This window comes from Mesorhizobium sp. P2_C4 (genome assembly GCF_056404575.1).
In genome coordinates, this window is sequence record NZ_JBFUDT010000010.1 from 109877 (window position 1) to 164824 (window position 54948).

At 60.4% G+C, this 54948-nt stretch carries 58 protein-coding genes and 1 pseudogene (2 of these 59 only partly in view); 19 read left to right on the forward strand and 40 right to left on the reverse strand.

The features are described 5' to 3' along the window. Positions 1–171 carry the 3' portion of a DUF982 domain-containing protein gene (locus AC1DX6_RS27915; protein ID WP_477319348.1) on the forward strand. Its footprint begins 132 nt before the window's first position, so only the last 171 of its 303 coding nucleotides appear in the window; the start codon falls outside the window, past its left edge; the stop codon is at positions 169–171. Between the two features lie 103 nt (positions 172–274). Here the strand turns inward: AC1DX6_RS27915 and AC1DX6_RS27920 are convergent, their stop codons facing one another. After that, the gene (locus tag AC1DX6_RS27920) at positions 275–538 is read right to left on the reverse strand and encodes a DUF982 domain-containing protein (RefSeq protein ID WP_477319350.1); all 264 of its coding nucleotides are present in this window, start codon (positions 536–538) and stop codon (positions 275–277) included. Between the two features lie 129 nt (positions 539–667). On the opposite strand from AC1DX6_RS27920, the gene AC1DX6_RS27925 reads away from it, so the two are divergent. Together AC1DX6_RS27925 and AC1DX6_RS27930 are read left to right on the forward strand one after the other, a co-directional pair. After that, the gene (locus AC1DX6_RS27925; RefSeq protein ID WP_477319351.1) at positions 668–919 is read left to right on the forward strand and encodes a hypothetical protein; all 252 of its coding nucleotides are present in this window, start codon (positions 668–670) and stop codon (positions 917–919) included. Between the two features lie 608 nt (positions 920–1527). Beyond that, entirely contained in the window at positions 1528–4575 is a 3048-nt protein-coding gene (locus tag AC1DX6_RS27930) for a rhamnosyltransferase WsaF family glycosyltransferase (protein WP_477319353.1), read from the forward strand. On the opposite strand, the gene AC1DX6_RS27935 is transcribed toward AC1DX6_RS27930, so the two are convergent. The 7 genes from AC1DX6_RS27935 to AC1DX6_RS27965 all read right to left on the reverse strand — a co-directional run bounded on the left by AC1DX6_RS27935 (position 4572) and on the right by AC1DX6_RS27965 (position 13228). Next, positions 4572–5459, reverse strand: a complete 888-nt coding sequence (locus AC1DX6_RS27935) for a class I SAM-dependent methyltransferase (RefSeq protein ID WP_477319355.1) — start codon at positions 5457–5459, stop codon at positions 4572–4574. The genes AC1DX6_RS27930 and AC1DX6_RS27935 overlap by 4 nt on opposite strands. After that, complete coding sequence (locus AC1DX6_RS27940; RefSeq protein ID WP_477319357.1) at positions 5440–7344, reverse strand: class I SAM-dependent methyltransferase; 1905 nt, start codon at positions 7342–7344, stop codon at positions 5440–5442. Before AC1DX6_RS27940 ends, AC1DX6_RS27935 begins: the two co-directional genes overlap by 20 nt. Before the next feature lie 158 nt (positions 7345–7502). After that, the gene (locus tag AC1DX6_RS27945; protein ID WP_477319359.1) at positions 7503–8183 is read right to left on the reverse strand and encodes a methyltransferase domain-containing protein; all 681 of its coding nucleotides are present in this window, start codon (positions 8181–8183) and stop codon (positions 7503–7505) included. 103 nt (positions 8184–8286) lie between these two features. Continuing rightward, entirely contained in the window at positions 8287–9798 is a 1512-nt protein-coding gene (locus AC1DX6_RS27950; RefSeq protein WP_477319361.1) for an alginate O-acetyltransferase AlgX-related protein, read from the reverse strand. Next, the gene (locus tag AC1DX6_RS27955; RefSeq protein WP_477319363.1) at positions 9798–11219 is read right to left on the reverse strand and encodes an MBOAT family O-acyltransferase; all 1422 of its coding nucleotides are present in this window, start codon (positions 11217–11219) and stop codon (positions 9798–9800) included. The genes AC1DX6_RS27950 and AC1DX6_RS27955 overlap by 1 nt, the downstream gene beginning before the upstream one ends. A gap of 344 nt (positions 11220–11563) precedes the next feature. Then, positions 11564–12352, reverse strand: a complete 789-nt coding sequence (locus AC1DX6_RS27960; RefSeq protein WP_477319365.1) for a GGDEF domain-containing protein — start codon at positions 12350–12352, stop codon at positions 11564–11566. A gap of 294 nt (positions 12353–12646) precedes the next feature. Beyond that, a complete protein-coding gene (locus AC1DX6_RS27965; protein ID WP_477319367.1) occupies positions 12647–13228 on the reverse strand; it encodes a hypothetical protein in 582 nt (193 codons plus the stop codon). 302 nt (positions 13229–13530) lie between these two features. Between AC1DX6_RS27965 and AC1DX6_RS27970 the strand changes: the two genes are divergently transcribed. Beyond that, positions 13531–13707 carry a hypothetical protein gene (locus AC1DX6_RS27970; RefSeq protein ID WP_477319368.1) on the forward strand — a complete coding sequence of 59 codons (177 nt, stop codon included), beginning with the start codon at positions 13531–13533 and terminating at the stop codon, positions 13705–13707. 31 nt (positions 13708–13738) lie between these two features. Here AC1DX6_RS27970 and AC1DX6_RS27975 read toward each other — a convergent pair whose 3' ends face one another. Further along, complete coding sequence (locus AC1DX6_RS27975; RefSeq protein ID WP_477319370.1) at positions 13739–14251, reverse strand: DinB family protein; 513 nt, start codon at positions 14249–14251, stop codon at positions 13739–13741. Between the two features lie 62 nt (positions 14252–14313). Between AC1DX6_RS27975 and AC1DX6_RS27980 the strand changes: the two genes are divergently transcribed. Together AC1DX6_RS27980 and bluB are read left to right on the forward strand one after the other, a co-directional pair. After that, on the forward strand, positions 14314–15006 hold the full coding sequence (locus tag AC1DX6_RS27980; protein WP_477319372.1) for a glutathione S-transferase family protein: 693 nt from the start codon (positions 14314–14316) through the stop codon (positions 15004–15006). Between the two features lie 177 nt (positions 15007–15183). After that, positions 15184–15819, forward strand: coding sequence for a 5,6-dimethylbenzimidazole synthase (bluB, locus tag AC1DX6_RS27985; protein ID WP_477319374.1), 636 nt, complete (start codon positions 15184–15186; stop codon positions 15817–15819). Positions 15820–15859: 40 nt separating this feature from the next. Here the strand turns inward: bluB and AC1DX6_RS27990 are convergent, their stop codons facing one another. Further along, on the reverse strand, positions 15860–16294 hold the full coding sequence (locus AC1DX6_RS27990) for a hypothetical protein (RefSeq protein ID WP_477319376.1): 435 nt from the start codon (positions 16292–16294) through the stop codon (positions 15860–15862). On the opposite strand from AC1DX6_RS27990, the gene ndk reads away from it, so the two are divergent. After that, a complete protein-coding gene (gene ndk, locus AC1DX6_RS27995) occupies positions 16269–16691 on the forward strand; it encodes a nucleoside-diphosphate kinase (RefSeq protein ID WP_477319378.1) in 423 nt (140 codons plus the stop codon). The genes AC1DX6_RS27990 and ndk overlap by 26 nt on opposite strands. A 142-nt stretch (positions 16692–16833) precedes the next feature. Next, positions 16834–17442, forward strand: coding sequence for a class I SAM-dependent methyltransferase (locus AC1DX6_RS28000; protein ID WP_477319380.1), 609 nt, complete (start codon positions 16834–16836; stop codon positions 17440–17442). A gap of 49 nt (positions 17443–17491) precedes the next feature. Here AC1DX6_RS28000 and AC1DX6_RS28005 read toward each other — a convergent pair whose 3' ends face one another. The 6 genes from AC1DX6_RS28005 to AC1DX6_RS28030 form a co-directional block, all read right to left on the reverse strand. Next, entirely contained in the window at positions 17492–18259 is a 768-nt protein-coding gene (locus AC1DX6_RS28005; protein WP_477319382.1) for a YbaY family lipoprotein, read from the reverse strand. Between the two features lie 69 nt (positions 18260–18328). Then, entirely contained in the window at positions 18329–18811 is a 483-nt protein-coding gene (locus tag AC1DX6_RS28010; protein WP_477319384.1) for a molybdenum cofactor biosynthesis protein MoaE, read from the reverse strand. A 1-nt stretch (position 18812) separates the two neighbouring features. Further along, entirely contained in the window at positions 18813–19067 is a 255-nt protein-coding gene (moaD, locus tag AC1DX6_RS28015) for a molybdopterin converting factor subunit 1 (protein WP_477264540.1), read from the reverse strand. A gap of 1 nt (position 19068) precedes the next feature. Further along, complete coding sequence (gene pgsA, locus AC1DX6_RS28020) at positions 19069–19665, reverse strand: CDP-diacylglycerol--glycerol-3-phosphate 3-phosphatidyltransferase (RefSeq protein WP_091577231.1); 597 nt, start codon at positions 19663–19665, stop codon at positions 19069–19071. Positions 19666–19782: 117 nt separating this feature from the next. Further along, on the reverse strand, positions 19783–21849 hold the full coding sequence (uvrC, locus tag AC1DX6_RS28025) for an excinuclease ABC subunit UvrC (protein WP_477319386.1): 2067 nt from the start codon (positions 21847–21849) through the stop codon (positions 19783–19785). Further along, a complete protein-coding gene (locus tag AC1DX6_RS28030) occupies positions 21846–22610 on the reverse strand; it encodes an SDR family oxidoreductase (protein WP_477319388.1) in 765 nt (254 codons plus the stop codon). The genes uvrC and AC1DX6_RS28030 overlap by 4 nt, the downstream gene beginning before the upstream one ends. Before the next feature lie 412 nt (positions 22611–23022). Between AC1DX6_RS28030 and AC1DX6_RS28035 the strand changes: the two genes are divergently transcribed. Further along, the gene (locus AC1DX6_RS28035) at positions 23023–23682 is read left to right on the forward strand and encodes an outer membrane protein (RefSeq protein WP_477319390.1); all 660 of its coding nucleotides are present in this window, start codon (positions 23023–23025) and stop codon (positions 23680–23682) included. Between the two features lie 94 nt (positions 23683–23776). Here AC1DX6_RS28035 and AC1DX6_RS28040 read toward each other — a convergent pair whose 3' ends face one another. The 5 genes from AC1DX6_RS28040 to AC1DX6_RS28060 all read right to left on the reverse strand — a co-directional run bounded on the left by AC1DX6_RS28040 (position 23777) and on the right by AC1DX6_RS28060 (position 26344). Beyond that, complete coding sequence (locus tag AC1DX6_RS28040; protein ID WP_477319392.1) at positions 23777–24199, reverse strand: GFA family protein; 423 nt, start codon at positions 24197–24199, stop codon at positions 23777–23779. 76 nt (positions 24200–24275) lie between these two features. Beyond that, the gene (locus AC1DX6_RS28045) at positions 24276–24647 is read right to left on the reverse strand and encodes a TfoX/Sxy family protein (RefSeq protein WP_477319393.1); all 372 of its coding nucleotides are present in this window, start codon (positions 24645–24647) and stop codon (positions 24276–24278) included. Between the two features lie 120 nt (positions 24648–24767). Continuing rightward, positions 24768–25364, reverse strand: coding sequence for a glutathione S-transferase family protein (locus AC1DX6_RS28050; protein WP_477319395.1), 597 nt, complete (start codon positions 25362–25364; stop codon positions 24768–24770). Positions 25365–25679: 315 nt separating this feature from the next. After that, the gene (locus tag AC1DX6_RS28055; RefSeq protein ID WP_477319397.1) at positions 25680–26102 is read right to left on the reverse strand and encodes a hypothetical protein; all 423 of its coding nucleotides are present in this window, start codon (positions 26100–26102) and stop codon (positions 25680–25682) included. Positions 26103–26206: 104 nt separating this feature from the next. Beyond that, positions 26207–26344 (reverse strand): hypothetical protein, encoded by a 138-nt coding sequence (locus tag AC1DX6_RS28060; protein WP_477319398.1) that lies wholly within the window; start codon positions 26342–26344, stop codon positions 26207–26209. Positions 26345–26622: 278 nt separating this feature from the next. On the opposite strand from AC1DX6_RS28060, the gene AC1DX6_RS28065 reads away from it, so the two are divergent. Further along, on the forward strand, positions 26623–26934 hold the full coding sequence (locus AC1DX6_RS28065; protein WP_477319399.1) for a transcriptional regulator: 312 nt from the start codon (positions 26623–26625) through the stop codon (positions 26932–26934). 32 nt (positions 26935–26966) lie between these two features. On the opposite strand, the gene AC1DX6_RS28070 is transcribed toward AC1DX6_RS28065, so the two are convergent. The 5 genes from AC1DX6_RS28070 to AC1DX6_RS28090 all read right to left on the reverse strand — a co-directional run bounded on the left by AC1DX6_RS28070 (position 26967) and on the right by AC1DX6_RS28090 (position 30117). Next, positions 26967–27419, reverse strand: coding sequence for a hypothetical protein (locus AC1DX6_RS28070; protein ID WP_477319400.1), 453 nt, complete (start codon positions 27417–27419; stop codon positions 26967–26969). A gap of 233 nt (positions 27420–27652) precedes the next feature. Then, positions 27653–28126: a MarR family transcriptional regulator gene (locus AC1DX6_RS28075; protein ID WP_477319402.1), complete on the reverse strand. Its 474-nt coding sequence runs from the start codon at positions 28124–28126 to the stop codon at positions 27653–27655. A 29-nt stretch (positions 28127–28155) separates the two neighbouring features. Beyond that, complete coding sequence (locus AC1DX6_RS28080) at positions 28156–28413, reverse strand: DUF1127 domain-containing protein (RefSeq protein ID WP_477319404.1); 258 nt, start codon at positions 28411–28413, stop codon at positions 28156–28158. 238 nt (positions 28414–28651) lie between these two features. After that, a complete protein-coding gene (locus tag AC1DX6_RS28085) occupies positions 28652–29500 on the reverse strand; it encodes a 23S rRNA (adenine(2030)-N(6))-methyltransferase RlmJ (protein WP_477319406.1) in 849 nt (282 codons plus the stop codon). Then, complete coding sequence (locus AC1DX6_RS28090; protein ID WP_477319408.1) at positions 29497–30117, reverse strand: hypothetical protein; 621 nt, start codon at positions 30115–30117, stop codon at positions 29497–29499. The genes AC1DX6_RS28085 and AC1DX6_RS28090 overlap by 4 nt, the downstream gene beginning before the upstream one ends. Before the next feature lie 1228 nt (positions 30118–31345). Here AC1DX6_RS28090 and AC1DX6_RS28095 point away from each other — a divergent pair. After that, positions 31346–32383, forward strand: a complete 1038-nt coding sequence (locus AC1DX6_RS28095; protein WP_477319410.1) for a UDP-glucuronic acid decarboxylase family protein — start codon at positions 31346–31348, stop codon at positions 32381–32383. After that, a complete protein-coding gene (gene galE / locus AC1DX6_RS28100) occupies positions 32384–33463 on the forward strand; it encodes a UDP-glucose 4-epimerase GalE (RefSeq protein WP_477319412.1) in 1080 nt (359 codons plus the stop codon). It begins immediately after the preceding gene. Positions 33464–33535: 72 nt separating this feature from the next. Here galE and AC1DX6_RS28105 read toward each other — a convergent pair whose 3' ends face one another. From AC1DX6_RS28105 to AC1DX6_RS28115, 3 genes are all read right to left on the reverse strand, one after another. Next, positions 33536–34111, reverse strand: coding sequence for a DUF995 domain-containing protein (locus AC1DX6_RS28105; protein ID WP_477319414.1), 576 nt, complete (start codon positions 34109–34111; stop codon positions 33536–33538). A gap of 319 nt (positions 34112–34430) precedes the next feature. Then, positions 34431–36920 (reverse strand): sulfatase-like hydrolase/transferase, encoded by a 2490-nt coding sequence (locus AC1DX6_RS28110; RefSeq protein ID WP_477319416.1) that lies wholly within the window; start codon positions 36918–36920, stop codon positions 34431–34433. A gap of 272 nt (positions 36921–37192) precedes the next feature. Then, positions 37193–37711 (reverse strand): hypothetical protein, encoded by a 519-nt coding sequence (locus tag AC1DX6_RS28115; protein WP_477319418.1) that lies wholly within the window; start codon positions 37709–37711, stop codon positions 37193–37195. Positions 37712–37944: 233 nt separating this feature from the next. Here AC1DX6_RS28115 and AC1DX6_RS28120 point away from each other — a divergent pair. From AC1DX6_RS28120 to AC1DX6_RS28130, 3 genes and pseudogenes are all read left to right on the forward strand, one after another. After that, positions 37945–38553, forward strand: a pseudogene (locus tag AC1DX6_RS28120) (glycosyltransferase); the annotation flags it as partial. A 12-nt stretch (positions 38554–38565) separates the two neighbouring features. Next, positions 38566–40638, forward strand: a complete 2073-nt coding sequence (locus AC1DX6_RS28125) for a glycosyltransferase family 2 protein (protein ID WP_477319540.1) — start codon at positions 38566–38568, stop codon at positions 40636–40638. A gap of 143 nt (positions 40639–40781) precedes the next feature. Then, entirely contained in the window at positions 40782–41069 is a 288-nt protein-coding gene (locus tag AC1DX6_RS28130) for a hypothetical protein (protein WP_477319420.1), read from the forward strand. A 39-nt stretch (positions 41070–41108) separates the two neighbouring features. On the opposite strand, the gene AC1DX6_RS28135 is transcribed toward AC1DX6_RS28130, so the two are convergent. After that, a complete protein-coding gene (locus AC1DX6_RS28135; protein ID WP_477319422.1) occupies positions 41109–42116 on the reverse strand; it encodes a glycosyltransferase family 2 protein in 1008 nt (335 codons plus the stop codon). A 235-nt stretch (positions 42117–42351) separates the two neighbouring features. Between AC1DX6_RS28135 and AC1DX6_RS28140 the strand changes: the two genes are divergently transcribed. After that, entirely contained in the window at positions 42352–45549 is a 3198-nt protein-coding gene (locus AC1DX6_RS28140) for a DUF6212 domain-containing protein (protein ID WP_477319424.1), read from the forward strand. 84 nt (positions 45550–45633) lie between these two features. Beyond that, complete coding sequence (locus AC1DX6_RS28145) at positions 45634–46410, forward strand: OmpA family protein (protein ID WP_477319426.1); 777 nt, start codon at positions 45634–45636, stop codon at positions 46408–46410. A gap of 52 nt (positions 46411–46462) precedes the next feature. Here AC1DX6_RS28145 and AC1DX6_RS28150 read toward each other — a convergent pair whose 3' ends face one another. Next, complete coding sequence (locus tag AC1DX6_RS28150) at positions 46463–47071, reverse strand: TetR/AcrR family transcriptional regulator (RefSeq protein ID WP_477319428.1); 609 nt, start codon at positions 47069–47071, stop codon at positions 46463–46465. A 136-nt stretch (positions 47072–47207) separates the two neighbouring features. Here AC1DX6_RS28150 and AC1DX6_RS28155 point away from each other — a divergent pair, with 136 nt between their 5' ends. Further along, positions 47208–47675 carry a carboxymuconolactone decarboxylase family protein gene (locus tag AC1DX6_RS28155; RefSeq protein ID WP_477319430.1) on the forward strand — a complete coding sequence of 156 codons (468 nt, stop codon included), beginning with the start codon at positions 47208–47210 and terminating at the stop codon, positions 47673–47675. Between the two features lie 68 nt (positions 47676–47743). Here the strand turns inward: AC1DX6_RS28155 and arsK are convergent, their stop codons facing one another. From arsK to AC1DX6_RS28190, 7 genes are all read right to left on the reverse strand, one after another. After that, on the reverse strand, positions 47744–48988 hold the full coding sequence (gene arsK / locus AC1DX6_RS28160; protein ID WP_477319432.1) for an arsenite efflux MFS transporter ArsK: 1245 nt from the start codon (positions 48986–48988) through the stop codon (positions 47744–47746). Further along, on the reverse strand, positions 48985–50397 hold the full coding sequence (locus AC1DX6_RS28165) for an NAD(P)-binding protein (RefSeq protein WP_477319434.1): 1413 nt from the start codon (positions 50395–50397) through the stop codon (positions 48985–48987). The genes arsK and AC1DX6_RS28165 overlap by 4 nt, the downstream gene beginning before the upstream one ends. A gap of 51 nt (positions 50398–50448) precedes the next feature. Continuing rightward, on the reverse strand, positions 50449–50769 hold the full coding sequence (locus AC1DX6_RS28170) for an ArsR/SmtB family transcription factor (RefSeq protein ID WP_477319436.1): 321 nt from the start codon (positions 50767–50769) through the stop codon (positions 50449–50451). Between the two features lie 64 nt (positions 50770–50833). Next, positions 50834–51256, reverse strand: a complete 423-nt coding sequence (gene arsC / locus AC1DX6_RS28175) for an arsenate reductase (glutaredoxin) (RefSeq protein WP_477319438.1) — start codon at positions 51254–51256, stop codon at positions 50834–50836. Next, positions 51253–51942, reverse strand: a complete 690-nt coding sequence (locus AC1DX6_RS28180) for an aquaporin (RefSeq protein ID WP_477319440.1) — start codon at positions 51940–51942, stop codon at positions 51253–51255. Before AC1DX6_RS28180 ends, arsC begins: the two co-directional genes overlap by 4 nt. Continuing rightward, the gene (locus AC1DX6_RS28185; protein WP_477319442.1) at positions 51932–52456 is read right to left on the reverse strand and encodes an arsenate reductase ArsC; all 525 of its coding nucleotides are present in this window, start codon (positions 52454–52456) and stop codon (positions 51932–51934) included. The genes AC1DX6_RS28180 and AC1DX6_RS28185 overlap by 11 nt, the downstream gene beginning before the upstream one ends. A gap of 43 nt (positions 52457–52499) precedes the next feature. Then, positions 52500–52832 carry an ArsR/SmtB family transcription factor gene (locus AC1DX6_RS28190; RefSeq protein ID WP_477319444.1) on the reverse strand — a complete coding sequence of 111 codons (333 nt, stop codon included), beginning with the start codon at positions 52830–52832 and terminating at the stop codon, positions 52500–52502. A 131-nt stretch (positions 52833–52963) separates the two neighbouring features. Here AC1DX6_RS28190 and AC1DX6_RS28195 point away from each other — a divergent pair, with 131 nt between their 5' ends. Beyond that, a complete protein-coding gene (locus tag AC1DX6_RS28195) occupies positions 52964–53581 on the forward strand; it encodes a cation efflux transmembrane domain-containing protein (protein ID WP_477319446.1) in 618 nt (205 codons plus the stop codon). Between the two features lie 112 nt (positions 53582–53693). Here AC1DX6_RS28195 and AC1DX6_RS28200 read toward each other — a convergent pair whose 3' ends face one another. Next, positions 53694–54143, reverse strand: a complete 450-nt coding sequence (locus AC1DX6_RS28200; protein WP_477319448.1) for a DNA polymerase III subunit chi — start codon at positions 54141–54143, stop codon at positions 53694–53696. A 17-nt stretch (positions 54144–54160) separates the two neighbouring features. Next, positions 54161–54948, reverse strand: partial view of a leucyl aminopeptidase gene (locus AC1DX6_RS28205; protein WP_477319450.1) — the 3' portion only. 709 nt of this gene lie beyond the right edge of the window; 788 of the gene's 1497 nt are visible here — the last part of the coding sequence; its start codon lies off the right edge, out of view; the stop codon is at positions 54161–54163.

Genomic DNA, 54948 nt, shown 5'->3' on the forward strand with positions numbered 1-54948 from the left:
GGCGCGGCCGTAAAGGCCTGCGAGGCGGCAAGTGCCGGCGAGATCTCGACCGAAGCCGCGCGGGATGCCCTGATCACCTTTGCCGTCACGGCGGGTGTGCTGTGGCCTGCCGCCGCGCCGATCGTCTCGGTCAAGCCGGTCGCTCGGGGCCATGGTGGCTACGCCGCCTGACATCAGGACGCAAACCACTGAGCCATTTTGAACGGCCCGCGTTGGTGCGGGCCGTTTTTCAACAACCGGAGGAACAGCGAGCCAGGCCAATCTCGCTACAGCGCTAGACGACCCTGTCGCGCTCGACCAGGATGTCGGCCTCGATTGCCGCATTGATGAATGCCGCGCGGGCGTAGCGCGCCTCCTTCAACCCTTCCAGCGTGGCGAGGCAGGCCTTTCGGGCGGCAATGTGAAAGCGGCCTGTCTTGGCCGGCCAGCGATTGAGCAGGATGTCGGCCGCCTGGGCGACGCGCTCGACGGTAAAGATGATGTTCCCCGATCGGCCGAGCGCGACGCGAACCGGCTCGTCGAAATGTTGATCCCGCATGGCGCCATCTCACCAGAAGCTGAAGCCGAACGCGACTCAATTCGCGATACTATGATAGGGATCTGTTGACATCGTCACACCGTGCCGCAGCCTCGTGCGTCGGCACTCAACAGACCCTGGGTTCCCAACATGTCTGATGGCCAAAAGAACCCGAAGCTGATCGTCGTCGTCGCCTTTGACCGCGGCGAGGACGGCGAGCTGTTCGCGGCCTTCGGGCCGGTCGACCAGCAGAGCGAGGACCGCGCCGTCCGAACGGCCAAGGGGCTCGCCGCAAAGCATGTCGGTGTGATTGCCTGGAGCCGCGATGCCGACCCGGCGCTTGGTGACTACGGACCACCGACCGTGCTTTTCGCCAGCGGCGACGTACCCGACATGGAATAGACTTGGAGCGACGGGTTTTCCGGGAGACCGCAGACTTTCCAAAATCGAGTTAGCGAGACAGATCGCTCCGACTGGCGGGCTGGTGCAAGCGAGACCTCGCCGCCGCGCCGGTGACTGCTCCTCGTCCAGAGGCAAAAGCCGCTCCAGCGGAATGAGCGCGACAATCAGTATCGCCTTGAGGACGATAAAATCGGACACCGTGGTCTCGCTGTCTGGCCGACGAATGGCTCGTGGCCGATTAACGGCGAAGGGATGAGCGGATTGTTGATGGCGGAGAGAGATGCGTCCGGAAAACGATATTTACGGCATATCATTTGTAATTTCGTACAAATGCCAAAATTACTCATAGAGACGACAGTCGTCATAGAAATCATAAAACCCGATTTTTTTGCAATTACGATGCGAAACCCGTCATACTTTCCGATTGAGCAACATAAGTCATATATTCTACCAGAAGTAGAATATACTAGTTGTAGATAATCGAAGAAAGCATATTGCGATATGAATCTTTGGGGGGTAACCTTCCCCCATAAGCATGGATGATGACGAAGGATTCTGTATAGCCTTCACGCCCTAAACGTGACATGAAAACGAATAATGAAATATAGATGGGTGGAGCCTTGGTAAATACACGAGGTATACTGACCGCTCGAACAGATCATCCGTCGAATAAAGCCAATCTTGGCTCTCTGCTCACGACAGCTGGACGTCTCGGTATTCAGCAGTTTTTTGATTTTTTTGCTTTTCGAAAAGTGCCCGTCATCGACCAGGCCAATTCACCGCCTCCCAAAGCACTGCCTTCCGGAACACGCTCCCCTGCAGATCCAACAGAACCCAGGCTTCTGTGCGGAATTGACGTTCCTTCCGGTCGTTCGATTCACGTCGGCAAGGGGCTCGCGCTGTACCTGCAGGGCTGGGCTTTTTGTCCCGGCAATCCGATCAGACGACTCTACGTCCTGGACGGAACCAGGCAGCATGAAATCCGAAACCATTCCTGGGCCCGACCGGACGTTTTGCAATATTTCTATCCAGCGCAGGACCCGAGTGGCGGTAGCCTGTTTTCCGAGTTCATCACGATATTGCCGATCGATGAGATTACAGCGCCGGAGACCCGCGAATTGCGACTTCGTGCCGAGCTGAAATCGGGAAAGATCATCGAGCAAGCTCTTGGCGTCTTCGAGTTCCAGCCGGAGAGCAACCGACGCCCGCTGGCGGTAGAATGGCCGGCGAACGGTCCCAAGGTTGCCATCTGCATGGCAGCGTACAATCCGCCTTTGCAACTTCTGAAGCAGCAGATCGGATCGATACGCGCGCAGGATCATGAGAACTGGATCTGCATTATTACAGATGATAGTTCTATAGCCGCCTGTCGCGACGATATTCTTGATATGATCGAAAACGACAGCCGGTTTATCTATGTGCGGAACAAGGCACGCAAGGGCTTCTACAGTAACTTCGAAGAATGCCTTTCTCTAGTACCCGCCGATGCGGAGTTCGTTGCGCTGGCGGATCAGGATGATCATTGGCACCCCGACAAACTCACGAAGCTCCTTCAAACTTTGCCGGCGAATAAGAAACTCGTGTTTAGCGACTGCCGCATCGTTACAGACAATGTGGTTGTCTCCGAAACATATTGGAACCACCGCAAAAATGAATACGCGGATTTCCTCTCGCTGTTCCTGGCCAATTCTGTGACCGGTGCCGCGAGCCTGTTTCGCAGCGACATTCTCGACCGGATCCTGCCGTTTCCGCAACGGCTGATGGATGCCTACCATGATCAATGGATTGCACTTACGGCCGAGGCTGCGGGCGGAATTTCCTATGTCGACGAACCTTTGTACGACTATCATCAGCATGGAGCGAACGTTGTGGGGCAAGTGGTCAAACGCTACCCCGGCGTTTCCCATTCAATAGGGGCCATCCTCAAAGGCGCAGGAAACAAGCACGCCTTGCTTGATGCCGGTCGCACCTTGCTGCAGCAAGCACGCGTGGACTTCTCGGGGGCGCTGGAAAAGGCCGTATTCGCAGAGACACTTCGGCTGCGAAATCCTGGAATGCCGGGAAGCCTGAAGAAGACGACCAACCAAATCCTACGTCTGACGACCAGTGTGATCGAACCGATTCGCCTGAAATTTTCGGGCATGTTGCGGCGGCATTCGACATTGAACGTCGAGGGACTGTTGATGAATGCCGCCTTCGGCGCCAGAGCAAGGAATCTCGCCTATCGATTGAAGAAAGCCCGATACCTGCAGCATGCCCGCAGGGTCGCTACAGGATCTGCAACCGCGCCGAATGTCGCGATCCCCGGCGGAATACCGCGCGTTGAGGATATGGAGGCAAACTGGATTTTTCACAACATCCAGCCGCTGACGCTGCGGGTGTCGAGCCGCGAGCCAAAGCGCGTCAACATCCTCCTGGCCACGATAGATTTCAAATACATCTTCGGCGGTTATATCGGCATGTTCAGTCTGGCGCTTCGGCTCCGTCGGGAAGGTTTTCTCGTCCGGATCGTGACGCTGGAATATACGGAACTGGACCTGGCGCTCGCTCGCGAGCGCATCAAAGGCTACCCTTGCATCGAGCACTTGTTTGACGAGATTGAAATCGAGCATCGGCACGACCGCAAGGAGGAATTGTCCGTCAATCCCGACGATCGCTTCATCGCTACCAATGGCTGGGGCGCGCATATCGCGCACCATGCCAGCCGCCAATTGGGACAGGACCGTTTCATGTTCATGGTCCAGGAATACGAACCCTATTTCCTGCCCATGAACACGATCGCCGCGCTGTTCCGGCAGTCCTACGGCTTCCCGCAGTTCCAGCTTTTCTCGACGCCCTTGCTGCGCGACTTTTTCAAGCTGAACAAGATCGGCATATTCTCGCAGCCTGACGCGGAAAAACACCATGCTGTGTTCCGCAACGCGATCCAGAAATTCACGCCCTCGCTGAACGACATGCGCCATCACGAGCGGCGCATTCTTTTCTATGCTCGTCCGGAAGCGCATGCATCGCGCAACCTGTTCGAACTCGGCTTGAAAGCGCTCGCAGAACTGGCCACTTCCCCGGATTTCGACGCCAGCAAGTGGAAATTCTACGGCATGGGCTCGATCGGCGGCGCCAGCAAGATCAGGCTGGCTCGCGATGTGGTCATGGAGATGATGCCCAAGACCGATCTGCAAACCTATACCGAACGGTTGCCGCACCATGATGTCGGCCTCTCGCTCATGATGACGCCGCATCCCAGTCTGGTGCCGCTTGAAATGGCGTCGGCGGGAATGTGGACCGTGACCAACACGTTCGAGAACAAGACGGCGAAGAGCCTGCGGAATATATCGACCAACCTCATCGCCGTGGAGCCGACGCTGGAAGGCGTGATCGCCGGGCTCAAGGACGCCATCTCGCGTGTCGATCAATACGACCGGCGACTGCAAGGCTCGCACCTCGATTGGCCGACCAACTGGGACGACGCTTTCTCCGGGGCAACCATGAAGAAGATCGTCGACTTCCTGTCCGATCGGCCAGCCCTTTCGGTTGCTGCCCACTCGCCGCGGAACAAGGTGCATACGCCCCGGAACCGGGCGCATGGCGCTCAGGCTGCCGGCAGGCCTGTCTCAGCCAGCCGCCAAAGCCTTACGCCAAAGGGACAAACAAGTTAGGGAACCCGGATGATCCATTCATCCTGCAAGCCCCACCATCCGGCCGGCTTGAACGAAACGACGCGCGCCTTCGTGGCGTTGTAGATCGCCTTGAGCACATAGGGCGGTAACACGATGGTGGAGCCGTAGATCGACGAATCGAGATCCTTCTGATCCGATCCATCCAGATAGCCGTATTGCTGACCATCCTTGATGACTTCGGCAAGCTGGGGAACGACGGTTGCTGCATGCGCCCCGTGCGTGGAGAACATCAGATAGCCGCCCGGTTTGAGCGCGTCGCATACTGAGGACAACCAGCGCTGGAACAAGCCATCCGGCAGATGGGACCACAGCGAAATCGCGAAGATGAAATCGTACTTTTCGCCTGGCTGCCAATTTTCGGGGATACTGGCGGAGGGAATCGCCGGGACCCCCAACACATCCGCACAGAAAGACACCGCTTCGGGGTGGATGTCGCATGCGACGAAATTCAAGTCCTTCAAATGGCGCGTCACGCGTCCATAGCCGCTTGCGAACTCCAGCACCCTCGCGTCCTTGGCCAAGCCCAGTGATGCCATGAGTTCGCGCACCTGTTGCGCGTTGGCAGCTCCGTTCTCGAAATAGTGCTTCAGCGCCTCGAATATCTTCATCTCCTCGCCCGCCGACAACCGGGCGACCAGATGGCCGAAAATGTGGTCATACTCATGAAGTTCGGGACTAACCGAATATCTGTCTGCCCATACTTTGGCGAGGGCCCGCAGGAAATCGCTCGTTTCAAACGCCTGTGACGACCGGACCGGCTCGCTGTTGCGGCTCGGTTCATTCACTGGCTCCATCGTTGAGTCCTCCCCCTTGCCTTTGAACCACCGCGATGCGGCGAAAGCGTCAAGCAGGTTTTTGTACAACGTACTGGTCCTGATACTTCCACCACACGCCGGCCTTGTAGGATATCAGCCGTGCTCCCGGAAGCCTGCCGACCTGAACGCCGACATAGTGCGGATGAACCGTCGCATTGCCGTAGTCCTGCGTGTCCAGGTCTTTCTGTTCCGACATGGGGTCGAAGGCCATGCCATCGGGCCCTGGCGTTGGTATTTTTGGGTTGATGGCACGAGCGGATTCGCCGATCGTCGTAAAGATCAGATAACCGCCTGGCGCCACGAGCGCATAGAGTGCCGACAGCCATCTGCCAAAAGTGCGATCCGGCAGATGGGAAAAAAGCGATATGACGGCGACGACATTGAATTGACCCGGAATCTTAAGCTGGTCGGGGTCTTTTGACGACACATAGGTCGGGCATCCGCAATGTTTACTCACGAACTCCACCGCTTCTGGGTGGATATCGCTTACCGTCAGGTCGCATAATTTCTGCAGGTGACGGGTGAGCCGCCCATAGCCGGCGGCAAATTCGAGAACCCTCAGATTGTCCATGTCGACGCCGAGGCCTTCGATCGTCGTCATCAATTGTTCCGCGTCGGCCAGCCCACCCTTGAAATAGAATTTCAAACCGCCCTCGGCGTTCATCTTCAGGAAGTGCGCCAACATATGATCTTCGGAGTGAAGCGCCGGACTTACCCGATAGATCGCGGCATATCGTTTTGCCGCAGCCTCCATCTCCTCAACGGCAACGGTTCCCACGGCGCTCTCCCTTGTATTCTCTTTGACCGGGGCTTGTTGGACTTGCGCCTGGTTGTTTTGTGCCGCGGCTCTCGGCAGGCGACCCTCACGCCGCCCAGAACGCAGATAGTGCAGGAGCGGATTCACACCTGCGCTCGCAACATCGGGGTTGTTTCTGAGGTAATATTCTGAATCGAAAAACGGCATGGTACCGTGCTCCTCCCTATCGCCATGGGCAAAATGTTCGACAGCAAATGTCAGAGCTTCATCCAACGACAAGTTTTCAGTTGCGACCCTGTCTCGCTGCTGGCTCAGATGTTCGGTCCTCGCCACGAGCTCGACCCTTTCGCCTCTCAAGGCTTGAACTTCCTTTGCGAACTGGTCGTTCTCCGCTCCGGTCGCTGCTATCTGGTCGAAGATTTTCCAGTAGACATCATAGCTTGCGCTGACCAGAAATGAGGCCTCCAGCGCTGGCAGGCTGGCCTCGTTCGCGGCGGCAACACCGATGTAGTACATGGTATCAGGGATTTCGCCTGCGGTCCTCTCAACACTGCTTCCGTCGCGAAAAACGCTGGCTATCCCGCCCGCGTCACCCTGACAGGACAGGATCGACGATGCCACGGTCAACCGCTGACCAAACAGCCGAAGTGCAGGAAATTGCTCTCTCAACAAATTCTCGAACTGCTGGCCGGTCAGTTCGCTGATATGAAATTCGTTAACGTGACCCTGTCGGTGTGAATAGACCTCAGTGTTGGGCGAGGATATGATAAGAAACCCGGCAGGTCTGAGAACGCGACGAATTTCGGCCATCATGCCGGCTTGATTGGCCAGATGCTCAATGGTCTCAAAGGAAACGACCACATCAGCGCAGTGATCGGCCAATGGCAGGTTGACTGCGTCGGCACATAGGAAAGAAAGGTTCTGAACCTGATATCGTGACTCGGCATGCCTGACAGCGCTGTCTGAAATGTCGATGCCAATCACCCGTCGGGCAGCCGCAGCGAGCATGGCCGAACCAAAGCCCTCCCCGCAAGCAAGGTCGATTACATCAAGTCCGTCAACCAGGCCACGCGCCCACGCATAGCGATGCATATGCTCCTGGCGAATTTCGTCCAGCAGCTCCGGATGATAACGCTCGCCGGTGTAGTTCAGCGCAGATTTCCTGGTATTCTTCATGGTCCTCACCAAACGCCACCGATGAATTGCGCCAGCAGAAGCGTCTCGTCAGATTGCGCCACCTTCGCATCATATCGCTCTGAAACCGGAGCACCAGTTGTGTGTGCATGCTCGAGATAGTCCTCCGGCCATACGCCTCGACGAACCACATGCCTGAGCTATCTGCGCGCCACCATTGCGAGTGCTGCGGGATAATCCACCGGAAAAATTGTCAACTCGGAATAACCTGCCTCCATGAGGAAGCACCAAGCATCGGCACCGAATTCCGTATGGACCACATAGTCATCGCCGCTCTCTTGCGGGCTGCCGTGATGACTTTTCGGAAGGCCCGTTCGCCCCCTGCTCATTCGCCCGACGATGATCGGGACGGTCAAGCAGAGCGCACCCCGCGGCTTGAGAACTCGGCGGCACTCTGCCAGCGCGTGGACGGGATTGGCGACATGCTCCAGTGTATCGGAATGGACAACTATGTCGAAAGTATCATTGGGCCAGGGCAAGGCGTGCAAATCGACCTGCGGATAGGCACCGAAAACATGCTTCGGCATTTTGGACAGAACTGGATTGAGCGTGCCGGCGTCGTTCAATTCCAGAATGCGAACATGCGCAGCATCGGCAGAGACGACAAAATCCCGTAGCATATGCGTCGTTCCGCAAACGGCGCGCAGCGCATTGGCAAGTGCTATCGATCTCAGATTTGCACCGCAGCTTGCGCAAATTTCGCCTTGCTGACGGTCGACATAGCTTACTTCAGCGGGCGAGAGTTGCCATTGATCGATCAGTTGTGGCCACAGGACTGTGTGTGCCGTGAACTCGGTTCCGCCGCATACCGTGCACAACATTCAACAATGATCCCTTTGTTTGCTTTGCAGCTGTTCGCGCTCATCGCACCGGTGACGCCTGCAGCAGTGCGCGCGACGGAGCGGCTCTGACACCGAAACAGGATCATCGGATTGCTTCGCCAGCGGAGGAACGCCAGCCAAACTCTACATCCCTCATGGTCGTCTGCTGCCCGGAATCGCCTGGATCGATACGAATGGAACGCCCCGCCAGATAGTCAGGAAGAACCAGCGCAATCGCGTGGTCGCCGGCGTCGAGAGGCAGTTGAATCGAGCGACCGGCAACAAAAGCTCCATCCGGGCCATCATGGGGTGAAAAATAGATCTCGAATGTATCGGGAACTTTCAATGTCAGCTGCAGCCGAACGCAGGGGGTTCTTCCACCACCAGCCGAGACGGGCACGGTGGTGACCATTTGGGGATCGGGGGCAGTGGTGAGATAACCGTTTGCGTCCGCAACCATGGCCAGGAGCCTCGGCACGCCGGAGGCAGGAGCAAAATCCCCGCAGTCCATGGCAGCCAGTTCGTTGCGTTTGACCAGAGCCTGACCCAGCGGGCTGGGCCATGAAAGAGGGCCGGTCAGCGCCGACTCAACCACCGCTCGCTCGACACGGCTGACGATCAGCCGGTTGCTGGCGAGTATTGCGTTCGTGATCTCTTGTTGACCGGCACCCAGACCAACTGCGACCGCGTGTCGGAAAGGGTCCGTCAAGCCTACGATTTTTTTAAAGAATGAATCATGCAGGATGACGGTGGAACTCGCCTGATCGAACTGCTTGACCGAAGATAGCGCTTTTGTTTCCGCCGGGCGGTCGATCTCGCTTTCCGCTTCACCGTTGCCGACCAACAGCATCAGTGTTTCAAGATCTGCCTGGCGCAACGTCATTTTCCCGGTCAGTGCGGGCGGCTGTATCTCTTTTGCCTCCGGAAAAACCGCAACCAGCAATTGGCGAAGGGCGATGGCAGCGCCAACATAGGTCCAGTGGGTGTCCACCTTGCTATACAGCCTGTCTCCCGTTGAATTTCTTTTTGCATCCAGCTGTGAGGTCAGGTGGTCAATGACGCGAGGCGCTTCGGTCCTGATCGTCGATCGCAAAAGGTCGGCGCTCTGCTGTTTGCAGGCCCATAACTTTTCAAAATGAGGGTCGAGAAATTCTGGATAGACCGTTGATTTGTCGGGCGGAATCGCAAAGTACATCTCAATTCCGGACGCGCCGGCAACGTCGAGCATGGCGTCCATGCGGGAGACGGCCATTTCCACGTCATATTTCTTTTGACATTGGCCCTCGAACCAATCGCCCTTCCAATAGAGCCAGCCGTCCTTTCCGGTAACGACGTTGTTGTGGTCGTATTGGTGAACGATCTTCAGCAAAACGGTATTCCGAATCGAAATGGCCGATTTCTTTAGCTGGGAACGCTCCAGAAGAGCGGAAGCCATCTGATCGAATGCGCCGCTCGAGCCGGTAGAAAGCACTTCCATTGGGGGAAAGGGCGTAAATTCTCTCTGGCCATAGGGCTCAACAGCCCCCCGCACGGCAAGCACCAGCAGCGGAGACGCGACCACCGCCACGAAAGCCGCGGTGACAATGGCGTCGCATATTTTTTTTGCTGTTGTCATCAGAATTGGAAATACAAAAACGGGGTGTAGCCACCGCTCAGCGCCAACACCTGACAGACCAGCAGGGCAACAACCGTGTAGCAGGCGCCGGCGACATAGAGCCTATCGCCTCTGGTCTCGCTTGTCAGCAACTGGCCGAACGAGAGCCGGCCAGGCAGAACATAGATCGCCGCACCGGCCGCTAGGGCGATTAGGCTGGTCGTGGCTATCGGGGCTGCGGCATCAAGGCTGAATGCGCCGGCGGCGGCCGGCAAAGCCATCGCCTTCCACAATGAAATTGCCTGCTCGAGCGACGTCGAACGGAACAGCGGCCAGCTCAGCGTTACAACGGGCAGGAAGTAGGCATATCGCAGCCATTCCTTCTCGAGCACTTTGGGCCATGCGCCGGTCGCGACGCGTTCGCCCAGGATGAAAACCCCGTGGAACAGCCCCCAGCAAAAGAACGTCCACGAGGCGCCATGCCAGAGACCTGTCACCGCGAAAACGATCAACAGGTTTCGATAGGTCGCGATCCTGCCATGCCGATTTCCCCCCAAGGGTATGTACAGATAGTCGCGAAACCAGCTCGACAGCGAGATGTGCCAACGTCGCCAGAATTCGGTGATCGAACGGCTGGCGTAAGGCCTCTCAAAGTTTTCGGCAAAGCGGATGCCGAACATGCGGGCAAGGCCGATGGCCATGTCCGAATAGCCGGAGAAGTCGAAGTACAACTGGATGCCATAGGCGGAGGCCGCCAGCCATGCTGAGATGAAGGTGATGGAATCGTGCGGGGCGGCAAAAATGGCATCCGGAATAGGCGCGACGCCGTCGGCTATTATCACCTTTTTCATCAGACCATGAGCGAAGCGGGTGGCTCCGGCGGAGAAGTTCGACAGAGATACCTTCGGCGCTCGAAAGTCCTCGACTACGTCGCGATACCGTACAATCGGGCCAGCGATCAAATGCGGAAAAAACGCAAAGTACGTGCCAAAAAGCAGGACATTGGGCTCAGCCGGAATTGCGCGACGATAGACGTCGATCAGGTAGGACAATGCCTGGAAGGTAAAAAAGGATATGCCGATTGGCAGAACGACGCCGGCGAATTTCATCGCAAGGCCACTGCCGGCAACTGAATCGACGTTGGCCGCGACAAAGCCGAGATATTTGAAGAACACAAGCAAGCTGACGGGGAGAGCTATTGCTACCGCGGCAATTGCCTTTCTCGATCGAGCCCCCTTGCAGAAATCCAGGGTGAGCGCCCCGACATAGGCGACCATCAGGTCTGCGACGAGTATTATGACATATGACCCGGAGGACCAGTAGTAGAACACCAGGCTCAAAACAAGAAGGCTTGGCCTGAAGGCCGACGGTCTGGCAAAAAAGGCGATGGAAAGGGCGACCGGAAGAAAGAAAAATAGGAAGTTACTCGCCGAAAATACCATCCATCCCTCAGTCGTATTCCACGAGTTTTTAAGGTTTGAAGAGTCGACTCGACAGTCAGAACACGAAAAGCGTCCTAACATCACCACCGGAACTGCTCGATCACCTCCCGCTTTGGGATAGTAGACGGCCCGTCTAATCTGTAAATACTTATTTCTGAATCTCTGACTCCTGTTGATGAAGCCCTGTGCATAATCGCCCGCCAATGGCGCGCGGCGTCGTTGGGGGGTGGCGCGACGCCGAAATTGGGGAGGTGCTGAAGGCTCTCGTTCGAGCACGCGACCTTGACGGCCGCGGTTCACCGATCCTGGCCAGGCCGATCCCCAACCGTCGCCAGGCTCGCCGTCTAGTGGATTACTGTCGGGTCGCCGGCCATCTGGCTGCGCGGTCCTGTTATTTCAAAGCTGACCTGGTCGCGGCCGTTCGACTTGGCCTTGTAGAGATGCGTGTCCGCCACCACGAACATTTCGGCATAGGTGGTGGGGCCGCTGAAGGCGATGCCGCCAATGCTTACCGAAAGCGGGCAAGGCCGCCCGCCCGGGGCAAACTCGGCTTCGCGGATTCGACGCCGGATGCCCTCGGCGACCAGCCATGACTGCGAGGAGTCGGCGCCGGGAAGGAAGACCGCGAATTCTTCGCCACCAATTCGTCCGACGATGTCGGCACCGCGCAACTGCCCCTGGATCGTCTTGGCAATCAGCTTCAGCGCCTGATCGCCGCAATCGTGGCCGAGGCGATCGTTGATGGTCTTGAAATGGTCGGCGTCGACGATCAACAAGGCGCCGGCATTGACGACGGAATGGCTGCCCGCCTGGTCGAGATATGCCTCGACAAGCATGGAAAACGCGCCGCGGTTGAACACCGCCGTCAGGCTGTCGGTCGCCGCGACAATGCTCAGTTCCCTTTGAGCGATGGCCAACTGGCGCATCTTGTGCATCAGGAAAAAGAAAAACGATCCCCCCAGCACCAGCGGCAGCAGCAGGTCGGTGAGCTTCGCCCAGCGCAATGCGTCAGGCGACAGAGACGGAAAATTGAAGGAGTCGACGAAGAAGGCGGCGGCAATGCAAACCGCCGTGCCGGCGATGGTTACAGCTATGACCCTGCCCCAGCTCGTTGGGGACAAATCGATCCGCATGCCGTTACTCCCGCTACGTCAGCCATTTTGCAGCGGCAAGGCAAACGAAGTCCTAAGGCCATGCTTCCAACTCGAATGTGGTTAACCGCGCGTCAAAGGGTACGGATGCGCCTGCGCAGCCCGCGCCTGCAGCAAAAAGCCCGCCACCTGGGTGGCGGGCTTTCCGACTGGCCGGAGGCCAGGAGTGTGCCGTCGAAGCCTCCCGGCTGGTTCGACACTTTTGCCGGAGTTAACCGGGCCTACAGTGCGGCGCGTCCGCTCTGGACGCGCCGGGCGCTGTAGCACCCTCATGCGTTAGCGGCGTGAGATCAGCAGGCAGAGCTGCCGCAGGTCACTATCATAGGTGCCTTCGCTGGCGAGCACGTCGACGCAGCGCTTCTTCATGTGTGCGATCTGGCTGTTCGACATGCTGGCGACGACGCCAGGGAGACCAGGCGTGCCGGGTGTACCCGGGGTGCCAGGCGTGCCTGGAGTGCCGGGCGTTCCAACGCCGACTCCGACACCGACATTGACGCCATTGTTGGTACCAACGGATACGTTGGCAGTGGTGCCATTGTTGGTGCCAATGGATACGTTTGCAGTGGTGCCATTTGTACCGATGGATGCCGTGGCACCGCCACCGCCAATGGTGGCGTTCGCATCTGCGCCGCCAGCGCCGCCGATCGAAGCGTTGGCACTGGTGCGGTTACCACCCAACGACACACTGGCGTTGGCCCCGTTGGCGCCGCCCACATTCGCGCTGGCTCCGCCATTGCCGACGGTAGCGCCGCCGACGCCACCAAGGCCAATACTTTGAGCGTTTGCGGGCATGGCAAAAATAGCGATAATCACGCCACTCGCAAGTGTTCTAGCGATTTTCTTGCTGATACTATGCATGACACTCTCCTGTTTGGTCCTTCTATTTGCTGCACTGCAACAGCCTGGAATCAAACCCCGCCTCTTTGCTTGTGCATCTGAGGATACGTACGCGATCTCCTTTTAGTTTCTTAATTTTTTCTGTGGTCAAAAATTTTAGTTTGTAACCATTTCATCTCTATTCTAAAAAACTATACAATTTTTCTTAAAGGTTTAAATTTTATCGAATCGGCCAACAAAATTTCAACCAAAGATTAAGTATAAGCTCACCCTAATTTAGCGCGATGGCCGAACGGCACCGCGGACCGGCTCGGAAGTGGTCAATGACCGACTTCCAGGTCCGTGCAAAAATCCTGAATGCCGTCGCTGGACTGCACCGTTTGCGGCGCCTCAGTGAAGCGAAAAGTCGTCATGGTCAGGCTAGCGAGGAAAGCGCCGATGCCGCCGATAGCTTTCCCGCAGAAGGGGCCAGTCCAGGTGTTGTGAAAAGTTCTCGCTAGCTAGCGATGACAGCTGCGCAAGCACCCTTCGTCAGGCGTAGACGCGCCCTTCTTCGGTGCGCTGGAACAGCATCAGGTCGAGCGGCACCGAAGGCCGGCCCAGGATCGTCAGGATCGCGTGCGCCTGGCCACGATGATGGGTCTGGTGGTTGAAGACGTGAGCCAGCGCCGGCGCCAACCGCTGCGAGACGGTGCGCATGTCGGAGACGGTCATGTAGGTGAAGCGGCCCGACAGCGCCTTGTCACCGAGGCCGCCGACCCAGTCGATGATACGCCTGTCTTCGGACTCCCGCGCCATCCGCAATACGGGCAAGGCACGGTGCATGATGGCGTCGAGGCTGGCCGGTGCGTCGCCTTCGCCGGTGAAGCGTTTCATCCAGATGCGATCGGCGGTGAGCAGATGATTGAGCGTGCCCATCATCGAGCCGAAGAAGGCGCCGACATTGCGGTTGAATTCTTCGTCGTTGATTTCGCCGGCGGCATCGTAGATGCGGCCATTGGCCCATTGATTGTAGGCCGCAAACATCATGAAATGCTGTTTCATCTTTTTCTACCCGCCTCGCATCGAATCCCGAGCCTACCTAAACCGCAGGGGCGACCCCGCCAATGACCATTCTGCTCTATGAGCTCGTTGGACGCGATGCCGCGCGTCCCTTCAGCCCGCATTGCTGGAAGGCGGCGATGGCGCTTGCCCACAAGGGGCTCGACATCTCCAGCGTGCCGACGCGCTTTCTCGAAGTGCCTGCCGTCGAAGGCGGCGTCTCGAAACTCGTTCCGGTGATCCGCGACGGCGATCATGTGGTCGCCGATTCCTTCGCCATCGCGCTCTATCTCGAGGAGGCCTATCCTGAGCGGCCGACGCTGTTTGGCGGCGACGGCGGCAAGGCTGCGGCGCGCTTCATCGAGCGCTGGTCGCAGCTGACTATCCATCCCTATGTCACCACGGCCGCGATCATGGATCTTCACGCCATGCAGGACGGGGCCAATGCCGCCTATTTCCGGCAGAATCGCGAGCAGCGCTTCGGCAAGCGGCTGGAAGAGGTGATGGCGGCCCGCGACGCCGGGCTTGGGGCTTTTCGCGCCTCGCTGGAGCCATTGCGCTCGATGCTTACGTATCAGCCGTTCATCGGCGGTCCATCACCGCTGTTTGCCGACTACATCGTCTTCGGCGCACTGCAGTGGGCACGCATCGCGACGCCCTATCGGTTGCTCGACGATGGCGACGTGGTGGCGCAGTGGTTCGAACGCTGCCTCGATTTGCACGGCGGCCTCGGCCGCAAGGTGGCGGCGGCAGCCTAGGACGGCACGTCTCCCGAAAAAAGGGAGCGGATCTCAGCGGTTCTTCGCCAATCGCCAACGAAATGCGACAATGTGGATGCACAAGCGTCGCTTCACACGCCTCACCGTTGCCCTGATCCGGGCAAAGAAGACGAAAAATCCCGTGACCGGGCAATCGAAACAAGGCAGCGCGACGCCATGACGTCAGGCCCGGAATTCCGCGACGATTTTCGCGCCGAACTCGTCAATCTCTTCCTGTGGCGCCGGGACGTCAGGCGATTCAGGCCGACGCCGCTGCCCGAAGGGGCGCTGGAGCGGCTGCTCGACCTTGCCAGCGTCGCGCCGTCCGTCGGACTTAGCCAGCCCTGGCGGTTTGTCGTGGTCGAGAGTGCCAATTGCCGTGACGCCGTCAAAGCGTGCTTTGAACGCTGCAATGCGGAAGCGCTGACATCGTTCTGCGGCGAGCGCGCCGCCCTCTATGCCCGGCTGAAGCTCGCCGGCTTGAACGAGGCGCCTTGTCAATTCGCGGTTTTCGCCGACCGCACGACGGAGCAAGGGCACGGACTTGGCCGCCTGACGATGCCGGCGACAATCGAATATTCGGCGGTGATGGCGGTCCACACGCTGTGGCTGGCGGCGCGCGCCGAGGGCATCGGCATGGGCTGGGTGTCGATCCTCGACCCAGTCGAGATGGCGACGATCCTCGACGCGCCGCCGCAATGGACGCTGATCGGCTATTTCTGCGTCGGCTATCCCTCGGAGGAGCACATCACGCCGACGCTGGAGCGCGAAGGCTGGGAGTTTCGGCGGCCCTCGATGGTGATAAGGCGGTAGAGCGGCCTGCATGGGTCGACAGGCCGGAGCGGGAACCCGGTCACTTCGAGCCATCGGGGTTGAGCAGGCGGACGCAGATCGGCTCGCCTTTTTCTATGCGGGCGCATTGCCAGTCCGGACTGAGGCCGAAATTCTGTCTTTGCCCCAACCCCGGATGGAAAACCAGAACAAGGACCACAATACCAAGAGCCACGGCAATCAGCAGGATGCCGGCGACGTCGCCGTGTTTCAGCCAGGGCCAGGGCATCGTGTCCGGCGCTTGCGCTGTCCGGTCTCTCCTCTCAGGCCGCCTTTTCGCCGGGCCGACGTTTCGACCCGCGTGCAACCGCTTCCATTTTCTCGCAAAGACCGGTGCTTGACCAGAACGCCCGCGCCCCTTGGCAATAGGCCGGGCGGCTTGTATAGAGCCCGCCACCCTCAATTCCATTCTCTTAAACAAGGACGACCCCATGGCGCTCGAACGCACCTTTTCCATGATCAAGCCGGACGCGACCCGGCGCAATCTCACCGGCGCCATCACCCAGATGCTGGAAGCGGCCGGCCTGCGCGTCATCGCCTCACGCCGGGTGTGGATGAGCCGCCGCGAAGCCGAAGGTTTTTATGCCGTTCACAAGGAGCGTCCGTTCTTCGGCGAGCTGGTGGAGTTCATGTCGTCGGCGCCGACCATCGTTCAGGTGCTGGAAGGCGAGAACGCCATTGCCCGCAATCGGGAAGTGATGGGTGCCACCAACCCCGCCAATGCCGCCGAAGGCACCATCCGCAAGGTGCACGCGCTGTCAATCGGCGAGAATTCGGTGCACGGCTCGGACGCGCCGGAGACCGCCGCCGAAGAGATCAAATACTGGTTCTCGGACACCGAGATCGTCGGCTGAGCCGAAATCCCCCGCTCTGATCAAAGAGGCCGGCGTTTCGCCGGCCTTTTTTCGTTTGCGAATAGCCGGTAGGCTCCTCGACCGGTTAGACCTACGCTAAGGTCAAGGTCACGGCATTGCCGACAGTGGAGCCGAGCCGAGCATGACCAGCACCATTCCCGGCTTCTTCCAGGGCACAGAGATGCCAAACAGCGGCTGGTGGGAAGCGCTGTGGCCCGACCCGGCCGGCGTGCTCGCGGCAACGGGGATCAAGCCGGGCATGGTCGTAGTCGATCTCTGCTGTGGCGACGGTTGGTTCACGCTGCCGATCGCCAGGGTCGCCCGGCGTGTCATAGCCGTAGACATCGATCCCGATCTGCTCGAAGCCGCACGGCACCGGCTGACCGAAAGCGGCGTGGCGAATTGCGATTTTGTGGCGGGCGATGCCTGCGAGCTGGCCAAGCTGGTATCTTCACCTGTCGACTTCGTCTTCATGGCCAACGCCTTTCATGGCGTTCCGGATCGGCCGCGGCTGGCAGGTACGGTGGGCGCGACGCTTGGCCCGGGCGGCCGCTTCGCCATAGTCAACTGGCACCAGCATCCGCGCGAGAACACCACAGTGCTGGGTGAGCCGCGCGGTCCTAAGACCGAGTTGAGACTGTCCCCGCGACAGACCATCGCGGCCGTCGAAACGGCTGGCCTCAAGTTTGCCGAACTGGTCGACGTGCCGCCTTATCACTACAGCGCAGTGTTCGAAAAAACGACAGTTTGAGTGTCTTCTGGGAACCGGCAGGCCGGCACCACCTGAAGATCAGCACATTCTAGCTCGCTGCGTTGAAGCGCAGGATATCGCGGCCGTCCTTGTCGACGATGGTAAGCTTGCCGGCGTCGACATGGTACGACGCGGCCTTGGCGAGCGCCTCGAACAGCGCCTTTTCCTCGGCCATGATCTCCGGCGCACAGGCCTTGAAGGTCGAGCCGATGTCGCTGATGGCGATCGTAGAACCATCGACCTTGGCGGTGGCGAAGTAGACATTGCACGGGCCGCTGCCGCCAGCCTTGCCGGCCTCGCTGATCCGGAACGTCGCCTGCGGCTCGGCGATGACGCCGATGCCGTCAATATATTCAACCAGCCAGCTCTGCCCGATCAACGCGGCCGCCGTCGGCGTGTCGCGAGGCGCCACCATTTTCAGCACGATGGCCTGCGGCGCATCGCTCAGCGGGTCGACCTGATAGCTGACATCGGTGATGAACAGCAGCCTGTCATCGGCGGTGATGCGCGCCTGCAGCGCGTAGGTCATCTCAGGCCGGATCACGGCCGGGTCGAAGCTGATTTCGAACTTGATCGGCACCTGGCCGGCCGGCGCCACCTTGCGTTCGCCGATGATTGCGGCCGGCGCGTCGGCCAGCGACACATCGGCAAGCTGCACGGACAGCACGGCGTTGGGTGGCAGCGCGATGCGCTCGCGATACATCACCTCGCCCTTCAGGGTTTTCTCGGCAGCGACCGACAGATCGGGCACCGCAAGCACGCCGACGACCAGCGGCACGAAGCCGAAGATGAAGAATTCGGCGATCCTGTCCAGCATGACCTTGCTCCCTTTGCCTGGTGCAATTTGGCCAAGGGATTGCGGTCAATGCATGGCTGCGGCACGATTTTATTCGGTCGGCCGCTGCTTCCAACGGCGTGCCGCCGTGTTGTCGGTTTCCTTGGCGTCGACCCAGCCGCCTGCGGAGCCGTCGGCGCGATGTTCCTTCTTCCAGAAGGGTGCGCGCGATTTCAGATAATCCATCAGGAAATTCGCCGCTTCGAATGCCGCCTGCCGGTGCGCCGAGGCGGCCACGACCAGCACGATGTTTTCGCCGGGCGCTATTTTGCCATGGCGATGGATGGCGGTGAGCCCCTGCAGCGGCCAGCGCTGAATCGCTTCTGCCGCAATGCGACTGATCTCTGCTTCGGCCATGCCGGGATAATGTTCGAGTTCGAGCGCCGACAAAGCGCCCTGCTCGTCGCGGCAGAGGCCCGAGAACGTCACCACGGCGCCGATATCGGCGCGACCGGCGGTCAGCCTGGCGATTTCGGCGGCGATATCGAAATCCTGCGCCTGGATGCGCACGACAGGCACCACCGGGGACGGCATATCAGCCACCGGTCATCGGCGGGAACAGCGCGATCTCGCGCGCGCCCGATATCTTTTCGCGGTGCTCGACATGTTCCTGGTTGATGGCGACGCGGATCACATCGGGATATTGCAGCGCGTGTTCGTATTCCTCGCCGCGCGATTTCAGCCAGCGCAACAGGTCGGCGACCGTCTCGATGCCGGCGGGCAGTTCGACATCCTCTTCCGGCTTGCCGATCCGCTCGCGCACCCAGGCGAAATAGATGAGCTTTGTCATCTCACTCGTCCATGATGTGCTTGAGGCCGGCACGGAAATAATCATAGCCGGTATAGAGCGTGACCAGGGCCGCGATCCACAGCAGCACCAGTCCGGTCTGGGTGGTCAGCGGAAAAATCTTGTCGCCGGCCGGCCCGGCCAGCAGGAAGGCGATGGCGACCATCTGGATGGCGGTCTTCCACTTGGCCAGTTGTGTCACCGGCACCGAAACCTTTAGTGCCGCCAGATATTCGCGCAGGCCCGAGACCAGTATTTCGCGGCACAGGATGATGATCGCCGCCCACAGCGACCAGCCGGCGATGCCGGCGTGGCGGTCGGTGTCGGCCGCCAGCAGCAACAGGCATGTGGCGACCAGCAATTTGTCGGCGATCGGATCGAGCATCTTGCCGATGTTGGAGGTCTGCTGCCAGGCGCGCGCCAGATAGCCGTCGAGATAATCGGTGATCGAGGCCAGCAGGAAGATGATCAGCGCCGACCAGCGGGCGAAGTCGCTCGATTTCAGATGCCCTTCGAGAAAAAAGCACAGCACCACCAGCGGCACCGCGATAATGCGGGCGTAGGTGAGCATGTTGGGCAGGTTGAACGCGCGCTTGGCCATGTGCGGGGGGACTCTTTCTTCCTGCGTACTCAAATCAGAAGCGAATGTGGGGGGTCAACTGGCGAGTGTCGATGGACCAAGCGAAAATAGCTCATTTCGTCATCCCAGGACCAACGCTCAACTCTCGTGGAAATGGTTGTAGACCAGTTTGGCCACCTGCTCGGAAATGCCGTCGACCACCATCAGATCCTCCATCGCGGCGCGGCTGACCGCCTTGGCGGTGCCGAAATGCATCAGCAGCGCGCGCTTGCGGCCGGGACCGATGCCGCTGATCTCGTCGAGCGGGCTCTTGACCATCTCCTTTTTGCGTCGCGCACGGTGCGAGCCGATGGCAAAGCGGTGGACCTCGTCGCGCAGCCGCTGGACGAAATACAGCACTGGATCACGCACGGGCAGCGAGAACGAGTCCCTGCCCCTGACGAAGAAGCGCTCGCGGCCGGCATCGCGGTCCTGGCCTTTGGCGATGCCGATCGCCACGACGCGGTCCTCGATGCCGAGATCGGCGAGAATCTTGCGCACCGCCGACATCTGGCCCTGGCCGCCATCGATCAGGATGACGTCGGGCCAGGCCGGGAAACTGCCGGAAATGTCGTCTTCAATGTCGTCGCCGGCTTCCGCCGCAACCGCAGCGTCGGGCGCAACATCGCCATGTTCTTTGAGCAGTCGCGAAAAACGCCGCTCCATCACTTCGCGCATCATGCCGAAATCGTCGCCCGGCGTGATCTCGGTCGAGCGGATGTTGAATTTGCGGTACTGGTTTTTCACAAAACCTTCCGGCCCGGCGACAACCATGGCGCCGACCGCATTGGTGCCCATGATGTGCGAGTTGTCGTAGACCTCGATGCGCACCGGCGGTTTTGCCAGGCCGAAGGTCTCGGCGAAACCGGCGAGCAGCCGCCCTTGCGTCGAGGTTTCGGCCAACCGGCGACCGAGCGCCTCACGGGCGTTCTGCAGCGCGTTGTCGGTCAAATCCTTCTTCTCACCACGCTGCGGCACCGAGATCGCCACCTTACGGCCGGCGCGGGTGGAGAGAGCCTCGGCGAGCAATTCCTGGTCCTCGACGCCATGCGACAACAAGATGGCGCGCGGCGTCGGCTTGTCGTCATAGAACTGCGCCAGGAACGAGCCCAGCACCTCGGCCGCCTCCAGTGCCGGATCGGCCTTGGGGAAATAGGCGCGGTTGCCCCAGTTCTGGCCGGTGCGGAAGAAGAACACCTGGATGCAGACCTGACCGCCTTCCTGGTGGATGGCAAAGACATCGGCCTCGTCGACGGTCGCCGGGTTGATGCCCTGGTGGCTCTGCACATGCGAGAGGGCCGCCAGCCGGTCGCGATAGATGGCGGCGCGCTCGAAATCGAGGCTTTCCGAGGCCAGTTGCATGGCGGATGAGATTTCCGTCTTCACCTTCTGGCTGCGGCCCGACAGAAAATCCTTGGCCTCGCCGACCAGCTCGGCATAGTCGGTATGCGAGATCTCGCCGGTGCATGGGCCGGCGCAGCGCTTGATCTGATAGAGCAGGCACGGCCGGGTACGGTTCTCGTAGAAGGAGTTGGTGCAGCTCCTCAAGAGGAAGGCGCGCTGCAACGAATTGATGGTGCGGCCAACGGCGCCGGCCGAGGCGAAGGGGCCGAAATAGTCGCCTTTGCGCGAGCGCGCGCCGCGATGCTTGTAAATGCCCGGCGACACATGATCGCCGGTCAGCAGGATATAGGGGAACGACTTGTCGTCCCGCATCAGCACATTGAATCTTGGCCGCAAGCGCTTGATAAGATTGGCTTCGAGCAGCAGCGCTTCGATCTCGGTGCGGGTAACGACGAACTCCATCGTCGAGGTCTCGCGCACCATGCGGCCGATGCGGCTGGTGTGGAACCGGCCTTGCGCGTAGCTGGTCACCCGCTTCTTCAGGCTGCGCGCCTTGCCGACATAGAGAACGTCGCCGGCGGCGTTCATCATACGGTAGACGCCGGGTGCGTTGGGCAGCCGCTTGACCAGCGTCTGGATGACCTCGGCGCCGACCATGCCGTCGGCGTCACCGGCATGCGGCGTCCAGTCGATGGCCGTGAAGGCGACGTCCGGGCCGGCCGGCGTGACGATCTCTTCTACCGCCTCGTCCTCGATGTCGATTTCGGGAGGCAGGTCGTCGGCGCCGCCGCGCGTCTTGTGTTTCTGCTCTACAGGACTCATTCCGTCATGCCTGTCACATCCGGCGTCTGCCATGCAAGATGCTGGCCGCCATCGAGGGCAATCATCTGGCCGGTAACCGAGCGCGCCGCCCAGAAATAGCGGATGGTGGCGCCGAATTCCGACAGGTCCGGTGCACGCTTCAGGATCAGGCCGTCGACCTGCGCGGCAAAATCGTCGTCGTCCTGGCGGGTGTTCTTCAAGGTCGGGCCGGGACCAATGGCGTTGACGCGGATGCGCGGACCCAGCGCCTGCGCCATCATCTGCGTCGCCGTCCACAGCGTCGACTTCGACAGCGCGTAGGAGAAATAGCGCGGGGTTGGCCGCCAGACACGCTGGTCGATGATGTTGACGATCAGCCCCTCCTTCCCCTCCGGCAGGGCGCGGGCGAAGGCCTGCGCCAGCAGCGCCGGTGCCTTGATATGGACGGCGAAGTGGCGATCCCAGGCCTGCCAGTCGAAATCCTGGACACTGTCGTCGACGAACAGCGAGGCGTTGTTGACCAGAAGCGTCACGGGGCCGAGCGCTGCCTCGGCGCGGCCGACCAGATCGCCGACGGCGTCCATGTCGGTGAGGTCGGCCGCAAGTGCCGCGGCGCGGCCACCGGCATCCCTGATCAGGGCAGCCAGCGCTTCCGCCTCGGCCAGCGAATTGTTGGCGTGGATGGCGACGGCAAAACCATGCGCGGCAAGATCTTCGACGATCGCCTTGCCGATCCGCTTGGCACCGCCCGTTACCAGTGCGGTCCCGGCCGCTTCATTCATCTGTCAATCCTCAAATTGCGGCCTCGATTCCGGTCCGCCGGCAAATATGGCCCGCCAGGGGGTTAAATGCCGTTTCCACCTGGGGCGGGATTGTGGCGAACGGCCCTATCGGCTCTCCGAGCCTGCCAAGACTCGGGGTGGGCCGAACCGCAATATAGGGCGCTGGACTCCTTGCACCAAGCCGTGTGCAGCGCAGCATGACAAGCTTGCTGACATCTCGCTGTTGCGAAGATGCAACGTCAAGGTTCAGCCTCATTCGCGCCGGGGAATGACCCAAGTTCAGGTTCGCTTCAGCCGCATTTTGACACGACATTTGGAACTGTTGAACGCCAGATCCGTTTCACCCCCCGGATGGGTCGATGGCGCTCATGACAAACAAGCCTGTGTCCTGTGGCTTAAGGAGTAAAGAACAATGCAAGCCAATCTTAAATTTGCGCGACCTCTTGCGGTGGCGCTCGGGCTCTTCGCCCTCAGTGGAACTGCCTACGCCGCGGACGTCGTCTCGGAAGAGCCGCCGGCACCCGCCCCGATCGCCGAGCTCCCCGTCGCGTCCTGGGCTGGTCCCTATGCCGGTCTCAACGTTGGCTATGGCTTTAGCGGCCATACCAAGGAAAGGGATTTCGACGTGGACGTCGGCACCAAGGGTTTCGTCGGCAGTGTCTTCGGCGGCTACCAGTGGCAGCAGGAGAACTTCGTCTACGGCGCTGAAGCCGAACTCGGCTACAACGGCGTCAAAGGCGATGAAGCCGGTGTGAATTCCAAGGCCGGCTTCGATGGTTCGCTGCGTGCCCGCCTCGGCTACGCCGTGACCCCGGAAATCCTGCTCTATGGTACCGGCGGTCTCGCCGGCAGGAGCTTGAAGGTAGAAGATACGGTGCTTGGCACCAGCGATAGCGCTACCATGCTTGGCTGGACCGCCGGTGTCGGCACCGACATCAAGATCACCGACAATGTGTTCGGCCGTGTCGAGTATCGCTACACTGACTATGGCGACAAGGACTTCGGCGGCGGCATCGGTAACGTCAAGGCCACCGACAACCGCGTCACCTTCGGCGTCGGTATGAAGTTCTAAGTCGTTCAAGCCACGACACGAAAAAGCCGGGCCTCGTGCCCGGCTTTTTTATGGGCGGTTTCCCGGAATGGGAGCTGTCACCAACTCATCCGGATCACAAGCTGTGTGGGTGACCCGACGGCTGTTGCTGGAAGCCGTCATGGGTCGGGATCGACGGCAGCCCGTCGAGCCATTTCGCCCGCGAGCGCACGAGGACTTGCGCGTCCGGGCGGTAGTCGCCCGGATCGGTCATCGTGGCGGCATGGACGTGAATCTCGGTCGGCCATCTGTCCGAGCGGAAATAGAGCCTTGAGCCGCAGGACGGGCAGAACCCGCGAAATGTGTTAGGGCTGCTCTCGTAATGCACAATGTCGCCGGTCCAGCTCAGCTGCTCCGACCTCAACCCCAGGAAGGCCGTGAAGGGAGCGGACGTGGCGCGCTGGCAATCGGTGCAGTGACAGACCAGGTTGCGTGTGATTTGCCCGGAATATGTCCAGGCGACTGCCCGACACATGCAATGCCCTGCTAGAAATGCCATTGCTACCTCCTTGCCGGCTGCGCCTCGGAGCCGGGCTGCAACAACCGACCGGCGCAGGATAGCCAGCGCGATCGGCTCAGGCTTGTCGCTTTGCGACCTTGGTGGGTTTCGATTTCGGCGGCAGCGTCTTGACGAAGGCCAGCGCGAGATCGAGCCAGCCGGCGAGATCGGCGTCGGTCGCCGTACCCTCCGGCGCGATATGGACATAGCCTTCCATTGCCCGCCCGCCCATCTCCATCGGACGTGCGTGCGGACGCGCGGCGGCCGTCTCATGCGCTGCCTTGCCGACACGCACCAGCAGTCCGCGCTTCGAGGTGCCGATCAGCATGTTGCCGTTGAGCATGAAGCAGGTGCCGCCGAACATCTTCTGTTCGGTGAAGGCGCGCTGGCCAAGAGCGGCACGCAGGCGCTCGACCATGGGGTCTGCTGTGCTGGCTGATTTCTGCATGTTCGCCACCTGTGTGCGATTTGCCTAGCGTCAGGCAAGCACGGAATCAGGCGGAGGTTCAACAAGGAAGTGAGGCCCTTCCCTTCTCCCTCTTGTGGGGAAGGAAGGGCGCGCATCATCTCACGCGGGAATACAGGGCTTCAGTTCGGGGAACTTCTCGTCGAAGCGCGCCGCCCAGCGTGTCAGCCGGCCGCGGCCCTTTTCCCATTTTCCGGCAAAGCGCAGCGAGAGGTAACCAAGGCAGGCGCGCAGCGCCATCTGGCCGGCGGTGATCTTCTTCGGCAGTTTCGGCGGATTGGCGTTGAGCAGATCAAGTGCCGCGGTGATCTTCGACCACTGCTTGTCCAGCCACGGCTGGTAGACCATGTCTTCCGGCCGCACACGCCGTTCATAGACCATCGACAGCGCGCAATCGCAGATGCCGTCGGCCAGCGCCTCCAGCACCTCCGCCTCGAGGCGCTTGTCGGCATTGCGCGGAAACAGCACGCTCTTCGACACGCGGTTGAGATGCTGGGTGATGGCACGGCTGTCGTGGATCGAGCGGCCGTCATCGAGCACCAGCACCGGAATCTTGCCAAGCGGATTGGCGCCCATCAATTCGGCCGGCTTGTCCTCGGTCCTCAGCGGAACCAGATCGATAGCGATGCCGGCATAGGCTGCCGCCATGCGCACCTTGGAACTGTAGGGAGAGGATGACGCGTAGAGCAATCTGGGCATGGTCGGGTTCCTGTTTGCCGATGCGGCAGTGTTGACCGATCAGGCACAGCCGAGCAATGGCCAGAAGCGAAAAACCAAGCCGCCAGAAGCGGCGACGGTGATGCCGGCCTCAGCGAGAGAATAATTTCAAAACCCTGAAAACAAAAAAGCCCCACCGGACTTCGCCTGACGGCGAAGTCCTGGGAGCTGCGAAAAGATATCCTCCGTCCGCCTCTGTTCTCGCCTTCCGAATACCAAGCCACTGAGCGAGCGGAGCGCCCGTCCGGCACCCGCCCTCAACTGTCCTGGCACCGTCCCCCGGCGAGGGAAGAAACGTTACTTCTTGCCGGCCTTCGCGGGTGCTGCCTTCTTGGCCGCGGGTGCTGCTTTCTTCACCGGCGCCGAAGACTTCGCTGCCGCTGCCTTCATTGCCGGTGCAGCCTTCGCAGCCGGCTTCTTGGCAGGTGCTGCTTTCTTCGCGGCTGGTTTCGCCGCAGCCTTTGCAGCCGGCTTCTTGGCGGGTGCCGCCTTGGCAGCCGGTTTCTTGGCAGGCGCTGCCTTCTTCACTGCGGGTTTCGCCGCAGCCTTTGCAGCCGGCTTCTTGGCCGGTGCTGCTTTTGCCTTGGCCGCCGCGGCCTTCGGCTTGGCAGCGGGTGCTGCTTTCTTCACTGCAGTCGCAGCCTTGGCCGCTACTGCTTTTGCGGGTGCTTTCTTTGCCGGTGCCTTGGACGCCGGCGCTTTGGATAACTGCTTAGCCATGCGATGCCCCTTTAGTTGTGCCGATGGCCGTTAATGACCCGGCGCGCAATGCATATCTGACTCGCGGCTTGCTAGCCAGCGAAGCAATGCACTGTTTTTGCAGTTTAGATCTTAGAGATTAACTGGAAGCGAAGATCGCGATCCGCATAAAGATCCGTGCGAGCTTTGCGCTGCAATTCAGCGCCCTCTATCGCGCTCTCTGTTCTCGTGATGCGCTGAATTTCTGCGGCAGCAAAATCCATTTTGAAATCTGCCCACAAGATGCGGCGGCATGAATGCGGCACCCGATGCATCGAGGAGTACAGGATTGATCTTTGCAACGAAGTTGATCGCGACAAACACAGACAACTCTGCTATGCAGAGTCATCTGTAGAAGAATGCGAAGGGCTTCAATGTCGATGACACAGGAGCAAATGGCGCCAGCCGCCAAAAGCCGGACACTGCGGGCGCGCGATGCGGGCTGCGCCGTTCCAGTCCTCCAGAACCGTGCCGCGGCAGCCGCCTTCGCGCGAGCCCGCCGATGAGCGCCGACGAAATCATCCACCAAAGCACGCGGCTCAGGATCATGGCGGCGCTGAACGGTCTCGACCGCAGGGAAGCGCTGGAATTCACCCGGCTGAAGGCCATTGTCGATGCCACCGACGGCAATCTCGGAGCCCATCTCGATACGCTCGCCAGGGCCGGCTACGTCGATGTCGAAAAGCTGTTTGTCGGACGCCGGCCGCAGACGCGCATCAAGGCAACAACGAGCGGACGGCGCGCCTTCCGCGGTCACGTCGCCTTTCTTCGCAAGATCGTCGATCAGTCAGAGCCGGCGCAGCGCCGAAAATAGCGCGGCGATCGATTGGAACCCGGCCGGCATTTTTAGCGTAGGACGCGGCAGCGGCCGTTATAGACCATCCAGCGATCGAATCCGGAAACGCAGAATTCGACATTGTCGCCGATCGAGGCAAAGCCCTGACCTTCCTCGATCAGGTACCAGATAGTGCGGGCGCGGCCGTCGGAGAGGCTGACGGTGGCGCCGCAATAGCGGCGGCCGATCGGCCAGGTGTCGTTGGCCGGCAGATAACGGTGCTGGTGGATGCGGCGGAAATCGGTGATCGCAACATCGGGCAGATGCGGCACGTGATGCACCTGGTAGGAGAACCGGTTGGTGATCTTGTTCAGCACCCAGGCCTGACCGCAGACACTGCCATCATCGTCGGAATAGACGCCAAGGTCAGCCGCCTGCACCGCCTGGGTGAGGCCAAGCGAGGTACCGAGCGGCGTGCAAAAGGCGATCAGTGCGGCAAGACAGGATTTGGCGAAGCGAGTCATGGCAGCCTCTTATGGTCGATTGCGCGCACTGTGCGGATTCGCTCACCCGCGGTCAAGCGGTTGCACTGACGATGGTTTCCAGTTCGCAATTGCTTTTGGTAAATCCGGCCTGCGGCATGGAACCGGAAGCGCATTGGCGCGTTGATATCCAGATCCGAGACCCCAAAGACTTGGGTCGTTAAAGAGCCCGCCTTCCCGACCCCTCAGGAAAGCGGGCTTTTTCGCGCCTGCCGTCACTTCAAGGCACTGGCCTTGCTTTTGCGGCGCAGGATCTCGGTCTGCGCTGACAGCATCGCGCAAACCTCTTCGATGAATCCGAGCAGCAGTTGCATCTCGGCCGCCGAGTACCTTGCCAGCAGGGCGGCACCCGCCTCGAAGATCGGGTGGTATGCCCGCTTGACCAGCTCTTCAGTCTTCTTGCCCGCGGCCACCATCACCTTGCGCCGGTCGTCAGGGTCCGGCTGGCGACGAACGAAGCCACGCTTTTCCAGCCGGTCGATCAGGGACGTGACCGCCGCCGGCGTAAGGTTTGTTTCCCTGGCGATCGCGCTTGCAGGCTGCGGGCCGCGACTGATCGCGCCGAGACAGCGGTGCTCGGCAGCGCTCAGCATATAGATTTCCGCGACCGTCCCATCGAACGTCTCAACGGCATCCTGCCAACGCGAAATCGCGAACCCTATCGCATTGACCAGTTCGCTTTTGCTCATTCTTGGCATTTAGTTCGAAAATCTTATTATCAGAATATTTGCCTATCTGATTTTGGAATGATCGTCAACGCCGTTGAATAGGCATCGCTACGCGACAGGCCTATGTCCTTGAGCTGTTCGTCGGTCATTTCGAGCAAGGCGAGCCGGCTTCTGCGCCTCACCATCTGACGGTTGATCCAGCTCGCCACCGCTATGGCTGGCGCCGAGAAGAATTTCCAGATTGTCAGCAGGTTTGAGGGACGAGCCGCCGCCCGGCATTGCGCCGTCGCGACATGACCCGCGCGCATCGGTCAGCCCTCACCAAGGCTGGTTGCCGAAACCGGTGCGTCGGCATCCAGTTTGCAATCGCAGGCCGCAAAAATTTTCTCGGTCATGCTGTCCATCTCCGTGGCGTTCGGTTCGATGGACACAGAGGAGCACTTGCGAAGGGCACCCGGCTGTCAAATTCTTTAGCGACTTTGCTTCGCTGCCGCGGGCTCGCCAGCTGTGAAAGCGGTCAGCACATGAGCACCAGCGGTCGAGCGGCTACTCGCCGGCCAGCCACTCCAGCGACCAATGCGCCGGCTTTTCCACGACAAGCAATTTGTGCAAGGCCGGCAGCACGGTTCGCAGTTCGCCTTCCAGTGTGAATGGCGGGTTGACCACCAGCATGCCGCTGCCGTCGAGGCTGGGCTCTCGCGACGCCGGCCTGATCTCGAATTCGATGTCGAGCAGCTTCGGGATGCCGGATTGCTTCAGCGCCTTCCTGAAGGCGATGACCGCCTTGCGGTCCTTGATCGGATACCACAGCGCATAGATGCCGCCCGGCCAGCGCTTGTGCGCTCTATGCAGCCCGTCGACGAGGCGCTCGAACTCGCCCTCCTCCTCGAACGGTGGATCGATGAGCACAAGGCCGCGCTTTTCCTTTGGCGGCAGATGCGCGCCGAGCGCCAGCCAGCCGTCGAGCTCGATCACGCGGGTCTGGAAATCGCCGGCGAACAGCGTCTTCAGCCTGGCGACGTCCTTGGGGTGCAGCTCGATCGCCGACAGCCGGTCCTGCTTGCGCATGAGGTGGCGCGCGATCAGCGGCGAGCCGGGATATTTCTCGACGCCGCCCTCGGGATTGAGCGAACGCACCGCATCGAGATAAGGCGCCAGCAGGGCCGCTGCCGGGCCGCCGGGCGCGGCATCGATCAGTCTTCCGATGCCACCCTGCCACTCGCCGGTCTTCTGCGCTTCGACCGACGACAAATCGTAGCGGCCGATGCCGGCATGGGTGTCGATGACGCGAAACGCCTTGTCCTTCTGCTTGAGATAGTCGAGCAGCCGCACCAGCACGACATGCTTGACGACATCGGCAAAATTTCCGGCGTGATAGGCGTGGCGGTAATTCAATTGGCGCCCCTGCCCCAGCGCGGCGGTGGCGGCTGCGAATTCGGATTTTCCGGCCGGCCGCTACCGCCACCACGAAAGCGCCTGGCCAGCAGCAGCCCGATCAGGCCGGCAGCCATCAGCGAAAAACCGACCGGCCGGGCTCTGCTGTCGATCGCGCCGGCGCCCGAGCGCAGCACGAGATCCACCGCCCGCATCTCGATGCCGTCGGCATCGCCCGGGCCGACGGTGAAAAGATACGGGCCAGGGCTGACGGGAGCGATCGCGCCGGCCTCGTCGCGAAAAATCTTGTCGGGCAATTGCGGGCTCGCCTGGCGCGGATTGTCGGCATGGTTGAACTGCAACGTCGAGGCCAGCACCGTCTTGCCACCTGTCGCGGCGGTCAGCGTCAGCACGGTGCGCTGCTGCGACACAATGCGCTCGGCTTTTGCGGTGAGATCGACCAGCACGCGCACCGGCGCGTCGCGCGCGCCCAGCGGCACCGTCACCGGCTTGAAGCGGCCCTGCTCGTAAACCCGCCAGGTGCCGATCTCATGGCCGGAGAAATTGCTCATCGCCCAGGGATAGACGATGCCAATGCCGGCGCCGGCAAGCAGGATCAGGACAAACAGAAAGCGCATTGAGGATCACCCGAGTGTTCGACCAGCTTGCCAATAGCGCTCTAAGGATCAAAAGGCGATGGCCTGCGCTGCGGGCCTCGTCTTTCCAAAACAAAGATAATCGCCAGATCGATGTTTGCGCGGATTCCGCCAAATCGAGTTGCTCGTCGCCCGACTGCTTCGGCGTCACGGCTGCGTCACAACGATCATGAATTTCTACCTATGCGCTCAAAAGCCATCGCTAAATTAAAAACATCTACATAAATGGATAGGAGCCGGGACCGTTCCGCGATTTTGATTATCGAGAGGCATATTGTGCCCGAGGGGAATTTTAACCCCAAAGTCTACAAGCAGCACGATGGCACACATTTCGATCATAAGCGTCTTAGATATGAACATTCATGCATAGGATTCCAGTAATTATTTCTATATTAACTGCAATAAACCACAGAACCCCTGCCACTGACGAGTCCGTACTGTTAAATTATCATGATACCCTAGAATCTTACATAGGCAATCTGAATAGAAGCCAGGCAATAAAGAGCACGAACGCGCCTATTCCAATCGGCGGGGCGAATCTAAACCCCTACATTGGGAATGCTGCGAACATTTTTACCTCGAGCCGCCTCGGGCGCCGATCGCATCGTTTTCCAAGAATTTATGGACGAAACGCGGCGCTAAGATATTTTGATATTTTACAAATCGGAACAACCTCAAATATATGATGTGACATACAAGGTCGGTATAGGCCTTTGGCTGACTCGTTCCGCTCCGAATTCGAAAATACTTCGTCGTATCTTCGGTCACGGCCATCGAGAAACCCCATACATATTCTTATTTTCTACTGGCATATTGCCAATTGTGCGTTTAATGCTCGAGCGGCGGCGGCAGACGCTACCGACCTCATGATTAACCACTCCCAAACGATTACGGTTAAGGATTCGCTAATTTAGTTGACTATGCTCTCCACAGGTATATTTTTGATGCGTTGGGATGTGCAATTTGGGCGAGCAATGGGCGATGGCGGTACCAGACGCGTAACCGTGATTTCGGGGCGTATCGAATGCTGAACGGCAGCCAATAGCCGCATAGCGTCGCGCAGCGAACTCAGAAAGCAATCAACAGACATCAGGAGTGACGATTCCGCAGAGGCGGAAGGTTGGTGACGTCCGCAAGGACGTGGCCGGGCAACGCTATGTCCCGGTCTGGGCGGAGCGTACGCAGTGCGTAAGGGCGAAGGGGTGGGCATATGGGTAGAAATGTCAACGTACTAAAACTCGAGTCTAGGAACAGCCGAAGGCGCGCCAACATTAATCGGGGCCGCGCCCTTGTTGCCGGCGGGGCAGGATTTCTGGGTTCGCATCTGTGCGAGCGCCTCTTGTTGGATGGATACGAGGTTGTTGCGCTGGACAATTTCCACACCGGCAAAAGATACAATCTCAATGCCCTCCTGCGTGATCCGCGATTTAGCTGCATCGAGCACGACATTGTCGATGCACTGCCTTTGGATCTTCAGGTCGATGAAATCTACAATCTCGCCTGCCCGGCCTCCCCGCCGCATTACCAGGCAGATCCGATCCATACGTTCAAGACAAGCGTGCTTGGCTCGCTGAACCTGCTGGAACTCGCGCGGCGGAACAATGCCAAGATATTTCAGGCTTCGACGTCCGAGGTCTATGGCGACCCCCTGGTGCATCCGCAGCCGGAGGGCTACTTCGGCAACGTGAACCCGCATGGTCCGCGATCCTGCTATGACGAGGGCAAGCGTTCGGCCGAGACGCTGTTCTTCGACTATTCGCGAATGTTCGGCCTCGATATCCGCGTCGCTCGGATTTTCAACACCTATGGCCGCCGCATGCAGCCGGACGACGGCCGCGTCGTGTCGAACTTCATCGTCCAGGCTTTGCACGGTGACGACCTGACCGTCTACGGCAGCGGCCAGCAGACACGTTCATTCTGCTACGCGGACGACCTGATCGAAGGCTTCATCCGGCTGATGAATGCACCAAGCGCACCGCAGCACCCGGTCAATCTCGGCAACCCTGCCGAATTCACCATTCTGGAGCTGGCGACACTGGTGATCGAATACACCAACTCGCGGTCGAAGATCGTGCATCGGCCGCTGCCCGTGGACGATCCCAAACAGCGCAGACCGGACATCTCCTTTGCCAGGGACAATCTCGGTTGGGAGCCAAAAATCAGCCTGAGCGAGGGGCTCGCGCATACTGCGGCGTATTTTGACGCCCTGCTCTACGCACGCCGGCCCGTCAAAGAGGCTGCGATGTAAATGAACCGCCCGGCAATCCTGGTGACGGGTGGGGCCGGTTACATTGGCAGCCACACCTGCAAGCTGTTGTCGGCCGCCGGCTACCTGCCCGTCGTTTTCGACAATCTGAGCCGCGGCAACGAGAAATCCGTTGCCTGGGGCCCGCTTGTCGTTGGCGATATCCGGGACCGGAAGGCGCTGCAGCAAGCGATCAGGACGTATCAGCCGAAAGCGATAATCCACTTTGCGGCGCTGGCCTATGTCGGCGAGTCCGTTCATGAGCCCGCGGAATACTATTCGACCAACGTGTCGGGTACCATCGCGGTGCTTGATGCGGCGCGCGCGAGCTCGATCGAAAACATCATCTTTTCAAGCAGCTGCGCGACATACGGTGTGCCCGAAACACTGCCCATTCGCGAGACCTCAGCGCAGAATCCCATCAGCCCCTATGGGCGGACCAAGCTGATGGGCGAGCAGATCATCAGGGACTATGCCTGCGCCTACGGAATGAAATATGCGATCCTGCGCTATTTCAACGCCTGTGGTGCCGATCCCGACGGTGAGCTCGGTGAGTGGCACTCGCCTGAAACGCACCTGATCCCGCGCGTGCTCATGGCCGCGTCCGGAATGATCGACGAGATCGAGGTTTTCGGCACGGACTACGACACGTCTGATGGAACCTGCGTGCGCGACTACATCCACGTCAGCGATCTGGCGCGCGCGCATCTGAGGGCGCTCATGCATCTGGAGTTGGATGGCGAAAACCTGTCGGTCAATCTCGGCACCGGCCGTGGGGTGTCCATCAAGGAGATTCTCCAGGCGGTCACCCGGGTGACGTCAAAATCGGTTCCGGCCGTCTTCAGGCCCCGGCGCCCGGGAGACCCGGCAGAACTCTACGCCGACCCGGCCAATGCACTCAAACATCTCGGCTTTGCACCGGAATTTTCCGACATCGATACGATCGTCAGGACAGCCGCCCCATTCTTCGGATTGGCGGCCACCGCGTCCACAATGCCGATGCCGACGGCGACGCGCAGCCGGTCAACTGCGCCAGGCATGTCAAATGCATCGGAAAGCAATACCAGCTCGCAAGGCTGGTAGTCGTCCCTGTTTGTAGTGTGCCGGGGACGTGGGCTCGCTGAGGTGGGTGGGGCTTCTCAGCGAGCCTTTGCATCAATTTTTGGAATCGATCAGGCTACGGATCCTTTCGAACTCCACGCCCTTCGTATCGCCTGCCTCGAATTTGCGTTGCTCGTCGGAAGGGTCTTCCGCGGCGTGCCTGAAACTGTACCAGGCGCCGTCCGGATCCTTGCGCTGCTCGAGTATCCCACCCTGGATGCGGTGGCTGAAGCAGGTGCGAATCGGCGCTGCGGCGTAGGTCTTGGACCGCCAGACGAGATCCATGCACATCTTGCCATCGTTGGTCAGATGCCATCTGCCTTCGCCGACCGAAGCCGTCTCCTGTACGGAGGTCCAGGCCCGGACCGGTCGATCCTTCTGTCCGAAATAGGCCGCTCCGTCATTCCATATCCATGTGCGGTCGGCATAAAGAAGCTGAAGCTCGAAAGCCGTCGGGACGGTAACGGCATCCGCAGGTCCGCTGTCTTTGGCGGCGGCTGCGTGCGCGGCTCCGCAAAGCGCCACCTGGCACCAAATGGCCAGGAGGGGCGCAAGGGAGACAGGCCTGGCACGTCGATCGCGCCTCGCCTGGCTCGCTGATTCAGATGGCAATCCGGTCCGGGTCGTCATGCTGAGCGATCGCATTCGATGTTCGTTTTCCCAAGCGGGCGTCGACCAGCCAAGCATACCGCAAGAACGGGCCCGGTCCGTCCTGCGCTGACAAGTGTTCGGGATTGGCGCCACACCACAGCCGTCAGTATTTCACATGCTATTGACTGCCGCGCGAAGATGTCAACCAGAGAGCCGACAGTGTCTGTCGCGACGCTCACCAGCTGTAAATCCGGGCTGTAAATCAGGGACGACGATGTGCTCGACGCACCGTCGGTGGGGTCCAATGCCGTGCCGCTGGAAATGGGGAAATGAAGCGACCCGCCCAGGCACGCGGCGCTCACACACATCCCTCGACGAAGGGGCCGCTAACCCATAGCGAGCCGTTGCTGTACATGGCGGTGCCATTGTCGTCGGTGTAGCCATGAGACTGCTCGTCGACACGCAGCCTGGCGTTTGGCACCAGCTGACCGTTGACCTTGACGCTCTTGATGAACAGGTTGCGATCACCTGGCTTGCCCTCTCCGCCCCACAGGTCGTTGACATAGCGAAGCTCGATCGTCTTCGGATTCGGCACGCTGCTGAGATCGATGTGGAACGGCTGGGCTTCGGTCGACGCCTGCATAAGCTCCGCCACGGCGGCTTCGGGCGTCGATGCGGCGCTTTCCTTGCCCGGGACGTCGATCTCGGCGACGGTCTTTCCGTCGACCAGGACGTCGAACCGAGGCGCGCCCTGAAGATTAATGCCGGCAGCGTCGACCTCCAGACTGGTGAGGGTGCAGCGTCCTGTGTCTTTCGCTGCGGCGGCCACCAGGTCGGCCACGCGTTGCCTCTGCGATTGCACCCATCCGGCGATGGGCTGCAGCAGCGCGTCTCGGTCGCCGGTATCGACCTTGAAGAGGTTGGTTCGTTCACCGGAATCGGCCTTGAGGTCGTATTCCTCGACCTTGCCGGTGGTAGCGTTGAAGATGATTTTTCGATCGTTCTCGCGATAGCCGAACAGGAAACCGGCCCAGGGATTGAAGAAGAAGGTCTTGTTTGGCCGTTGTTCGCTGAACAGGCTGCGCCCCTGCCATTGCTTCGGCAGCGGAAGCCCGAGTATGTCGAAAATCGTCGGGGCGATATCGATGATGCCGCCGACCGGGTGCGCCACCTCGTCATGAAAGAGATGCTTGTTGATCATGATGAGCGGGATGTGGATGTTTTCCTCGTAGATCGCGCTGGCATGGATGTAGTCGCCATGCTCCCCGAACGCCTCGCCATGATCGCCCAATATGACCACGAGCGTCGAATCGAGCTTGCCGGACTGCTTGAGCGATTCAAGGATCTCGCCGAGCGCTGTATCGCCGACCTTCAGGGCGTTGAGATAGGCATTGAATTTCTGGTCATCCGAGTAGTGGACCAGCGTGTTGCCATAGGAGGACAGCGCCATCTTCGAAAACATCGGGCTGTCGGTGATGTAGGGATAATGGGTCATCGCCGTGAACATTATGCCGAAGAAGGGCTTTTCCGCGTCCTTGTTCATCCAGTCGATGATCGACTGCGCCGTGCAAAGATCGCTGTTGTAGTCCATGTTCTTCCACTGCTCGGAGCTGAGCTTGAAGGTCGGGGTGCCACATTTCTGCCCCCGGTAGTCCTGGATTACATCCAGTCCCTTGTTGAGCAGAAACTCATCGACCCGCTGAAATCGCGAATCCGCGCTCCAGAAAAACCCTGTGCGGAAATTGTTCTTGGACAGAGTGTTGGAGATCGTGTCCAGAGGCAGATATGGATACCTGATGGTCATGCCATAGTATGAAATGTCGTTGTACATCGAAGTGAGCAGAGAAAATACCGAGTAGTGCGTGGAAGGAGCGTGCGCGTATATATTGTCGAATCGTATGGAGTCCCTTGCATAACTCTTGATGTTTGGTGTGATTGGATACTTGCCGCCAAACGTCTCGATGTATTTGGATGGCACCGACTCCATCATGAAAACCAGCACGTTCTTGATCGGGTTTGGCGTCGGCGCCTTGAAGCTCGACGTTTCCGGCGGACGCTCGCCGACGCTCGCGACATCCGGGTCATTGGTGCTGGCATTCATGGTCAGCACGACCGGCGTTGGGCTGAGCAAGGCCGATTCGACAAAATACAGGATCGGATTGTCGATCTTGGCCGCCGGCAGCGCCTCCGCACGCACGTGATATCCGGTACCGACGAACGCCGCGCCGACACCCAAAACGAGCACGCCCAGCAACGCCCTGTAGCCAGTGGCGCCCAGCCGCCGGCACAGACTGGCCGCGGCATGGCCAAGGATGAACACCAGAATGACAGACCCGGAAAGGGTCGCGAAGTCCCGGATGTTGAGCGCGTCGCCCATCGCATTCCTGGCATCGGCATTCTGCAGGAAATCGCCATAGACCAGCCACTGGAACGTGAACGGTTCGCCCAGCATTTTGACGAGATTGATGTTGGCAAATCCCCAGGCCAGCGAAATCAGGATGGCAAGATAGAAAAGGAAGACGACGATGGCGGAACCGATGCGGCTGGCCTTTGCCAGGAACAGCAGCATCAGAGTCATCACGGTCAGGAACGCAACGACAATCAGGTCATAGTAGCTTGATGCCAATCCCTTGGGGATGGCCCCCAAAAGGCCTGGAAACGTCGTTTGCGGATCAACGATTGCGCTGCGGTAGACACCCAGAAGCAGCCATGACAGCAGTCCAGTGCAAATGATCCGCAGGCTCGTGCGGCGGAAGCGCATGTCCTGCGACAAAGCGATACTCGTCTTCGATTCCGTCAGGCCGCCCTCAGGTCGGCCGGCCGACCCCATACTGCCGCCGATGTTCATACAACTACCTGCCGCCAGTTTGCGCTTCGGCCCCAACCACGGCCGATAGTCTTCAAACCCCTACCCGCAAAATCGGCTTGCGCTAAAAAAGAGTCAACAAAATCAAGTTTGGGTTAACCACGTCTCTTGAGAACTGGTTAACCGAACGCATTGAACGCGATGCGTTTGGCCAAGTGACCTACTCAACCGAGTGTGCACCCGCCATGGGAATCGGCGACGGCGGGCGCTGTCGAGCACCCGCCGTCGTGACGTTTCAGTACTGGCTCCAACAATCAGCCGCCACGCAGCCGCGTCGGGCTCAGGCTGGCGATTGTCATGCTCCGCTGTTCGGAAGGGCACGTCGGCAAAAAGCGGCTCGCATCCGCGTATGTCATGGTCGCGATGGAGCCCTTCAACCCACCACGCTTGGCGATCCAGCCGCGAACCCAGCCGGGGTAGTTTTTCATCATGAAATTCGCGGCGACCTGATTGCCCCGCGCCCCAGCGCCATACGGCAGGTGAAAGCCGAACGATGCGTTGTGGGTGACGCACACCTTGCTCTTGGGCATCGACAGATACAGCGTGCAGGCCGAGTCGCACGCACCGTTGAACCGCACAAAGGTGCCGGCGCGGCGCATTTTCAGCGCACGGATGGCGTAGTCGATCACATAGCCGCCGCGATCGCCACTGACCGTCTTGACGTTGGCAGCGCCGAGGCTGATGCGCGGTCGCAGCAGTTCACCTGCGGAGCTCGCCGAGACCATTGCGCCCATCAAACCGAGCGCACCGAGAAACTTCATTATCGTTTTCATTCGCGCCTCCTGCTATGCCGTCAATGACTAGCTGGGAGGCGTAAAGATTGAATATTCCGCGTCGCTAAAGTTGTATCAGTCGGTTGATTGTACAGCCGTTTTAGGACCTGCTTGAGGATTTGGTTTACTAATGGCGCAGAAGGATAATCACTGAAAAGTAAATCCGGCGCGGGCATCCTTGCCGATCGACTGCACGGAAGCGCACGCGGCGGGATTGGATCAGAGGAATTTGGATGGCCGTTGGTGGCAAGGAGCAGACGCCGTCAAGATCGGAAGGCAAGCCCCGCCGCGTCTGCGTCGTGACAAACGTGATCGATCCGGGTGGCGAAGACGCCGCTATGGTCGAACTGGCCAGGCTTTTCGCCGAAGATGGCGACGACGTCACCCTGCTATGGGTTCCTGGCAGGAATGCATCATCTCCAGGTGAGGAGGAGGCGCGCCACCGCGACCTGGAGGCGGCCTCGGTGCGACTGGAGATTCTCGACAAGTCCGATCAGTTGCTTCCTTCGCTGGCGACGCCCGAGAGCCGGTCCGCCGCGATGCTGCATTATCTCGAACGGTCCGGCTACGACCTGGTCTACGCGCCGCTTGAGGGCGGATTGCCTTACTACACGCTGCTGGCGGTCGAGACTGCTGCCTTTGCCGCGCCGCCGATCGTGGTCGTCGCCCACGCTCCGGAAGAATGGGAGCAAGAAGCCGACAAGGCGTTCATGGGCAGCACCGAGGCGATTGCCGTCGCCTACATGGAGAAATACTGCGCCGAGATGGCGAACAGGACGATCTGTGTATCAGCCGCGTTGCGACAGTGGATGCTGTCGAAGGGCTGGAAGGTGAAGAAGGCGACAGTGACGCCGATGTTGCCGTTGCAGGATCGCCTCGGCCCTGCCGGAGCGCGACCGTCGATTGCGACGAGAAGCGCAAGAGAACTTGTCGCCCTGGCCGGGTGGCGCTTCCGCGATGGCCTGACGCTGTTTTGCGACGCGCTCGACATCATCGCGCCAACGGCGCCAAAAGGGCTGACGGTCACCGCATTCGGTCCATTCGGAAAGATCATGGGCGAGCACAGCGGTGGACTGCTTCTGAGACGCGCCCAGCGGTGGCCGTTCAAGCTCAACCTGTTGGCGCGCGCAAGCTTCGCCGCAAAGCTCGACTATGTCGCGCGGACCGGCGCGCTTGCTGTCATTCCCGCCCGCGCCGCATCGACGGGCAGCATCGTTGCCGCATGTGTCAAGGCGGGATTGCCTTTTGTTGCGACCAATGTCGACGCGAACGCCGAGACCTGGAATGCGCAAGCGAGGCAGCCGGGGCTGGTCGATGCTGACGCCGCCGCGTTGGCACTGGCGATTTCGGCGGCGCTCAATGACCCGCCTCGCCCACTGCCTGTCGACAGCCTGCGCCAATGTCGGCAATCCTGGCTCGATACGCGCAATTTGCCGACGCCAACCAAGCGCAGGCGCGCCGATAAAAGTGCCGGGTCGTCACCGCTGGTCTCTATCGTCATGGCCCATCGCAACCGGCCGCTCTATCTGAAACAGGCAATCGCGGCGATCGAGGCACAAACCTACGATCACCTGGAACTGGTTCTGGTCGACGACGGAAGCGACCTGGACGAAGCCAGGCGATTGCTGGATGCGCTGGAACCGACCTTCCGTCAGCGCGGTTGGAAGATCCTGCGCCGACCGCACAAGCATCTCGGCGCGGCGCGAAATGCCGGCATCCGCGCTTCGCACGGCGAGCTGATCCTGTTCGTCGACGATGACAACGCGCTGTTTGCGGAGGCCGTCGATCATTTCGTGCGTGCCATGGCAGCATCGGGCGCTGACATCTGCACTGCGTTCCAACTGATCTTCTACGAGGATTTCGTGCCCGAGGATCGTGCCGACGGGCTGATCCAGTACCTGCCCCTGGGTGGTCCAGACACGCTCGGCCTGATCCATAACGTCTATGGTGACGCGAATGCGATGATGCGCCGATCTGTCTTCTCGCAGATCGGGTTCTTGATCGAAAAACCCGGCTACGCCATGCACGACTGGGAATTCTTTGCGCGAGCCTCCCTCGCCGGACTCAAGATCAGGACTATACCAAAGCCGCTATACTGGTATCGCTCGAAACCGGATGGAATGTTTCGGACGTCGAATTGGTACGACAACCGGCTTCCCGTGCTTGAGGCGTTCAGGTCGAGCCAATCCGATGATTTCCGCCTGCTGTATCATTTGGCCATCGCCCAGAACACGCAGCGGTCCGAAATTGAAAGTGCCCGCGAAAACCTGAAATATACCCCCGGCAATCGAAAATATCTGGAACTGTGCGACATCGAACCGAACAGCGATGCAGCCATAGAGAAACTTGCGAGCATTGCTGAATCGATCGGCCGCCCCGATACGGCTGCCACCCTGCTTGGACGCCCCGCCGCCGCCATATCTAGCGATGCCCCGGACCGTCCTGATGTCGGCGGCGGTTCGATCACCCTCGGCCACGACATGCTGAGGAGCGCAAGGCTGCTTACACCGCGCGTCTCGGCTCTGCCGTTGCTGCTTGTCGCACCGGATGGCGGCGGGGTGTTCCTGCGTCCGCATGCGGACGGCCCGGTCGCGGCATCGCTTGATCACCAATTTCCAGGCTTCTTCCGGAAGGTGGAAGCAATCGTTGAAATCGCTCATGTCGACGCGCCGGTAATGGATTTCGGCCTCGCCCTTGCTCGCCCCGATCAGACCATAGATTGGCAACAGGATATCGCTACGCAAACGATCGCCTTTTCAGGCTGGATGAGCGTCGAACACAAGTTCGTGCGCCATCCCTTGGTGGCAGTGATTCGCACACGACGGAAGATGCCGCTTTCGATCGTTCTCGCCGTTCGCTTCGCTGACACGCCCAATGGTTCCGCGACCAATGCCTTCTTTCGGAAGCTGACACTGTTCGGTGATTAGCGGCGATCCGACAAGGCTGGTGAGGCCCACGCGCAGTTCAATGGCGCGCGTTAACCATGTTGGCTCAACGTTGCCAAAATGGTTGACAAAACGTTAACAGATGCTAATATTTCCAGTGGGTTATTTAGTGTGTGGGGTGTATTATGCGCAAGGTTCAATCACTGCTTTTGGGCGGCCTTAGTCTGCTGGGGTTGAGCGTCGCTTTCTCCGGGGCGGCGCAGGCGAGAATGAACGTTGGTGTCAAGGAAGCCGAGCTTGCCTGCGAGCAAGCTCTTAAAACCGGCACCATCGAGGCGCTTGAGGATTATCTGCACCGTTACCCGAATGCTCCGTCCGCCTGCAAGGCGCTTGCTCTCAACAGTCTGTCCCAGTTTGGGCCAGGTGGTGGGGACACCAACAAGGGTGATGGTGGCCACCGCTACGGCGGATAAGCGTCAGCCGGATTTTTGCCTTCAATAGTTTCGGGCACATCAGGTGGCCGCGTCGGTGCGCTGGTGCGGCATGGGCAGGGTTGACACGAATCCGGCATAGCGATCCGAGGTTTTCATCCAGCCGAGTTCCACGAGCTGCGCGGCGTCACCGCGATAGCGGACGGACCTATGGTTACGGAGCGCCAGTTTCGGATCGCGCTCCAGGGCTTCCATGTAGGCGGCGCGTTCCTCAAGCGTCTTTTCCTTGAGTTGCGCATTTTCACTCAGAGACGACGCTGATTTCTGGCGGAAGCCCCAGACGAATTTGAAGTGGAGCAACGCGATCCGCAGCTCACTGAATCGGACCTCGCTGATTGCATGCTGTGCCACGTGGTAGTGCCTGCCTCGTCTCCATCGTACGATCGGCACCTTTGTCAGGCATGGAGGAAGCGTTTGCTTGAACCGGCCGTGCCAGAAGGCCCGTTCCCTGACGCCACCGAACATCTGCTCCGGTGGATACCTACCGTCGCGGGCGCGCAGCCAGCCTGGCTCCGGATCGAAGTACGGTGAAGCCTCAAGAAGCGGGATCGTGCCGTCATAGCTGCATTCGGCCAACGGGCCGTCAGCATACATGTCAACCAGGGATCCGATTACAGCTTCGGCGCCGGTGGCGTCCAGATAGCTGCAAAGCTGCCGCAGGTCTGCCCGCTCATAGTCGGGGTAGACGAGAAGCTCGTCGGCGTCGACCGAAAGGCACCAATGGCCGGTGCCGAAGACATTTATGAGCGTGTTGTTCCACCGCGGCGGATCGATGTTTTCAGCGAAATGCGATCCTTCCGTGTGGAAGCAGTGGCTGTCCGGCTGCTCCAGGATCAGCTCACGCGTCCCGTCCGTGGAGCCGTTGTCCAGGAAGAAAAAACGATCGACGCCGAGGCCACGGTAATGGTCGAGAAGCTGCGGCAGCAACGTTGCTTCATCGCGCAGTCCGATGAAGCACAGGATCTCTCCATCGGTCACATCGATCGGCCGATCGTCCAGTCGCGCGAGATGTTTTGGGGATCGAACCATCCGAAACTCATTAAGTCCGTTCGCGCGAAAGGCAAGTGCGGTATGGTGAGCTCCGCATGATAGTTATCAAAGTATTATCCTACAGTTGGCAAGACTGTTCGAGCGAGGCGGGCTGAAAAAGGAGGACTGATTGAGCGTTGGTTCCAAGACAGGCGCGACGTCCGGGGATAGGCGACAGGCAAGCAAGACGGTCCGCAGTGTGTGTATCGTTTCGGAGATTGAGTTCGGGTCGACGATGACCACGGATTCCGGGTCGGCAACCTACGCGCTGGCGCAGCATATGGCGAGAGCCGGTGACACCGTGACGCTGCTTTGGGCGCCAAGCCCGCTCGGTGCCCAGCCCGATGAGCAGGAGATCGCCAAGGTAGGCAAATGGTGTTTCGACAATTTCCTGGTGAGGCTGGAATTGTTGCCGCCGTCACCCGAGTTGCTGCGGGGCCTGGAGTCGAGCGACAAGAACTCATTGGCTGTCTACCACTATCTCAAGCAGAACGCTTTCGACGTCGTCTATTTTGCGCTTGAGGGCGGACTGGCGCATTTCCCTACCCTCGCCAAGCGCACGGGGGTCTTTCCCAATCCTCCCTCGATCGTCGTGCTCGCGCATGAACCACTTATGTGGAGGCTGGAGGCCAATGCCCGGACGGTCGAACGCAAGGAACAGATGACCGTCGCGCACATGGAAAAGATGTCGGCGGAGACGTGCGACCATCTCGTCGTTGTCGGCCAGTCGCTGCTCGACTGGATGGCCAAGGCGGCATGGAAGCTGCCCGCAAGCTGTCACATTGCTACGCCCCTGGAGCCGGAGGAATGGCGTTCGAACTTCGCTGTCGATCACTACAGGCCGCGAGGGCGGCCAACCGCCGAAGTGGTTCATTTCTCAGGCACGGAGGAGCGTGACGGACTGACGCTGTTTTGTGACGCGCTCGATCGTCTGGCCGACAGCGGCGTAACAGATTTGGCAGTGACGGTTATCGGCGCGTTTGGTCATGTCCTGGGCGAGCATTCGGGCGGCATGATCGTTCGGCGGGCGCGGCAATGGCCGTTCAAACTGAAGCTCCTGCCCATTCGAGACGAGCCCGACATTTTCCGATATCTGCGGCAGAGCCATGCGCTGGTGGCGATCACGCACTCGGCTGCCCAGCTTCCGCTGGATGTGGTCACCTGCCTGAACGAGGAGATCCCGTTCGTCGCGACCGACGTCGGCAGCATACGCGACATGCTTCATCCGAAGTCGGCTGACGCCGTCATGATGGAGGCTTCAGCTTCCTCCATCGCCGCCAAGATCGCGTCGGTGCTGGAAAGCCGATCGTTCGGCCCGGCGAAGCCGCTGCAAAAACGGGAAGCGCGCGAGAGGGTCTGGAACAAGCTGCACGCAAAATTTTCCAGCGGTCCCAACAAGGTCTCCAGCCGTAACCGGAGCCGACCACCGCTCGTTTCGATCATAACGGCGCACTACAATCGGGCGCGCCTGCTGCCGCACGCGATTGCCTCGGTTCGCTACCAGGATTATTCCAACATCGAATTGATCGTCGTTGATGACGGCAGCACCGATCCAGACGCGATCCAGCTCTTGGCGCAGCTCGAGCCGGAGTTCGAGCAGCGAGGCTGGCGGATCATCCGGCAGAAGAACGGCTTCCTCGGCAAGGCGCGCAACACGGGAATCCGCGCCGCCAAGGGCTCGTTGATTCTGTTCCTGGACGACGACAACGCACTTTTCCCGAACGCCGTCAGTACGTTCGTCGCCGGCATGCAAAAGTCCGGCGCCGATATCTGCACGACCTTCGCCAAGTGGTTCAACGAGCCGTTTGTGCCGCCTGACACAAAGAGCGGCTACATACGCTATTTCCCGGTCGGCGGACCTACGGACATCGCTATGCTCACCAATCCGTATGGCGATGCCAATGCGATGTTCCGGCGCGAGGTATTCGACAAGATAGGTTACCTGAACGAGGAGCGGGGCTTTTCCGCGAGCGATTGGGAATTTTTCGTTCGCGCGGACCTGGCAGGCCTCGAGATCGTCCCTATCCCGGAGCCGATCTATTGGTATCGGTCGGCGCCGACGGGCATGAACCTGAATGCCGAGTGGGTGAGGAACCGCAAGCCAATCATCGATGCCTTCCGAAAGCACAAGTTCGCGCATACGGACATGTTCGTGCTACTCGGCATCAGCACGAACACCGCCTACTATGAAAAGGATCTCAACCTCCGGAATCTGGAGCTGCGGGTCAACGACGAACGGTATCTCAGGCTAAGCACGGGTTCCGCCAACAGCGATGATGCAATGCAGTTGCTGGCCGAGATCGCGGCGCGCGAAGGCAGGGCCGATACGGCGATTTCGCTTCTTGCTCATACAGGGCGAATCGACTTCGCCTTGGGCGTGGTTGAAATGCTCAACGCGGCGGCCGACGAGACCGTGCCGGAACTACACTCCTCGCTTTACCGCGAGCAGTATCTCTCCGCCGAGCCTTTGCGTCTGGCTCACGTCAGTTCGCATCCGACTGCCGATCCAGACCTGCTGAGCTATGTCGAACAATCGCCGGACCAGCTGTTTCTCGAAGCCAAGGGCAGCAATGTCACCATGGCTTTGCTGAAGGGCGTCTGCCCCCCGGGCGTCACCAGCGCGAGCTGCTGGGTTTACCTCGACGAGGAGTTGGCAGACCCGGCTCAATTTCAGCTCGTCATCGTAGACGCGGAAAACCAGGCCGTCAGCGATCTCGCCCAGCTCCTTGAAATCGGCAACGGGAGCGGCTGGGCCGATCTCCGCCGAGCGCGCGAGGCGCGCGAAATAAGGGCGACAGTCAGTTCACCGGCATCAGGCAGGCGCGATCTGTTGCTCGCTGTGAGATGTGGCGGCAGCAGTCCGGACGGGCGCGTACTCGGCGGCTTTTCAGGCATCCAGATCCGCCATGCCGTTTCGGTCGGTGCAACGCGCCCGCGCCTCAACGCGCCGCAACAGCGCCAACGTACCCGCCGGATGACCGATGATGAACTGAAGCGCGCGACGCTTGTGACCGATTATCCCTCCGAGCTGCCAACACTGCTCGTCGCCGGCGACAATGGCGGCATTTTCCTGCGGCCGAGCACGCATGGCATTGTTGTTGCCGCCCTCAATTCCGCTTTCCCCGCCTTTGCCAGAAGTATCATGGCAACGGTGGAGATCGCTCACGAGGACGCGTCCCCGTTCGAGTTCGCCATGGCGCTGGGCAGGCAGGAAGAAAAACTCGTGTGGAAACACGATGCTCCGGTCGGCGCCTTGGCATTCTCCGGATGGACGCGCGTTTCGAGACCTTTCGAACTGCATGACTTGAAAGTTTCGATCCGGGAGATAGATCGCAAGTGGCTGACGATCTATCTGGCAATCCGGCTACCACGCGGCTCGAAACCGATGCCGTCCAATGCTTTCTGGCGCAAGTTGTTGTTGCTGTGGGACTGACAGGCGCGTCGTCAAGGCGCGGTCGCACACTTGTCGAGGCATAGGTGCGGCAGTAGATTAAGCCTGCGTGGAGGCACCAAGACAATGAAGAAATCACTGGGTCTTGTCCTGGCATTTATTGTTATTGCCGGAAGCGCAATGTCTTTCGGCGCGGCCGCCCAGGAACGCGACGTGGGGCCTAAATGCGTGCAGTGGAATGCGCATCGCGTCCTCTTCAAGAAAGGTGACGGCACGATATCGAAGGATTCCGCGAACGCGTTGACGGCTTTCATCAAGGAAGCGGGGCGCGATTGCGGCTACAGGCTTTATGCAACGGCCAGCAAGGAAGGCAATTTCAACAAGGCGTTCGACATTGCTGGTCGCAGGCTCAACGCAACCGGCGACTTCCTCAAGGCCCAGGGCGTCAAGCCCGAAATGGTGCTGGCGCTTTCGCATTGGGTTGACGACGGCGCCGCCGACACCAACACGGCGCGAAGCGCGATCCTGTACACCCTGCCAAAACAAGGAATATCGTGCCGGCAATATGAGAAGCGCAGCCCGGTGCAGGTCGTCTTGTTCTTCGATAACCAATCGTATGTGATTTCAGCGCGGGTCAACGACGACCTTGAGAGGTTCGCCGCCAGCATTCGAGACTCACGCTGCAATGTCGCACTGACGGCTTTCGCGGCCACGGAATTCACCGGCGCCGACGCTGCAAAGACGAACAAGGAACTGGCCAAGCAGCGCTTGAAGGCGATCGAGGATATCTTGACCGCGGCCGGGATCGACAGTGACCGTCTGGTAGACACGAAAGTCGAATACGTTGGCGACCAGAAGCCCAACGTCGTTCGCAGTCGTCTGGCGACCGCATCGCTGATGTAACGGCTCGCCCTGCGGTCGCGATCAGACGATCTCGGCACCAAGCGCCTGACAATTACCTTGTGTTGGCGCTGTCGCGCAGACGCTCCATCTCATCCAGCAGCATGTCGAGGCCGAGCTCGAATGTCGCATCGAATTCGGCGGTGCCGAAGAAGCGGCCGGCGGCCATGACATTGGGAAAATCGCGCGCCAGTTGCTCGTCGCTGACCGTGCTGACCGCCGACGGACCCTTGGCATAGCCTGATGTCTCGTCGAGGATGGCGCCCATAAGGTAGTATCCGGCAGTGCGGAACAGCCGCGCCCCCAGCTCGGCGCTGAAGCCACCGGCTTCGAACAGACCGAGAATGCTGTTCAGCCAGGCGAGGCAGGTCGGCGAATTCATCCGGTAGGTAACGAGGAACGGCGCGAATGCCGGATGCTCACGGCCGACGCGGCGGAAATCCTGCATGGCCATGCGCATCCTTTGCCGCCACAGGAGGCTGGCGTCGGGCATTTCAAGCGCGCCGACCAGCCGGTCGACCAGCGCCTCGTGCAGATGCGCCAGCGAGGGAAAGTGATGGTAGATGCTCATCGCCTCGCAGCCGAGTGCTGCCGCCAGCTTGCGCATGGAAAAGCCGGCAAGCCCTTCCCGCTCGATCACCTCGAAGGCGGCATCCTCGATCATCTGTCGGGAGAGCCGGCCTCCTGTTCGCGTTTTTTTGATCGATGAGTCCATGGCGTTGCTTGACAACTTACACTGTAAGGTTCATTTTTCACATCACCTTACATCGTAAGGCTAACAAACACCAGAGGAGAAAATCATGCCCGCCTACCGCATCCTTTCACCCGTGCCGTCTTCAATCCGCCGCGCGTCCCTGCTCGCCTTTGCCGCCTGCGCGCTTGCGCTGCCGGTGCCTGCCCATGCCGACGATTATGACGCAGCCATCAAGGACATGCAGGCGACGATGGGCGGTGTGCCAAGCTTCGTGAAGCAATTTCCGAAAGCCGGTCTGCCCGGCGCCTGGGCCGAGGTCAAGGCTTTGCAGTTGAGTGACAAGACGGCGCTGCCGCCCAAGGTCAAGTCGTTGATCTCACTGGCCGTCGCAGCGCAGATCCCGTGCACCTACTGCATCTGGTCGGACACGCAGGACGCCAAGCGCGCCGGCGCTACCGACGAAGAGATCCAGGAGGCCGTGGCCGTGTCGGCGCTGACCCGCCATTGGAGCACCGTCTTCAACGGCATGCAGATCGATTTCGACACGTTCAAGAAGGAAATGGGAGGGCAGTAAAGGCTTTGAAGACAGGGAAGCGATGGCCCGGAGAAGCGGGCCGTCGCTTGTCTTGACTTGGAGGCTCATCAGACGATCTCCGCACCAAGTGCCGCGGTGGTCTCATCCGCAGTCTTGCGCGATTTGTTCTGGCTCCGGCTGAGCAAGGCAATCCCGGCAAACGCTGCAATTCCACATAACCCAACCAGCACATTGAGCCACAGCGCCGGAAACACGCCGACGGCGGCAATCATGAAGGTCAGACCAAACGGTGCGAAGGCGGAACAGAACTGACGCGCCGCGGTGATCCAGCCGACATAGGAGCCGTAACGCGCGTGGCCGAACAATTCGAGCGGCAGCGTGCCCGAGACGATGCTCATCAGACCCGAACCGAAACCGAACAGCACGGCAAAAAGGATGGCGCCCGGCACTGACGGCGCCGCGACAAGCAGCACCGCAAGACCGCCAGCCAAAGCCGCGGTGGCGCCGAGCGCCAGCCATGCCTGGGACAGGCCATGGCCGAACAGCATGTTGACCAGGCGGCTCGCCACCTGCGAGGGGCCAAACAGGCTTGCGACAATCACAGCTGCTCCGCCAAGCCCGACCATCGTCAGCAACGGCACCATCTGGACAAGGATCGCCGACAGCATGAATCCTTCGATGGCAAAGCCGGCCAGCATCAGGACGAAGATCGGTGACCAGCCATGGCGTTGCGTGGGCGCCGAGATGCCTGATGTGGCAGGAATGATCCTGTACTCTTCGCCAATGCGGCGCGAAAACCGTGCAAGCCACCAGTGGACCGGCAGGCAGACGCCGACATTGAGCGCGGCGAAGATGGCGAGAACCTCGCGCCAGCCGAGATGGTTGTGCAGCACCGTCGTCAGCGGCCAGAACAGTGTCGAGGCAAAGCCGGCGATCAAGGTGAGATGGGTGATGCCGCGACCGCGACCGCCCAGTTGCACGATGGCAACGAACGCCGTGCTGTAGAGCACGAAGCATGAGGCAAGTTCCATCGCCAGCACCCCGACGGCAAAACCGATCCGTCCGGGCGCCAGTGCACACAGCAGCAGCGCGCCGGCCGCGGCCAGCGATCCAGGCACCATAAGGCGGGCGGCGCCGTATCTGTCCGCCAGGCTGCCGGCAATGGGTGCCAGGGCAGCACTTGCCAGCAGCGATGCCGAAAGCACGGCGAACACCCATTTCGGTGACCATGCCAACTCCGTGGCGATGGCCGGCGCAAGGATGCTGTAGCTGTAGTAGAGCGTGCCGTAACCAATGATCTGGGTGACGCCGAGCGCCCAGATCGCCGAAGCGGGAACCTTGCGGTCGGTCACTCCGCGGCTTCCATCGCGCTCGACTTTGCCACGCCGCAGCCGCAGCCAGCCTTGCCGTCGGCTTTTGCCTCGGCATCAGCGACGCAGCAGGCATCGACCTCGCTTGGCGCCGGACCGCCGCAGCAGCCTTTAGACGTCGCGCCAACTGTCGACGAAGGCACCGTGCAGACGCCCGTTTCCGGCAAAACCAATTGCACGGTGTCGGCGGAAGCGATGTCGCCGGCGATCGCTGCCGCGACCGAGCGCACTTGCTCATAGCCGGTCAAAAGCAGGAAGGTCGGCGCGCGGCCATAGCTCTTGATGCCGGCGGTGTAGAAACCGGGCTCGGGATGGCTGAGTTCGCGGTGACCATGCGGCGGCACGTCGCCACAGGAATGCTCGTTGGGATCGATGAGCGGCCCCAGCGCTTTGACGCTTTCGAGCCACGGATCGAGGTCGAGCCGCAGTTCCCGTGTCAGCGTGAGATCTGGCCGCTGTCCGGTCGCGGCGATGATGCGGTCGACAGGACCGACCTGCCGCAAGCCGTCCTTCGTTTCACCGTCGACGATCAGGCGGCCGTCGACCAGGCGGATGGCCGTAGTGGCAAAGCCGGTCACCAGCGCGACGCGACCGCTTTCGGCGAGGTCGCGTACGTCGGCGCCAAGCTCGCCGCGCGCCGGCAGCTGGTCGGCATCGCCGCCGCCATAGATGCGCACAAGGTCGGTGCCGCGCGTCGCCCAGATGAACGCCGTGTCCGGCTCGACATCGGCCAGTCTGGCAAGATCGAGCAAGGCGGTGGCGGCCGAATGGCCGGAACCTGCGACCAAGGTCGTACGGCCGGCATAAAGCTGGCGGTCGCGGCCGAGAATATCGGGTATGCCATAGGCGATGCGATCGGCACATTCCGCCTCACCTTCGGCAGCAAGGCCGCCGGCGCCGAGCGGATTGGGCGTCCGCCATGTGCCCGAGGCATCGATGACGGCGCATGCCTTGTCGCGTCTTGTGCCATCGGCGGTCTCGACCACCAGCATGAAGGGCCGCGTCTCACGTGCCTTGCTCACAACCTTGTCGGCGCCCCAGCGCGAGATGCCGACGACACGTGCGCCGGTTTCGATCGATGGCGCGAGCGCCGGAAGGTTTGCAAGCGGCTCGAGATAGCGTGCGACGAGCTCATTGGCGGTTGGAAATGCCTCGGGCTCCGGCATCTGCCAGCCGTGCGCCTCCAGCAGTGCTCGGGCCGCCCGATCGACGCAATAGCGCCAGGGCGTGAACACTCGGACATGGCCCCAATCCCTGAGGTTGGAGGCAACGCTGCTGCCAGCCTCGTAGAGTTTCACCGGCAGGCCCTGGCTCAGCAGATGGACGGCCGCCGCCAGACCGACAGGGCCGGCACCGATGACGGCGACAGGGAGATCACTTCGCATGGCCATTTTACGCCTTCCATATTTCCGGGATTACCGAAATACTAGACAAAAAAGAGATCAGGCGGCGGCGTCTTCCGCTGGCGAATTGCAAGCGGCGTCGGCGCAGCATTCGTCGGCGAGGAAGCCGATGAGGTCGTTCATGATGGGATAGTTGGCGCGGCAGATCAGCGTCGTCGCCTGCCGCTCCTGCGTCACCAGGCCTGTGAGGATCAGCCGGTGCAGATGATGCGACAACGTCGAGGCGGCGATTCCGAGGCTTTCCTGCAGAGTGCCGACCGGCCTGCCCGCACCGCCGGCCCTGACCAGGATGCGATAGAGGTTCAGCCGCGTCGGGTTGCCGAGCGCTTCAAGCTGTTTTGCTGCTTGTTCGAGTTTCATCGAAATAGCATAGGCCAGCGAGCGCGGTGGTCAAGCCCTATTTCGACAAATATCGAAATATAGCTCACACAAGCCGTCTGCCCTCGGCGTCAATGACGACTTCGCCGTCTTCCTTGGTGAAGGGGCCAATGTCGGGATTGGGCAGGATATCGAGCACTGCTTCCGACGGCCGCGCCAGAACGACGCCGCGCGGCGTCACCACGATCGGGCGGTTGATCAGGATCGGATGCGCCAGCATGAAATCGAGGATCTCGTCGTCGCTCCATTTGGGATCGCCAAGGTTGAGCTCGGCGTAAGGCGTGCCCTTCTCGCGCAGCAGTTCGCGCGGTGTCATGCCCATCGCCGCGATCAACTCGACCAACTTTTCACGCGATGGCGGCGTCTTCAGATATTCGATCACCTGCGGCTCTTCACCGGACTGCCTGATCATCTCCAGCGTGTTGCGCGACGTGCCACAGGAGGGGTTGTGGTAGATGGTGATGGTCATTGCGCGGCTTTCGTTGTTGGCATGGTTTTGGGTTCAGCGAGCAGCCAGCCGGCCAGCGCGATGGCGAGCAGCGCGCCGACCAGCTCTGCGCCGATGAAGGCCGGGACATCGAGCGGCCTGATGCCGGCAAACGTGTTGGAGAAGGCGCGCGCAATGGCGACGGCCGGGTTGGCAAACGAGGTCGAGGCGGTGAACCAGTAGGCTGATGTGATGTAGAGTCCGACCAGCCAGGGAATGGCGTCGCCGCGAAAGCGCAGGCCGGCCAGGATGGTGAAGACCAGGCCGAAGGTGGCCACCAGTTCGGCGATCCACTGGCCGTTTCCGCTCCGCACTGTCTGGGAAATCTGCAGGATCGGCAAGTCGAACATGGCATGCGCCAGGAAGGCGCCTGCGATGCCGCCGAGAATCTGGGCGGCGACATAGCCAAGCGCCGCGGTCGTCTCGATGTCGCGCCGCAAGGCAAAGACCAGCGTCACCGCCGGATTGAAGTGCGCGCCGGAGATCGGCCCGAGAATGGTGATCAGCACCACCAGCATGGCGCCGGTCGGGATGGTGTTGCCGAGCAGCGCCAGCGCCACGTCGTCGGTCAGCCGGTCGGCCATGATGCCCGAGCCGACGACCGCGGCAACCAGCATGGCGGTGCCGAGGGCTTCGGCGACGAGGCGGCGGGACAGATCAGTGGTCATGCTGTTCAGCCTGCGTTGGACGATTGCGACCGATCTCATCCAGCCGTTTCTGCAAAGCGAGCTTGTCGACCGTATTCATCGGCAGACTGACGAAGATCGAAATCCGGTTGTTGAGCATGCGGTAGGCATCGGCGAACGCCAGATGCTTCTCCGCATCCGTGCCCTCGACGGCGGCAGGGTCGGGCACGCCCCAATGCGCCGTCATCGGCTGACCGGGCCATACGGGGCAGGATTCATTGGCTGCGTTGTCGCAGACGGTAAAAACGAAATTCATTTCTGGCGTACCGGGCACCGCAAATTCTTCCCAGTCCTTCGAACGGGCAAAGGACGTGTCGTAGTTGAGGTTTTTCAAAAGTTGCAGAGAGTAAGGATGAACCACGCCCTTCGGGTGCGATCCCGCCGAAAACGCCTTGAACCTGCCGGCGCCGACGCGGTTCAGTATCGCCTCGGCGAGAATCGATCGGGCGGAATTGCCGGTGCACAAAAACAACACGTTATAGATCTGATCGCTCATGGCTTCCTCCCCTAACACTTGCCCGGCTTAACAATTGCCCGGCTTAACACTTGCAGGTCACGGCCTGGATGATCGGTTGGCAAAGCTCCGGCGCGCCGTTGCAGCAATCCTCCATGAGGTAAGCAAGCAGGTCGCGAAAACCGGTCATGTCGGCGACGTAGCGGATGGTGCGCCCCTCGCGCTCGGCCCGAACCAGCCCGGCATGGTCGAGGATTTTCAGATGCGCCGACATGGTGTTCTGGACGATATTCAGCCGCGCGGCGATCTCGCCGGCGGCCACGCCATCGGCGCCGGCTCGCACCAGCAGGCGAAAAACCTCAAGTCTGGTGTCCTGGCCGAGGGCAGCGAGTGCGAGAAGTGCTTTTGTCTTGTCCATGCATCCATAAATCCGGAATTAAGGATGCTTATCGCCGCGATATGACAGATGGATGACAGGCAGCGCCCGAAGGTCGGAAGGCGACGGTCCAGTCAATCCGGCCGGAAAGGGGGGTCTGTTTCGCGAAGCTGATGGCCCAATGCAGCGGTCTCGTTTACTTTCAGAAGATGAACCTCCCCCTCCGTCGCATCGTCTTTATCGTCGCGCTGCTCAATCTCGCCTATTTCGGGATCGAGTTCGCTGTGGCGCTAGCCATAGGGTCAGTGTCCCTGTTTGCCGACAGCATCGACTTTCTGGAAGATGCCTCTGTAAATCTCCTTATCCTGCTGGCACTTGGCTGGTCGGTACGCTCTCGCGCACGTGTGGGGATGGCTCTGGCACTCATCCTGCTCGTGCCCGGTCTGGCCACGCTCTGGACGGCCTGGGAGAAATTCAACGTGCCGGTGCCGCCGCAGCCGAACGCCTTGACCCTGGCGGGACTGGGCGCTTTGGCCGTCAACCTCTCCTGTGCCTACATGCTCGCCGCGTACCGTCATCGTGGTGGCAGCCTCACAAAGGCCGCTTTCCTGTCGGCCCGCAATGACGCCTTTGCCAACGTCGCCATTGTTGTCGCCGGGCTGGTCACGGCTTTGCTCTGGCACTCCGCCTGGCCCGATTTGATAGTGGGTTTAGGGATCGCGGTTATGAACGCCGATGCGGCCCGCGAAGTGTGGGAAGCTGCCCGTGAAGAACACCGTGCGGCGGCCTGAGACCTAGGCAGAGCTGGGCTACCGGATGGAACGCACAGCTCGATCGGTCGGGAAAATTCTCAATCCACGCTTTGCACAAATTGAGATTGAGACGCCACCCGCCAGGGTCTTGCTAAGCCTTGCGCTCCCAGCGCCGGTCCGGCGTCTGCTGCCAGTATGTCACGGCGTGGCCGGCACCCTTCATCGTCTTCCAGTGCCCCCGCGCCGCCTCGACCTGGACGGCGTCGTGGCCGTCGAACATGAATACCGCGCGTTCGTAGCCGGCAAGTTCCGGCGGCATCGCGCCGTCGACCAGGAAGCGTATCTTTGCCTCGTTCGGATTCTCCTGGCCGGTGGTCAGCAGAATCGGCTGCTCCGCCGGAAAGGCTTCGCGATCCGTTGCATGGGCCAGGAACGAATCGTCGCGAAAAGTCCAAAGGTGCTGGTCGAGCGCATCGCGCCGCTCTTCGGTGCCCGTCTGCACCACGGCGCGCCAGCCGCGATCGACGCTGCGCTCCAAGAGGCCGGGAAGCGCGTCCTCCAGCGTCGATTCAGTCAGGTGGTAGAACAGGACGTCGGCCATGATTGCGCCTTGAAAGCCTATCCCTCGTAGTTGTCACGCACCAGCCGGTCGAGCAGCCTGACGCCGAAGCCGGAACCCCATGACTGGTTGATCTCGCTCGGTGGCGAACCCATGGCGGTGCCGGCGATGTCGAGATGCGCCCACGGCGTCTCCTTGACGAAGCGCTGCAGGAACTGCGCGGCGATGATGGCGCCGCCGTAGCGACCGCCGATGTTCTTCATGTCGGCATTCTTGGAATCGATCAGCTTGTCGTATTCAGGCCCGAGCGGCATGCGCCACAGCCGCTCCTGGGTCGCCTGCCCGGCCGCCGTCAACTTTTCCGACAGTTCGTCATTGTTGGAAAACAGGCCGGCATGATGTTGGCCGAGCGCGACCATGATGGCGCCGGTCAGCGTCGCCAGGTTGACCATGAATTTCGGCTGGAAGCGGTCGTTGCAGTACCACAGCGCGTCGGCCAGCACGAGACGACCTTCGGCGTCGGTGTTGAGCACCTCGATGGTCTGGCCCGACATTGAGGTGACAATGTCGCCGGGGCGCTGCGCATGGCCGTCGACGGCATTTTCGACCAGCCCGATGATGCCGACGACATTGGTTTTCGCCTTGCGCGCGGCAAGCGCGTGCATCAGCCCGGTGACGGCGGCGGCACCGCCCATGTCGCCCTTCATGTCTTCCATGCCGGAGGCCGGCTTCATCGAATTGCCGCCGGTGTCGAAGGTGACGCCCTTGCCGACAAAGGCCACGGGTGCGTCCTTGGCCTTGCCGCCATTCCATTGCATGACGGCCATGCGGGCGCCGCGCGGCGAGC

What these genes read in the sequence shown, in the direction of transcription:
- AC1DX6_RS28150 (WP_477319428.1), bottom strand. Translation starts at nt 47,071, where the DNA reads ATGATCGAGGATGCCGCCTTCGAGGTGATCGAGCGGGAAGGGCTTGCC.
- AC1DX6_RS27965 (WP_477319367.1), bottom strand. Translation starts at nt 13,228, where the DNA reads ATGCATAGTATCAGCAAGAAAATCGCTAGAACACTTGCGAGTGGCGTG.
- AC1DX6_RS28060 (WP_477319398.1), bottom strand. Translation starts at nt 26,344, where the DNA reads ATGGATTTTGCTGCCGCAGAAATTCAGCGCATCACGAGAACAGAGAGC.
- AC1DX6_RS28075 (WP_477319402.1), bottom strand. Translation starts at nt 28,126, where the DNA reads ATGAGCAAAAGCGAACTGGTCAATGCGATAGGGTTCGCGATTTCGCGT.
- galE (WP_477319412.1), top strand. Translation starts at nt 32,384, where the DNA reads ATGAACCGCCCGGCAATCCTGGTGACGGGTGGGGCCGGTTACATTGGC.
- AC1DX6_RS27980 (WP_477319372.1), top strand. Translation starts at nt 14,314, where the DNA reads ATGACCATTCTGCTCTATGAGCTCGTTGGACGCGATGCCGCGCGTCCC.
- AC1DX6_RS27920 (WP_477319350.1), bottom strand. Translation starts at nt 538, where the DNA reads ATGCGGGATCAACATTTCGACGAGCCGGTTCGCGTCGCGCTCGGCCGA.
- AC1DX6_RS28105 (WP_477319414.1), bottom strand. Translation starts at nt 34,111, where the DNA reads ATGACGACCCGGACCGGATTGCCATCTGAATCAGCGAGCCAGGCGAGG.
- AC1DX6_RS28095 (WP_477319410.1), top strand. Translation starts at nt 31,346, where the DNA reads ATGGGTAGAAATGTCAACGTACTAAAACTCGAGTCTAGGAACAGCCGA.
- AC1DX6_RS28055 (WP_477319397.1), bottom strand. Translation starts at nt 26,102, where the DNA reads ATGGCTAAGCAGTTATCCAAAGCGCCGGCGTCCAAGGCACCGGCAAAG.
- AC1DX6_RS27970 (WP_477319368.1), top strand. Translation starts at nt 13,531, where the DNA reads ATGACCGACTTCCAGGTCCGTGCAAAAATCCTGAATGCCGTCGCTGGA.
- pgsA (WP_091577231.1), bottom strand. Translation starts at nt 19,665, where the DNA reads ATGGCCAAGCGCGCGTTCAACCTGCCCAACATGCTCACCTACGCCCGC.
- bluB (WP_477319374.1), top strand. Translation starts at nt 15,184, where the DNA reads ATGACGTCAGGCCCGGAATTCCGCGACGATTTTCGCGCCGAACTCGTC.
- AC1DX6_RS28035 (WP_477319390.1), top strand. Translation starts at nt 23,023, where the DNA reads ATGCAAGCCAATCTTAAATTTGCGCGACCTCTTGCGGTGGCGCTCGGG.
- AC1DX6_RS28005 (WP_477319382.1), bottom strand. Translation starts at nt 18,259, where the DNA reads ATGCTGGACAGGATCGCCGAATTCTTCATCTTCGGCTTCGTGCCGCTG.
- AC1DX6_RS28000 (WP_477319380.1), top strand. Translation starts at nt 16,834, where the DNA reads ATGACCAGCACCATTCCCGGCTTCTTCCAGGGCACAGAGATGCCAAAC.
- AC1DX6_RS28135 (WP_477319422.1), bottom strand. Translation starts at nt 42,116, where the DNA reads ATGGTTCGATCCCCAAAACATCTCGCGCGACTGGACGATCGGCCGATC.
- AC1DX6_RS28045 (WP_477319393.1), bottom strand. Translation starts at nt 24,647, where the DNA reads ATGCAGAAATCAGCCAGCACAGCAGACCCCATGGTCGAGCGCCTGCGT.
- AC1DX6_RS28065 (WP_477319399.1), top strand. Translation starts at nt 26,623, where the DNA reads ATGAGCGCCGACGAAATCATCCACCAAAGCACGCGGCTCAGGATCATG.
- AC1DX6_RS28090 (WP_477319408.1), bottom strand. Translation starts at nt 30,117, where the DNA reads ATGCGCTTTCTGTTTGTCCTGATCCTGCTTGCCGGCGCCGGCATTGGC.
- ndk (WP_477319378.1), top strand. Translation starts at nt 16,269, where the DNA reads ATGGCGCTCGAACGCACCTTTTCCATGATCAAGCCGGACGCGACCCGG.
- AC1DX6_RS28130 (WP_477319420.1), top strand. Translation starts at nt 40,782, where the DNA reads ATGCGCAAGGTTCAATCACTGCTTTTGGGCGGCCTTAGTCTGCTGGGG.
- AC1DX6_RS28180 (WP_477319440.1), bottom strand. Translation starts at nt 51,942, where the DNA reads ATGACCACTGATCTGTCCCGCCGCCTCGTCGCCGAAGCCCTCGGCACC.
- moaD (WP_477264540.1), bottom strand. Translation starts at nt 19,067, where the DNA reads ATGACAAAGCTCATCTATTTCGCCTGGGTGCGCGAGCGGATCGGCAAG.
- AC1DX6_RS27940 (WP_477319357.1), bottom strand. Translation starts at nt 7,344, where the DNA reads ATGAAGAATACCAGGAAATCTGCGCTGAACTACACCGGCGAGCGTTAT.
- AC1DX6_RS27960 (WP_477319365.1), bottom strand. Translation starts at nt 12,352, where the DNA reads ATGCGGATCGATTTGTCCCCAACGAGCTGGGGCAGGGTCATAGCTGTA.
- AC1DX6_RS28115 (WP_477319418.1), bottom strand. Translation starts at nt 37,711, where the DNA reads ATGAAAACGATAATGAAGTTTCTCGGTGCGCTCGGTTTGATGGGCGCA.
- AC1DX6_RS28080 (WP_477319404.1), bottom strand. Translation starts at nt 28,413, where the DNA reads ATGCGCGCGGGTCATGTCGCGACGGCGCAATGCCGGGCGGCGGCTCGT.
- AC1DX6_RS28145 (WP_477319426.1), top strand. Translation starts at nt 45,634, where the DNA reads ATGAAGAAATCACTGGGTCTTGTCCTGGCATTTATTGTTATTGCCGGA.
- arsC (WP_477319438.1), bottom strand. Translation starts at nt 51,256, where the DNA reads ATGACCATCACCATCTACCACAACCCCTCCTGTGGCACGTCGCGCAAC.
- AC1DX6_RS28070 (WP_477319400.1), bottom strand. Translation starts at nt 27,419, where the DNA reads ATGACTCGCTTCGCCAAATCCTGTCTTGCCGCACTGATCGCCTTTTGC.
- AC1DX6_RS27975 (WP_477319370.1), bottom strand. Translation starts at nt 14,251, where the DNA reads ATGAAACAGCATTTCATGATGTTTGCGGCCTACAATCAATGGGCCAAT.
- AC1DX6_RS28010 (WP_477319384.1), bottom strand. Translation starts at nt 18,811, where the DNA reads ATGCCGTCCCCGGTGGTGCCTGTCGTGCGCATCCAGGCGCAGGATTTC.
- AC1DX6_RS27925 (WP_477319351.1), top strand. Translation starts at nt 668, where the DNA reads ATGTCTGATGGCCAAAAGAACCCGAAGCTGATCGTCGTCGTCGCCTTT.
- AC1DX6_RS28165 (WP_477319434.1), bottom strand. Translation starts at nt 50,397, where the DNA reads ATGGCCATGCGAAGTGATCTCCCTGTCGCCGTCATCGGTGCCGGCCCT.
- AC1DX6_RS27930 (WP_477319353.1), top strand. Translation starts at nt 1,528, where the DNA reads ATGGGTGGAGCCTTGGTAAATACACGAGGTATACTGACCGCTCGAACA.
- AC1DX6_RS27990 (WP_477319376.1), bottom strand. Translation starts at nt 16,294, where the DNA reads ATGGAAAAGGTGCGTTCGAGCGCCATGGGGTCGTCCTTGTTTAAGAGA.
- AC1DX6_RS28140 (WP_477319424.1), top strand. Translation starts at nt 42,352, where the DNA reads ATGACCACGGATTCCGGGTCGGCAACCTACGCGCTGGCGCAGCATATG.
- AC1DX6_RS28200 (WP_477319448.1), bottom strand. Translation starts at nt 54,143, where the DNA reads ATGGCCGACGTCCTGTTCTACCACCTGACTGAATCGACGCTGGAGGAC.
- AC1DX6_RS27945 (WP_477319359.1), bottom strand. Translation starts at nt 8,183, where the DNA reads ATGTTGTGCACGGTATGCGGCGGAACCGAGTTCACGGCACACACAGTC.
- AC1DX6_RS28185 (WP_477319442.1), bottom strand. Translation starts at nt 52,456, where the DNA reads ATGAGCGATCAGATCTATAACGTGTTGTTTTTGTGCACCGGCAATTCC.
- AC1DX6_RS28040 (WP_477319392.1), bottom strand. Translation starts at nt 24,199, where the DNA reads ATGGCATTTCTAGCAGGGCATTGCATGTGTCGGGCAGTCGCCTGGACA.
- AC1DX6_RS28170 (WP_477319436.1), bottom strand. Translation starts at nt 50,769, where the DNA reads ATGAAACTCGAACAAGCAGCAAAACAGCTTGAAGCGCTCGGCAACCCG.
- AC1DX6_RS28110 (WP_477319416.1), bottom strand. Translation starts at nt 36,920, where the DNA reads ATGAACATCGGCGGCAGTATGGGGTCGGCCGGCCGACCTGAGGGCGGC.
- uvrC (WP_477319386.1), bottom strand. Translation starts at nt 21,849, where the DNA reads ATGAGTCCTGTAGAGCAGAAACACAAGACGCGCGGCGGCGCCGACGAC.
- AC1DX6_RS28050 (WP_477319395.1), bottom strand. Translation starts at nt 25,364, where the DNA reads ATGCCCAGATTGCTCTACGCGTCATCCTCTCCCTACAGTTCCAAGGTG.
- AC1DX6_RS27955 (WP_477319363.1), bottom strand. Translation starts at nt 11,219, where the DNA reads ATGGTATTTTCGGCGAGTAACTTCCTATTTTTCTTTCTTCCGGTCGCC.
- AC1DX6_RS28195 (WP_477319446.1), top strand. Translation starts at nt 52,964, where the DNA reads ATGGCCCAATGCAGCGGTCTCGTTTACTTTCAGAAGATGAACCTCCCC.
- AC1DX6_RS28125 (WP_477319540.1), top strand. Translation starts at nt 38,566, where the DNA reads ATGTTGCCGTTGCAGGATCGCCTCGGCCCTGCCGGAGCGCGACCGTCG.
- AC1DX6_RS27950 (WP_477319361.1), bottom strand. Translation starts at nt 9,798, where the DNA reads ATGACAACAGCAAAAAAAATATGCGACGCCATTGTCACCGCGGCTTTC.
- AC1DX6_RS28190 (WP_477319444.1), bottom strand. Translation starts at nt 52,832, where the DNA reads ATGGACAAGACAAAAGCACTTCTCGCACTCGCTGCCCTCGGCCAGGAC.
- AC1DX6_RS28030 (WP_477319388.1), bottom strand. Translation starts at nt 22,610, where the DNA reads ATGAATGAAGCGGCCGGGACCGCACTGGTAACGGGCGGTGCCAAGCGG.
- AC1DX6_RS28155 (WP_477319430.1), top strand. Translation starts at nt 47,208, where the DNA reads ATGCCCGCCTACCGCATCCTTTCACCCGTGCCGTCTTCAATCCGCCGC.